Raw genomic sequence first — 57,671 nt, 5'->3', positions numbered from 1 at the left:
CACAGCGGGTGGGGACATACACCAGTTTGAAGAAGATAATATTCAGCGATATAGCCCACCATCCAGCTATTGTGGAGGGGAACAAGTATTAATTGAACACACCAGTAACTCTACATTGCCCAAGAATGCAAACCTGCATTTAGAGCTTATCAGAGAGCCAGAAAATATTCCTACTACTTTTGCAGGTCTTGAAACAGGCGCTATCACACTCCCTCCCGTCAGGACCAAAGCAGGGCAGAATACTTTCCTTCTCCCTAAAGACGTCGCAACCGGGTCATACCGCATCAGAACCGTGCTGGAGCATCCAGAAATCTGGAGTCCTAAAAGTACTTCTTTTACAATATCTAAGGAAGAAAAGCCAGTAGTGGCCCTGGGGCAGCGTAACCAACATTCTATACAGCTATTCGCCTCACCAGCAAGCTATGGGAATGCCTATCAGTGGATGCGGGATGGCCAGGAATTAGCAGGAGAAACGCATACGAAGCTTACCGCTTTTCAGGATGGCAATTATACATTGCGAAGCACCAATTCGGCTGGGTGTACGGGTGTATCCGAGCCGCAGGCTATTTCTATAGAATTTCCGGAAGAAATTACGCTCCTGCAAAACTTCCCTAACCCGGTACAGACCTCAACAAAAATCGGATTATATATTCCATCTCCGCAAAATATCAGACTAGAACTGATGAATAGGCAAGGAATGGTGATACATACCTTCATAGCGGGGCATATTGAAAAAGGATGGCACAACTTCCCTCTGGAAGCTACGAGCCTTCCAGCCGGAATTTTTCTATACCGCTTATCAGCAGAAAACTACGAGAAAAGCCTGAAACTAGTAAAGGAATAAATAGGCTCATCCGCTATCAAAGCCTCTATGGTCGGACGATTACGGACCTGATAGGCCTCCATGATCCGACTTACTCATTGAGACCTTTCGTTACTCTGCTTGAAAATTAACAGGAATAGACATAGGAGAGGCGATGGAACGTCCCTTATATAGAGCAGGGTCCCACTTCCCATCCATGAGACCTATGACACGTAAGGCCTCTTTGTCGGCCTCGGTGCCAATACCTTTCAACACCTTCAAATCTTTGATAGATCCATCCGGCTGGACTATAAAAGAAGTAACCACTCTGCCTTTGGGACGAGTACCAGGAAAGTAAAAACTATTCGCCATAAATTGATACATAGCCATCAGACCACCTTTAAATTGTGGTGGGCGGCTACCTTCCGTCTGGAGGTAGGTGGTATAATTCTGAAGATGGTCTGTTCCACTTTGCAGACTCCCTGCAATATATTCTTCCTCATATATCGTAGTACTATCAGCCAAACGCCCCGACCAGAGCCCTTCCTGCTTTCCATCCTTTACCATTCCTGAGTCGAATACCCAGGCCCCCTCACGAGGGAGGCCAGCCAAGATAGCCGAACCTTCCCCATTGACAACCAAGGGTCGACCGTCCTCTGCCCAGTTTGAAAGGATGGTAGGACCCTTACCACTCTCGGGCTCGAACTGAATAATACTACGAATTTGTCCGTTCGGATACCAATCAGTTTTTTGCCCTATGGACTCCCCAAGCTGCAATGACTGCCTGATACCCCCATGAGCATAATAATACCGTGCTACTTGAGGTATCGATTTATTCCCCTCATATAGCTCAAATGCTATAATTCGTCCCTCCGGCGTACGGATGACTTTTTCATAAACTGAGTTGGCGTTGCTTCCTTTAGTACTCGTAACGATAGCCTGCAACGAGTCGGCACCTTTAGGTCCCGCCAACTTTATCCATGTCTCAGTACCAGAAAAAGGTACCGTTACTATAGTTTTCCATTGGTCGCCTTTCTTTTTTTGGAAAAGCAACTCCCCTCTTGCATGACCTAGCGCATCTACCGGGATATAATTGCGATATTCTATCTCCGATGCTATTTGGGTCGCTACCTGTTTTTTATTAAAATATTCCAGCAGCACTTCTTCTTGGGCATCATATCCCGGGTTCGCTTCGGTACGTATCTGAGCGGGATAAACGAGTTTCTGCCGGACAGGACTTCCTCCTTTCATAGCGGGTTTCCAGGCCCTGAACAAGCTTAGGATTCGCATAACCTCCTTATCCACCTCAGGGGCAATAGACCGCAGCACCTGAAGATCAGACATGCTCCCGTCGGGCTCAATAATACCTTGAACAAATACCCTACCATTTAGTCCCTTCGCCGCTAAGGCTATTGGTAACTGGAGATTGGCCTGAAGGTATTCCTCAAGTTGCCCCATACCTGCTGGGGGAGCTGCCTGCTGTTCTACCTCATGAAGGTTATAAACCTGCTGCCCAAAACTCTGATGACCGAAAATTAAAACTAGAAATGTCCAAAAATACTTCATAGGTAGTATACTCATGTGTGCTTCAAATATATAAAAATAATCAAGATATCAGGGAGCTATTTGTATGACAAATTAATAAAAGTCAGAGTTGATTTAAAATGTTTTCTACAATTTATTAACCATCTGATAATCTGCCAGTAACACCTAGGTAATATAAAAAGTGAACATTTGTATCATGGCAGAGAAAACAGACTTTAGGACAATCATTATTTCAGATATCCACCTGGGAACGAGTGGGTCGAAGGCCGAAGAGGTCACCGCTTTTCTTAAAAGGTACAGCTGTAAAAAACTCATACTGAATGGCGACATTATTGATGCCTGGCAGCTAAAGAAATATGGCGTTTGGAAGCGCAAGCACACCTTATTTTTCAAAAGGGTGCTGCGGATGATTGAACAGAACAATACCAAGGTAATATACCTTCGAGGCAACCATGACGATTTTCTTGACCAGATACTCCCTTTACGATTGGGAAAACTATTTCAGATACGCAAAGACTATATTCTTAACTCAGGTGATCAACGGTTCTATGTAACCCATGGAGATGTTTTCGACTCCATCACCACACACCTAAAATGGCTGGCATACCTTGGCGACATAGGTTATACCTTCCTATTATGGGTAAACAAGCAATATAATAAATACCGATCGTGGAGGGGCTTACCTTATTTCTCACTATCACAAAAGATAAAGTCATCGGTCAAGTTTGCTGTAAACTATATGTCGGATTTTGAAGAAAAACTCACCGAACTAGCTCGCTCTAGGGGTTGCGATGGCATAATCTGCGGGCATATTCACCAGCCAGCCATTCGTGAGATAGATGGGATTATGTATATGAACTCGGGCGACTGGGTAGAGACCCTTAGTGCTTTGGTAGAGGACCATGATGGAAACTGGAATCTGCTTTATTATAACGAAGTGCTGGAAGATGAGCGCAAGAGTGAAGTAGATGCCCCATTTAGAGAAACGGGTTTCCGGGTAGTAGACAAGCAGGTAGCCTTCACAGGTTTAATGCCTAAACAAAATAAACGACTAGGATAGAAAATGCGCATCGTTTTTTTAGTACAGGGAGAAGGAAAAGGACATCTGACCCAAGCCATTTCACTGGGACAAATCTTAACAGAAGCGGGACATGAGGTGGTAGGTGCCCTGGTTGGGCAGTCGGAAGGTCGGACAGTGCCTGCCTTTTTCAAAAAAGAAATAGGCGCACCAGTTTTTTTACATGATGCCCCAAATATTATCTATAATAGTGACGGGGGCGGGCTAAATCTCTCCAGGACACTACGCACACACCTAGCGGCCTTACCTCGCTACCTCAGCAGCCTCAGAAAAATACATCAGACCATCCAGTCCCTGGAACCTGATCTGCTGATCAACTTCTATGAAATATATGGGGGCTTGTATAACCTACGTTACGGTACCAAGATCCCCATGGTCTGCATTGCCCATCAATATTTATTACAGCATCCGCTTTTTACCTTCCCACCAAACAGCAAAGTGGACAGATGGCTAATCAATTTCAATACGGAAGCGACATCATGGCTCTGTAAAAAGAAACTTTCACTCTCTTTCCGATCCTTTCCCCAAGCTAATGTCGGAAAGAATATGGTGGTGCCCCCTCTACTTCGTAAGGCTGTACGAGAACTAAAACCCAAAGACGAGGACTTTTTTCTGGTATATATGACCCATCATAGTCTTAGCAAACAGATCATCAGCTGGCATGCCCGGCATACTGAAGTAAAACTTCAGTGCTTCTGGGATAATGCCGCGGCTCCAGAACTCGTGCAGCATAACCCTAACCTTATTTTTCGCCAAATCGATGCGACCAAATACCTGCAGCTTCTGGCAACCTGCAAAGGACTGGTGACTACAGCTGGTTTTGAGTCAGTATGTGAAGCCATGTATTTGGGTAAACCTGTTATGATGGTTCCCGTACCACAGCATTTTGAACAAGAATGTAATGCGCTCGATGGTGTAAATTCTGGAGCTGGTGTGGCAGCCACTACCTTTGACTTATCCCTATTCATGGCGTATTTACCGAAACATAAGGATCAATCCGCTCAATTTAGGAACTGGTATATGAAGGGTGATAATATTTTTATCAATGCCATCGAGGCCTACGGAAACGGAACCGTTTCAAAAATAATGCCCTCTCAAACCATACAGGCCATCGGAACGCTTTCTCCTGCCTAGAGCCCCTAAAAAAGAGCTCCTACTGTTCCGCCCCCTCCTGCTGATGTCATCAAAAAAATACATCGGAGCTTATGCCGATCATTCAGAAAGGCATTTGTCGTCGGTTTTATTGAGCCATACAGGGCAAATAGCTCAGGGGTAGTTCATCACAGGATAGCCTAGCCCGTCATAAAAATTGATCACCGCTCCAGCCCCCCTTAGGATAAATCTTTTATCGGCTTATTGCGAAACAGGCTCTTAAAAACAAAATCGTTCGGAAGTAAAACCTCCGAACGATAACGCACCCCAAACGCCAGCCGAAACCGGCGTTCTAATCTTTAATTTCTTACTTCCTGCATATAAACTACTTATTGCGTAGCAGCAGGATTCATGATCCGGCCCATAAACAAAATGGTATTGGAGGTCTTTTCACTAATCACCAAGCCAAAGGGTTGATTACAGATAAACTGCATCGTATTTGGATCGACGCTAGTCAAAACCACCCCGATGGTGGTGACGGCAGCGGCCTCCGTTCCTTCTTCATCCAAACCCAGGTAGGCATCTTGCTTAACAAAACTTACCTTAAGGGGATCTGTATCGTTAATTTTGGAGAGATCGGCTAGCTCCTGAAACACTTTTTGGATCCCCATTTGCTTGAGCGTAGAATTAAGGTTCACACTTCGTTTCAGCGTGAACTTAGGCAGGCCCACCTTGACCTTGGTGGCCTTTAGCCCACTGTTCTGAAGGGCTTCCCACTTGGCAAAGGTCATCTCATTCATCACCTCACCGATCTTACGCCCCCCATTGGGCAGAATAATGGTCATATTGAACTGACCCTTCCCATAGGGTAGCTGAAGGGCCTTATAGCTATCGTTCGATGTAGCCTTATACGTTCCTTCCTGGAACATCATTTTCAACGGACTGCTCGTCCCATCTTCCTTATTGAAGGGTGTATCTGCCGTATTTTTTGTTTCAAATCTACTTTGCCAGCTACCCTTAAAATAAAGGGCATTAAGCAAGAACATCACCTGATCGGGCTCAATGGTATCCAAGACTTTTTCAATTTTTTTATTGGTTTTGTCAGAGGCCCATTGATTGATTTTACCCACCGCAGTGGCATCAAAGGGTAGGCCAGTAACATCGGCCTTAAATACCTGTTTTAGTGTGCTACTATAATCTGCTTTGACCTGAAATGCTTGCTTATGCCACATCGAATTGGCTAGTCCTAATTTAACGCTTCCGTCGGCATTAGGTAGATCCCGCAACAAGGTATAATAGGTCTGATTGAGGTCTTTGAGGGTTACTTCCTCCATTTTCAGACTGTTCTTTATTTCTGTAGCCGTCTGACCATCGGCACCATTGAGCAACATACCCATCGCCATATGAAGGCTTAGGGGCGATACAAAAAGATTGTCCGTAGCGGGTTGGGAGGCTTGCAGATTTTTAAAAAAATCAAAGGCAAACTCACCGCTCCCTTTAGCAATTTTCTCGGGAATGACAATCGGCTTTACATCACCGCCCGGTGGCAGGTCATCGTTGATACAACTCACCATAAGTCCCATGGCTAGAACAGGGATAGAGATACGTTTTAAGATTTCAGTTTTCATGGCTAATAAATGGTTAAAAGAAATAATATCATGGCTAGGCATGGGCAGTCTTCTCCCAGGCATCCTCCAAAGACTAAATTCATTTTAGAAACTATATCGCACGCCCCAGCCTATGCCATACAAATTGGGTTTCGACTGCAGGCTTACGTGGCTATGCAACCCAGGCGTCAGGCTCTGCTGGTAAGAACCGGTCAGATTAGCCCGCCATTTCTCCGAAAGCTGGTATTGTATTCGCAGCCCCGTGGTGGCCGCTAAGTTAACTGAGCGGTAAACCTGATCACTTGCCTTGGTCGTGATAACCGATCCCGTTGACGATTCGAGCTCATTGCTAAGGAAAAAGTTCGTCATTACCCCACCTAGTATGGCATAGTTCCATTTCCCTTCTGGATTAAGGGTATAGCCCGCCTGCAAGGGTAGCTGCATATAGCGGTAATTATTGGATATATCCTTGCTGATGTTGATATACATTTTATTTGTATTCTCCATGGTCAAGGTATGATTAGGCGAATTATAAACTTTATCACCCGACGACTTGCTCACATCAGCAATGGCCGACTCCACTACATTAGCCGACAGATTGGTAGAGGCTGCATTCAACAGATAGCCGCCGCCTTCATATACCGAATTGCCTTGTAGGTAGCTGATTCCCATTTCTACGGACCAGTGTTTGGACAGCTTTACCCCTCCTTGCGTTTGAAAGGCGTAGGAAGCCCCTGACTTACTACCTCCCGTCACTGCACTCTGACTAGCATAGGACATGCTTCTATAGGATTCTGGAGCCGACACTACCTTAAGGTTAGGATTGAAAGAAGCCGGCATAAAGCTGATACCCGCATAATATTCCCTTCCAGAGCTCGCCAGAAGTATGGGTTCATCGGGCATATCGGGCTTAAAAAATACATAACGCTTCTGCATCAGCACCTCGGCTTCCTTAGCAGGCCTAATTTCTAACATGCTAGCCTCCAGTACTCTTTGGTTCTGTGCCAACAGGGCATCCCCTCTCTGCTGGTTTGCCATGGGCGATTCGCCAGCCAGCCTTTGCATCGCATTTCCCGAACTACCCTTCTCACCCAAAGCCAGTGAACTCCTTCCAGCCTGTAAGTCGTCCGGGACCGTCCTTCCTGGATTCTTAGTATTGAGCCTACGATCTGCGAGGTTCTTATCTAATAAGGCTTGCGGAACCTGCTCAGCAGTAGGTGTGTGCCGGGCTAAGGCTTGCTCTGGCTGGGGAACATTGGTTATAGCACTGGTTGGAAAGGAATCCTTATTTGAAGTTTCCGCCTGGGTATCCGTCCGATCTGCAGGGGCCTGAGGAACCGCCTCTGACGAAATGCTCGTTGAAGGTTGTTCAATTCTCTTGGCATCGTTGTTCTGCAAGGCTATGTCATGACCTACCACATCGGGTTCCAGACTGTTGTACCATACCCCGCCCCCCACGACCAGCAGGGCAGCTATAGACGCAGCAACTAGCAAGAGTCGGGGTGTTTGCCACCAAGCAAGAGGAATAATTTTTCGGTCTTCCTCATCAAGCCTCGTCTCTATACCGTCCCAAACCGATTTTGGAGGCGGTACCGAAGCGTCCTCGAGGGCACGCTTCCACTGCGCTTCAAAGTTATTTTTTTCGGATGGTTTCATTGTCCAATCGATTTTCTTTATTTAATTTTTGTTGAAGAAGTCCTCTCGCCCTGGCATACTGGGACTTGGAGGTACCCTCCGATATTCCTAATTTTTCGGCGATCTCGTTATGTTGATAACCTTCAATGGCATAGAGGTTAAAGATTGTCTGGCAACCGGTCGGCAACTCTCTAACCATCTCCAGCAGCTGCTCGTGCTGAAAATTACCCAGCGTCACATTTCCGTCTGCCAATCCATTCTCATGCCCATCCAAATCTGTAAACTCCTTCCAAGGTTTCTGCTTCCTCAGATGATTGAGAGCCGTATTAACCAATACCGACCGCAGCCAGTATTCCAGGGGTGCATCATTTCTGAATGATCCTATATGTTCATATATTTTTATAAAAGCCTCTTGTAATACATCTTCAGCATCTGTTCTATTTTTAGTATATCGTAAACTGATGGCAAACAACTTCCCTCCAAAAACCTCATAAAGTTGTTTTTGGGCCAGTCGGTCGCGTTGTTTACAACCTCTTACCAATTCTTTTTCATCAAAGGTCATCCGAAGTATTAAGGGGTGCTTCGTTCGGTTAATCAATAAGTTACCATCTATGGCTTCCGATATTTCTGTCAACGCTACTTCCGACATATCTTTTACTTATCGTACTATAGCATGACAATTCGAACAAGAAATTAGTTGGAATTGTTTGAAAATAAAATCTTATTCGTATCTATGTACACCTTTGAAGGGCTTCGGAACTATTATTAAGCCGGAATCCTTTTACTTAGAAGGCGAGCAGATAAAGCCAGGGTAATATTTTTTTCACCTAACCTCTATCGTATCATGAGCCAATACATGGTTGAAATAATGCTTCCGGCCGTGATGTCGGAGGAATTTACAGGAAAGATACCAGCCCAGAAGAAGAAGATCAATGAGATGATGGAACAGGGGCAACTAATGTCCTATGCCCTATCCGATGATTATTCCAAACTCTGGTGTGTGGTTCGGGGGGAGAGTGAATTTGAAGTGATGTCTGTTATTTCGGAGTTTCCACTTATTGACTTTATGGACCCAAAAATCAGCAAACTTATGTTCAATAACGTGGTGGCGCTGCGGCTTCCTATGTTTTCTCTGAATTAGGGACGAAGTGCTCTGGTTCATTTAACCCCTATTTTTCAAGTGATTTTTAGAAGACCCCGGAGCGTATTATGAATATGTTTCGGGGTTTTTATATATTATGATCTTTGCTTTTTATTCGTGAGATGAATGGCCTCCTTTTAATTTTGAACTTCATTTTGACTAGTATGAAAAAGAAAAGAATCGCGATTCCCAATTTTTTCTGGCTCCTGTTATTTTTAGGACTCGGGGTCTCCGCCTGCTTCTCCGACAAAAGTGCAGACCATACACAGATCAATGGCATTTCCAAAACCCAACAAGATATAGTAGCCAACAAGCGCAGCCCTGCCATCCCCTCCAAGGTGCTTAAGGTGCTGGCGTATGTACGCACCCACGATCGGGCCCCGGACGGCTATATAGGTGGGCGGCGATTTGGAAATTTTGAAAAGCGCCTTCCACTTACGGATCAACAGGGTAGGCCCATGCAGTACAAAGAATGGGATGTAAATCCCAAGGTGCCTGGAAAAAACCGAGGGGCCCAGCGCCTCGTAACGAGCAAGAATCTCCGGGCATGGTACACCCAGGACCATTATGAAACTTTCGTGGAAATTCCATGATCAGGAGCTTAGAAAGCAGAGTATTCTCGATTTCTTTGACTGTATCCCTTCGACTTTCTGATTAACATTTTATATTTGCGCAGCATACAACTCAAAACCAGCAACCATTCTAGGGAATGAAAAAGACCCATTTTTTATTGACAAAAAATCCAGATACAGCTAATACCTTTTTCCCCAATGCTTTCATTGGCCGGCTGGATGGAAAGAAGGCAACCCATTCCAAGGCTTTTTTCGAGACAATCGCTGTTGCACTTCAATTTCCTGAAGAAAGTGGAGCTAACCTTGATGCCTTGGATGAGATGCTAAATGATTTGGACTGGATAGACCAGGAACAAGTGATCCTGGTCATTTCGAATGCCAACGACTGGCTTTCCCAAGAAAAATCTACAGATAAGGTACTCACCATTATCGATATAATGGATGCCACAGCCGAAGATTGGAAGTGGATGGACGAAGAAGAGGGTGTTGCAAAAAAAGAACTCAAAATTATTCTGGAGGATACACCAAGAATACGCACACTTTTGGAAGAGCAGGAAATTCCTTTTGGAGAGTTATAAGCTTGCGAAAGACTAATCTTTAAATGTCATGGTAACCTCAGATCTTTTCTCCAGTTCAGGTATCCCATTACTGCTAAGACTAGGAATACCAAATATAGCAATGCGGTAAGTTGTAATCCTTTGTACCAGTACATCGCCATATAGCAGGCATCAGCCGCAATCCAAAGGAGCCAGTTTTCCAAATACTTACGGGCCATCATCCATTGAGCAATCAGGCTGGATATGGTCAGTCCTGAGTCGACATACGACAGACTGGCGTCGGTAAAGGTCTCCAGCAGGTACCCCCACAGTAGGGTAAAGGCCAGGAATAACATACCAAAAAGGCCATATAGCCGGATTGGAGTCCTGCTGACCCTGACGCCTTCGTGACTTTTGCCTCCATAAGTCCACATATACCAACCATAGATACTCGTAAGAAAGTAGTACCCCTGCAACCCCATATCGGCGTAAAGCTGTACTTGCCAAAATACCAAAGCATAAAGCAGGGCATTAACAATGCCAAAGAACCACCCCAGAACATTCTGCCTCGTATTCAGATAAACACAGATAGCCCCGGTAACAAAGCCAAGGATTTCGAGCGGACTCGTGGTAAACTGTAGAAAAGTAATCGATTGATTTAACCAATCGATCAAAAAATCAAAAATTGCGAGTCCGTACATTCTAAATAAGGGCCTTCATTCATTTCTGCGCTAAGATAACCATTACCGAGTGATTAGCCATGCTTTCATTTTTCAACAGTTTTTTTCATCTTTATTGGAAATCCCCCTCGGCATGAAAATATTTTTCGCCCATATTATGATGGTACTAACCCTGGCTCTCGCCATGGGCTGTGGAAGCAGTAGACCACTCGACCATTTCGTAATCAGCCCTAATGCCAAACCTTTTCCTACGAAAAAAGAAAGTCCTATTTATGTAGTTTTAGGATCTGAAATCAGCGATGAGCTATGGATAGCAGCAGACGGACCCTCTAAGCTAAAAGTTCGCTCATTTCGCATGACCTTACAAGACGCCCTTTCAGCAACCCTCTCCCAGAACTTCCGAACCATATACTTTGTAGACTTGCCCCCTACCCAGGGGCTGGTTATGCAAGTACTCCAGGTAGAAGCCCGCTGGAAGGCAGTCGAGGGTCCTACGCCAACCTCCCAAATGCCCAAAACACAAGCCTTTCAATCCCTTTTCCATATGCAAGCCAGCTTGGCACTGAATGATCAGGTTTTGCAAAAGGTTTCATTTCAGGCGGAGGGAAGCGTCCATGGAGAGCCCCATGCTAAGACAGAGGCCTTCAAAAGTGGTCTTCAAGGCGGCTGCGAAGAGCTCAGCGATAAACTTTTCCCCCAGGATGTAGTGAGTCTGTTAAAATAAAATTGAGTGACAGCGCCGAAGCTTTGTACGCATTTTTTTTACCCCTATTTTTGCGGAGGAACAAGGAAAGCGATTTCGTTGTTACAAATAATGCCGGTCTGGAAACGAACCAGATACGGCTTTTTCTGTTTGGATAGAAACAAACTTATCCCAAGAAAATTACCATTCCATTTCATTAAGCCATCGAATAGTAGTCCTTCCAAAAGGGCTACCCAGACTAAATAACTATTTCATTGGAAGTTCAAGACTTATTAAAACTGTATGCGGGCGACAGCTACCTGGATAGCTTGGTATCCCAGATGTCTATCAAAAAAGACGAAGCGACCCACCTACAGATTAAAGGACTAGTGGGCAGTGTGGATGCGGTGATATGCGCAGCCATTCAAAAAAAGAAGCCCGCTCCAGCTCTTTATATTCTTAGCGACCGTGAGGAAGCTGCCTATTTCCAAAACGACCTGCAAAACCTGATGGGGGAAAATGAGGTATTATTTTACCCCACCTCCTACAAGCGCCCCTATCATTATGAAGAGGTAGACAATGCTAACGTACTGATGCGAGGAGAAATCCTCAATAAACTCAATGTACCCAAGCCTGATGCCTTCCAGATCGTCACCTATCCAGAAGCGCTCTCTGAAAAAGTAATCAATAAAAAAAGCCTCTTAGCGAATACTTTTCAGGTGAAAGTTGGGGAGCGGCTGGACCCTAGTTTTCTTACTGAATTCTTAAATAGTTATGACTTCGAAATCACCGACTTCGTATTTGAAGCAGGCCAATTCTCAGTCCGTGGAGGAATCATCGATGTTTTTTCCTATGCCAATGAGCAACCTTTCCGCATCGAACTCTTTGGAGATGAGGTAGAGAGCATCCGTCCCTTCGACCCTGACACCCAGCTTTCCAGTAAATCGGTACCCCTGGTCAATATTGTGCCGGATATTCAGCAAAAGCTGGTCAATGAAACTCGGGAATCTTTCTTGAACTTTGTAGGCAACAAAGCTACGCTGTGGATCAAGGACATGGAGCTGACGCTTGAGGTGATCGAAAGTAATCTTGAAAAGGCAGAGAAAGCCCTGCTAGAGGTTACGGGTGGAGGCGTACAAATTGTTTCGGACCCCCAGGATTTGTTTGAAACTCGTCGTGGATTTCTCAATCAGGTAAAAACCTTTAATACGGTCGAATTTGGGAAGCGTTTTTATTTCAAAACGGAATATAAACTTCCTTATAGCACCAAACCCCAGCCCTCCTTCAACAAGGATTTCAAGCGGCTGATGGACGACCTTAACGAGAACCAATCCAAAGGATATATTAGTATTATAGCCTCCGAGCAACCCAAACAGCTCGATCGGCTGGAGCGGATTTTCGAAGATCTGGATCCCTTCGTTAAGTTCCGACCCATGCACGTCTCTCTTCGGGAGGGCTTTTTAGACGAAAACCTTAAGATTGCCTGTTATACCGACCATCAGATATTCGCACGCTTTTTTAAATACAAGCTAAAAGATAAGTTTAGCAAAACAAAGGCCATAACCCTAAAGGAGCTCAAAACCCTCCAACCTGGAGACTTTGTCACCCATGTAGACTATGGTATAGGGCGCTTCGCTGGTCTGGAGCGGAAAGATGTTAATGGAAAGGAACAGGAGGCCATTCGACTCATATATCGCGATAATGACCTTTTGTATGTGAGTGTTCACAACTTACACAAAATAGCAAAATATACCGGTAAGGAAGGCACACCCCCTGCTATGAGCAAGTTAGGCTCTGGAGACTGGGAAGCCAAAAAAAGCAGGGTAAAAAAACAGTTAAAGGACATTGCTCATGAGCTGATTTCTCTGTATGCCAAGCGAAGACAGGCCCCAGGCTTTCAATATTCTCTTGACAATTACCTTCAGGCGGAGCTGGAATCATCGTTCCTCTACGAGGATACCCCGGATCAGGCTACAGCAACGGCAGATGTAAAAGGGGATATGGAAAAGGCCCATCCGATGGATAGACTGGTATGTGGCGATGTGGGCTTTGGTAAAACTGAAATCGCCATCCGGGCTGCCTTTAAGGCCGTTTGCGACAGTAAACAAGTGGCCGTGCTGGTACCTACTACTATCTTGGCCATGCAGCATTTTAAAACCTTCAGCGAACGACTTTCAGACTTCCCCGCTACCGTTGGTTACATCAACCGTTTTAAGACTACTAAGGAGATCAAAGCGACCTTGAAAGAGGCTGCCGAAGGGAAAATAGACATTCTGATAGGGACACACCGGATATTAAATAAGGATGTTCATTTTAAAGATCTGGGTCTGCTGATTGTCGATGAGGAGCAAAAGTTTGGGGTAAAGGCGAAGGATAGGTTAAAGGAAATGCGTGTAAACGTAGATGTGCTCACCCTGACAGCCACTCCGATCCCACGAACACTACATTTTTCATTGATGGGAGCTAGAGACTTGTCGGTCATTGCCACCCCTCCCCCCAACCGCCAACCGGTCACTACAGAAGTTCATAGCTTCAGTGAAGAATTTATCCGCGATGCCATCAGTTATGAGATTCAGCGGGGAGGTCAGGTATTTTTTGTACACAACCGGGTGGGCGATATCGAGTCTATTGCCAACATTATCATGCGCCTGGTCCCTGATGTCCGCATTGGCGTGGCTCATGGGCAGATGGATGGGGATAAACTTGAAAAGGTGATGGTCAATTTCATTGAAGGGGAATATGACATATTGGTATCGACCAATATCATTGAGTCGGGCATCGATATTCCGAATGCCAACACCATCATTATCAATTCGGCTCATATGTTTGGCATGTCCGACCTGCACCAGATGCGCGGTAGAGTAGGCCGATCCAATCGCAAGGCCTTTTGCTATCTGCTGACTCCATCCATGTCGACACTGGCCAGCGAATCGCGCAAGAGGCTACAGACTCTGGAAGAATTCTCCGACCTGGGCGACGGATTTAAAGTAGCTATGCGCGACTTGGATATTCGGGGAGCAGGAAATTTATTGGGTGCCGAGCAAAGTGGATTTGTGAATGATCTGGGCTACGAACTTTACCATAAAATGCTAGATGAAGCCGTTCAGGAGCTAAAAAACAATGAATTCAAGGATTTGTTCGCTTCTACTATGGCCCTTCCCCAGAAGTTAATCCCGGACTGCCAGATTGAAACGGACGCCGCTACTTTGATTCCAGATGGCTACGTAAAGAATATTTCGGAAAGACTTTCGTTGTATACACGACTGGACAACATTAAAACCGAGGACGAACTCTCTAAATTTGAAGAAGAAATTCTCGATCGTTTCGGCCCCATCCCCCTTGAGGTTCAGGATCTTTTGAAAATGGTGCGGCTGCGCTGGGAGGCCGAAAGCCTGTACATGGAAAAACTAACCCTGAAAAACAATACTTTAAAAGGATACTTCGTTACTTCGCAGAACGATGCATTTTTTCAGTCGGCCAAGTTTGGTAAGGTAATCGATTATATAAAGACCTACCCCAAGGTGAGTTCGCTGAAAGATTCAAAGGGCAAGCTGATACTAACCTGTGAAAACGTAAAAAATATTGAACAAGCGCGGACAATTCTAATAGAAATGACGAGTTAATCAATTTTGAAAAGAAATTAATTGCGATTGATTTCATACATTTGCCATTTGACATACTATATAATTAAGAAACACTTAAGTCACTTTAAAGCAATGATTTGCATGCATAAGATGGGTATCCGGTCAATCACGCTGATTCTGATTGTCTTATTAGCGGCTACTTCCTGTAGTAAAAATAAGAAGCCAACCAGTTTGAAGCCAGGTAAAACGAGCTCCAAAACGGGTTTGGCATATAACGGCAAAGATGGATTTCAGGTTAAGCAATATAAAGCACTGCCTGCTGGTCCAGATTTGGTATATATAGAAGGAGGGCGCTTTACCATGGGGTCCTTGGAGGAAGAAGTGATGATGCGTCGCGACAACCCCAAGCGTACGGTAAGTATTCAGTCTTTTTATATGGATCAAACTGAGGTTGCCAACGTCCATTATTTGGAATATCTGAACGCCGTGCAGCGAGACTCTTCAGAGGAGTTTTATAGTAAGGCTTTGCCCGACACCACCGTCTGGTTCAACGAGCTCTCTTTCAACGATTCCTATGTAACTATGTATTTGCGTCATCCTGGTTTCCGACTCTATCCTGTAGTAGGGGTATCGTGGGTACAAGCCAACGATTATTGTAACTGGCGTACTCAGGCAGTACAAATGGCCAACAATTCTAAGGGACAGAGTGCAGGGAACAAAAAGGGAATCTCCTTTGGCAAGAAAAAGAAGGAAGCTACTGCTGAAGCCGAAGTGGCCAGTGCGGGAATGGCTCCAGCTCAAACTATTGAGAGTGGATACGTCATGCCTCCTTACCGCCTTCCAACTGAAGCGGAATTTGAATATGCAGCCATGGCTATGATTGGCACCCAATACTCAGACGAAAATCAATCTAATTCAAGAATTTACCCATGGGATGGCTCTACCATGCGCCAGCCACGTGGCCGGAAGCAAGGAACCATGCTTGCTAACTTCAAGCGGGGGCCTGGTGATTATGCCGGTATTGCCGGGAAGTCTAATGACGGAGCAATCATCACCCAGGAAATACGTTCCTATCCTCCCAACGACGTTGGTTTATATGACATGGCAGGAAATGTGAGTGAGTGGGTATATGATGTTTACCGCCCCTTATCGAATAGTGACGTAAATGATCTGAATTCTTTCCGTAGAGATGGATACCAGGATCAGGCTAAAAATTACGACACAAAAAATAATAACTCTCTGGTAAACGATGAACTCCGCGTTTACAAAGGAGGATCATGGGCCGACGTGGCCTACTGGTTATCTCCTGGTACGCGCCGTTATATGGCACAGGATTCTTCTACTGCCATGGTAGGTTTCCGCTGCGCCATGATCGCTACAGGAAGTCATAAATAATGGTTTAAAAAACCGAAGAAAAAAGGCGATTACCTGAGGTAATTGCCTTTTTTCTTTATAACAACCCTTCATTATTAATGCTGGGCCATAGCAAGTGTCCGAATATGGACTTTTTTTACCCCCGCTGCAACAAGCACGAGTACACAGGCCTCTAGGGTAGCTCCTGTCGTCAGCACATCGTCAACGAGCATTACCTCTTTACAGTCCTGAAAATTCCCTATTTCAAATACCCCTTCTACGTTTTCTCTTCGTTCCAGCCTGTCTTTTCCCGTCTGCGTTTCCGTAAATTTTCGGCGTACCAGCAGCTCTGCCGACCAAGGAACCCCTATGGCCTGGGAAATGCCTTCAGCAATCAATTCGCTCTGATTATATCCTCTTTGTCTACGTTTTCGAGCATGCAAGGGTACGCTTACGATAAGGGTCACGGGAGGCATCTCCCCATTCAGGAGCATCTCCTCCCCGAACATTCGCCCAATGGCGATCCCCAAATCCTTAGCCCCACGATATTTGAGCGCATGCAGCAATCTTTGCGTCTTTCCTCGTTTGGCGAATAGAAGAAAAGCACCGGCACTTTTCACCTCCGGGATATGGAGAAAGCGGTTGCTCGCTTGCTCGGCATACAGACTGCCAGGACCTACCCTAGGCAAACTAATCCGGCAGGCGGTACAGATCAGTGCTTCATTTCCTACCAAAGGAATATCACAAGCTTCACAGCAGCGAGGAAACAGCAAATCCACAAAATCGGACCAAATATCTTGCCATTTCATAATTTAAGGGTTTATATTGGTGCTTATAAATTTTCGCTGAATACCTTTGTAGCCGTAAAAAACCAACTGGCCCCTATGAAAACGCTTATTCTGAACGCCTTAGTCGTTAATGAAAATACAACAAAAGAGTCGGACGTACTAATCAGTGATGGACGAATACTCAGAATAGGAAAAGATTTGCAACATATGGAGGCCGACCGGATCATCGACGCCAAAGGCTTACATCTGCTACCGGGCGTAATCGACGATCAGGTACATTTCCGCGAGCCTGGACTCACCCATAAAGCCTGCATAGAATCGGAAGCGAGGGCTGCTGTAGCGGGGGGGGTAACTTCATTTATGGAAATGCCCAATACCGTACCCAACACGCTTACCCAAGGCCTGCTGGAAGATAAGTATGAAATAGCTGCCAGAACTTCGGTAGCCAATTACTCTTTCTTTATGGGGGCGTCCAATGATAATTATGATCAGGTCATGAAAACGGATATTTCCAAAATTTGTGGCATTAAGGTGTTCATGGGATCTTCTACGGGCAATATGCTAGTAGATGCCCCTGAAGTGTTGGAAAAACTCTTTGCTAACGCTCCCACCCTGATTGCAACCCACTGCGAAGACGAGCCTACTGTGCGCAAGCGTATGGAGCACTTCAAGGAAATGTATGGGGATAACGTTCCCTATGACATCCATGCGCTAATCCGCAACGAAGAAGCCTGCCTCACTTCGTCACGCTTTGCCAGCGACTTGGCACGTAAGCATGGAACCCGCCTTCATATCCTGCATATTTCCACCGGCGACGAAGTTTCCCTATTCGAGATTGGGACCCGGAAAGACGGTAAGATACTTAGGGCCGATGGTTCTGAAAAGCGCATTACCTCTGAAGCATGTGTGCACCATCTATGGTTTGATTCGGAAGACTATAAAACCTTAGGAACGAAAATTAAGTGCAACCCGGCCATTAAAGCTCCGCATCACAAGGCCCTTATCTTACAAGCGCTATTGGATGGCCGTATCGATGTGATTGCCACCGACCATGCCCCCCATACCGCTACAGAGAAAAACCAGTCTTACTGGCAGGCACCGGCAGGACTTCCTTTGGTACAACATTCTCTGAATGTTATGTTAGAAATGAGCCGTCAGGGAAAAATAACCTTAGAAACGGCCGTAGAGAAGATGACACATGCCGTGGCCGATTGCTTTCAGATTGCCGAAAGAGGATATATCAGGGAAGGCTACTGGGCTGACTTGGTACTGGTAGACTTGCAGGCACAAACTACCGTTACGGCAGAGAGCCTGCATGCCCAATGTGGCTGGTCGCCATTTGAGGAGACCACCTTTCAAGCTGCGGTGACCCATACCTTTGTGTCGGGGCATCTCGCCTATGAAAATGGCCGCTTCGATATGTCTCAGAAGGGCAAAAGACTATTGTTTAATCGATAAGTATTCCCGGTAACTCTGTATAATATCCCAGTCGCCCTCGGTCCAATCCAATTCGCCGAGGTTGTCGGGATGCAGCCAAAGAATTTTCTCGTGCTCCGAAAGTGTCATTTCAAAGGTTTTGAGCCGGCATACAAAGGGAACGAGTACGATCTCGCGCCAACCCTGGTCCTTCACGGTATCTGGTAATTTGTGGATGATGGAGACTTCCACATCCAATTCCTCCCGTATTTCCCGATCCAGTGTCTGCTCGTCGTTTTCGTACTTCTCCTGCTTCCCACCTGGAAACTCCCATTTTAAGGGAAAAGAAAGATGGGCGCTACGCTGAGCAGCCAGCACCAGACCATCGTGTTCAATAATGGCGCAGGGCACTCTAACAACTAATTTTATAGGACAAATTGTATCCATGTGGAGACGTTCAGGCAAAATTCTCCGCAAAAGTACGATAACTATTTGAATAAAATGTTAAGTAGATGTTAGGTAAGACGTTCCTGTATTACCCGCTAACAGGAATTACAGAACCGGGGTAGAAAAAATTATTAACGGGGCATAGCCTCCTGGCAGATAGCCTGCTAAAACAACTCTCCCGCCCTGTGTCGGGGCAAAACACCCAGGTGACGGAAAGCTTTTTCAGTAACCTCCCTGCCTCGGGAGGTACGCTTCATATACCCCTCCTTAATCAGAAAAGGCTCGTAGACCTCTTCAATGGTTTCTGCTTCTTCACCACAGGCGGTAGCTATGGTAGAAAGGCCAACAGGCCCTCCCTTAAATTTCTCCACGATGGTCGTTAGTATCCTGTTGTCCATCTCATCCAGGCCATTCTGATCTACATCCAGGGCCTTCAGGGCTATTTCAGCGATCTCTACCGTGATGCTTCCGTCGCCTTTCACCTGGGCAAAATCCCGGGTTCTACGCAAGAGGTTATTGGCGATGCGGGGGGTACCCCTACTCCTACGGGCAATTTCATAGGCCGCTTCATCATTCATAGGTGTATCCAAAATAGCCGCCGAGCGCTTGAGTATTTTCGCTAGCAACACGGCATCATAATATTCCAACCGCGCATTGATACCGAAACGAGCTCTCAAGGGAGAGGTAAGCATTCCGGCTCTGGTGGTGGCGCCTATCAGGGTAAACGGATTCAGGCCTATCTGTATACTCCGCGCATTGGGGCCACTATCGAGCATGATATCGATCTTATAGTCCTCCATAGCCGAATACAGATATTCTTCAACGATGGGATTGAGCCGGTGGATCTCATCGATAAACAGTACATCATGTTCCTGAAGGTTGGTGAGCAAACCTGCCAGATCACTGGGCTTGTCCAAGACGGGCCCGGATGTGATCTTGATACCTGCCCCCAATTCGTTGGCGACAATATTGGAAAGGGTTGTTTTGCCCAGACCGGGAGGGCCGTGCAGCAACACGTGATCCAGGGCATCGCCCCTTTGGCGGGCAGCCTGAACGAATATCTTTAAGTTCTCTAATATCTTATCCTGTCCGGCAAAATCATCGAAGGTCAGAGGCCGTAAAGCCTTTTCTATTTCCTTCTCCGTATTGGATAAATTTTCTTTATCTCCCGACAGATAGTCTTGGCGCATACACTTCACTGTTAATAGCAGGGCAAACAGTGCCCTTTAAGGCTCAAAAATAACCTAATTTTCCGGTATTACCCAGCTTCTAGCGAATGAGCATCACCGACCCACGTTTCACCACCGGAGCTCTGTCGGGGAAATACAGGGCCTCATAGGTAATCACATAGGGATATGCCCCGGGTTGCACCATTAACCCCTTATAAGTGCCATCCCATTTGTTCTCATAATCATCAGAAGCAAAGATTACTTCTCCCCAGCGATTGTAAATCCGTATGGTAAAATTTTTGAAGTATGCCCCGAATACCTCCAGCGTTTCATTTTGCCCCTGCCCGTCAGGAGTAAAGGCATCAGGAATAAAGAATCGGGGCTCGCACTGCTCTACTGCCTCAATTTTCTCTGTAGCCAAACATCCAGATGTATTTTTCAATGTAACTTCATAAATACCTGCCTCATCCACAGTAATGATTGGAGACTTAGAACCAGTTGGAGTCCAACTATATTCAACAATATTAGTACCCGTAGCATCTAAGGATAATGTCTGCTTGTCAGGAAAACAAATAAAATATTGGGGTAGCAAATTTGTCTTAGGAAATGGTAATTCCGTTACTAGAATATTGTCTTTTGCCTTACAACCATTTCTATCTGTAACCTCAACCTCGTAATTACCCGCTTGGCTAACAATAATAGAGGAGGATGTTGCTCCAGTGTTCCATAAATAGCTTGCCCATGAATTTCCTGGAGCTAAGATGGTTTCAGTTGTATTCCGGCAGATTGCCAAGTCAGGCCCCAGATCGAATGGTGCAACAGTACGAAAAAATACGTCAATTACTTTTTCGGAATAGCAATTTGCATCAGGATCGTTATAAGCAATAGCCACATATTTCCCTTGTTGATTTTTTTTAACATTTAACGTTTTCCCTCTCCCAACAACTTTTCCGTTAAAGATCCAGACATAGCCATTTGCCACTACTCCCATATCTAATAAAGTTTCATCATCGCAGAGTACTTCGATTATATCAGGTAAGGAGATTGGTAACGGAGTCTCATAAATAGTAATGACCTGACTTGTCGTTACCACAGTACATTGATTTGTTTGGGTCAGTGTAACGGTATAATTTCCTGGAGCGGTATAAGTATGATCGATTTGGGCATCTTTACTGGGCATAACGGTCCCATCACCAAAATCCCAAACATAGGATATATCCTCAAGTGGGTCGCAAATAGGACCTGCTTCGAAGGAAGTAGGGACTCCTGTACAAAATCCCTCAGCCTGAAAACCTGATCCCGAACTTTGTTGACTGAAGTTTGCAACCATATTGGGCAGGCCTAGTTGAGATTTTTTTCCTCCAAGTTGCACGCCAACTCTTTCATAATCTACCCCTGCTATTTGGCCCCCATTAGGATCACCAATAACAGCAAGACTTGTACTACCTTCTATGGCCATATATATTTTACCATCACCGGCCAATTGTAGCGCTCCATATTTCTCCGTAGGAGAAGTATCCAGAACCTCCGCTAAATCTACAACCGATTGGTCATCCGCAATAGTAATATCATATTGTCGTAAGGAAGAAGGCTCGGTACCATCTCCTTGAAAGGAAACAAAGAGCTTCTCACCATCCGGAGAAAATTCCACGCCATATGCCTTTGGTGGCGCAGGACCTAAGTCTAGCGTCCTGTTGAAAGTCAAAACCCCAGTCTCATCATTAAAAGTAAATATTTCTACATAATTATTTGGTGGGCCCGGAATAACTATCGCTAACAGCCTTTCGCCATTGCTATTTGGGCTGCTAGAAAACTTCATATAACCTTCCCCTTTTTCCGGTGTATCATGAGCCATACCTAGAGCTTGAGTTCCTGTTTCAATCAACCCTGCGGTTGTTGAATGAAAAATTCGAAAAAGATTGGTACCCGAATCATGAGAAATTATCCAATAACTACTATCAGCATCATTTCTTACAGATGCCAAACGCTCAGTCGTAGGCTGCTGCAATGTCGTATTTTGAGAGATAATTGCACCATTGCCAGAGTTTTGACGCATATCAACGGTACTAACGGTAAGCAACTTAGTGCCATTTATTTCTGAGGTGGTAAATACATTGTACAAATATTCGCATCCTTTACACGTTGGCTGAGGTACGATAAGAACTGACTGGGTCGAAGTGGGACTTCCCGGCAAGGGCTGGCATGGGCCGGAACTACAAGGCATAACATTACCATCTTTGTCGAAAACACTGATTCCGTCAGAGTAAAACATTAAATCGCCTTTGGTATTGGAAATAGAAGAGGTGCCCTCTGGCGTATTAAGTTTCCCATCTGTAATAGGAGTTGGAGGGGAATTACTGAAATCTAAACCGGCATTTTCACCAAAGAACCATTTTGCACCTTGTTGATTAGCTGGTTCTTGACAAACGTTTACATTGATTAAATTCTCCAATGTACATGCACTATTCGGGTCATTAGGATCATTCAATATTGTAACTTGAACTGAGTAGCAATCCGACTTATCCACTTGTATAGTTTGAGTAGTTTCTCCATTTGGGGCCCATAGATAAGTGGCGCCCGGCGGAGGTGTAGAGCCCTTGTATGGGTCCAATTCAAGAATTTCTCCTGGGCAAATGGTCTTCTCTATTTCCCAGTTCGTAAAATCGGGAGGAAGCGTGCCAATTGTAAAACTTTGGGTTTCTGTGGTCGAAGAGCCATCTGCGAATGTTCTGGTAAGAGTCGCTGAATATTTCCCTGGAGTTATAAAAGGTTGAATGGTACTACGAGTAGTTGCGCTTTGTCCATTACTAAATGTCCAAAGCCAACCAGTAGCGGTACTTCCAGCCATATCACTAAACACAGTCCCATTTTCGGCACAGTATGGACTAGGCACACAAGTTTCACTAATTACAAACTGAGCCTGAGCACTACCTATCGACAAAATCATCAGAATGAGGAGTTTGAAAAAATCTTGTCGATATGTGATATAAATTTCACCCATGTTTCGTTACTATTTCAAGCGCCCCTGATATACCAAATCCCTTATGCAGCCTTTTTCTAAGCTTCTAACGAAATTTAGAGGTTTTAATTTTGCAGCTCGTAAGTGTAAATAATAAGTCATATTTAATTAATTGTACGCAAATTGCTGATAATTTGTGATATTCATATTCAAATTGTCTTAGTTTGTTCTTTCTAAAGATACCTCACTATACAGTTCGCAATACGTTACCCTATGTTCAAGAAAGTACTCTTACTGATTTTATTGACACTTATCACGGTGAAAGGTTGGAGCCAGGACCCCCAATTTTCTCAGTTTTATGCCAATCCCCTATACCTTAACCCCGCTTTAGCCGGTGGGGCGTTAGCACCTCGCGCTACCATTAATTATCGCAATCAATGGCCTTCTCTTTCGGCAAACTTCGTGACAACCACTGTTGGAGCAGATGTTTTTTTACCCAATTATAACAGTGGACTGGGTGTATTGGTAACAATGGACAGCCAGGGACTTGGTAATCTTAAGTCTACTGAAGCCGCATTGCAATACTCCTACCAGATAGGCATTGATGAATTCACTTCCCTGCGGATGGGCGTACAGGGGGGCGTTGCCTCCCGAACCCTTGACTACTATGGACTTACCTTTGGCGATCAGTTCGACAATGGAGGCCTTACGGGGAATCCCTCCGGCGACCCCTTTGCCCAGGGTGGCCCCAATGTAATCTATGCCGACTTTTCAGCGGGAATGATGATTTATTCGGACTGGTACTGGGCGGGTATCTCGGCTCACCATCTCAACCGTCCCAATCAGGCCTTCTCCAATGTGGAGGCCCGCCTACCCGTCAAGGCTAGTTTGCAGGCTGGTCTTCGCATACCTTTTGCCGGGTACACTTTCCTAGGGAATGAGATAGACAAAGAAAAAACCATCTCTCCCGCCATTCTTTACAAAAAACAGGGAAAATACGATCAGCTAGATCTGGGGATGTATGTCACTCTGGAACCCTTGGTTCTGGGCGCCTGGTACAGAGGGCTTCCCTTCAAAAAGTACGAGGCAGGCATCAACAATCATGAGGCTTTAATTCTGCTAGCAGGCTTCAGGCAAGATAAGTTTTCGATTGGATATAGCTACGACCTCACCATATCGTCGCTGGGTGCCAGCAGTGGAGGAGCGCACGAAATCTCTCTTTCCTACGTATTCGAACCCCTTTCTCCCAAACAACGACGCTCCAAAGCCAGGAAACGTGAGTTGTCCTGCCCAAAATTTTAATAGGAATTTAATGAGAATCTTTGTGTCGCAATAAGGGTAGAGCATGGCCTATCAGGTCTTATAACTAGGTTATCAATACTCATCACAATTATTTCGATCTGATATGTCTATTTCCATTTTCAAGCCGTTTGTGGCGCTCATCCTATTTCTAGCGGTTACTGTATCCTGGGCGCATGCTCAGAAGAAAGAATTTTACGAAATAAAAATTTACCAGATCAAGAACAGCGAGCAGGGCCAGCGTGTGGAAAAGTATTTGAAAGATGCCTATATCCCAGCCATGCACCGTGCAGGAATTAAAAATGTGGGTGTCTTCAAACCTGTTTCCGCCGATTCCCTGTCAGATAAGCAGATCTATGTGCTTACTCCTTTTAAGTCCCTGGATCAGCTAGTTAACTTGAACCAAAGCCTGGAAAAAGATCAAATGTATCTTTCCTCAGGCAAGGATTATATCGATGCCGTCTACACCAACCCACCTTACGAGCGCATTGAAACGACTCTTTTAAAGGCCTTTGTAAAACATCCTATGATGCGGCTACCCGCCCTCAAAGGCGCTAAAGCCGACCGTATCTATGAGCTCCGCAGCTATGAAAGCCAGACCGAAAAAATACACCGTAATAAGGTGCAGATGTTTAATGATGGAAACGAAGTAGGTATTTTCGATAGGCTGGGTTTCAATGCGGTGTTCTACGGGGAAGTGGTGGCCGGTAAAACCATGCCCAACCTGATGTACATGACCACTTTTGAAGATAAGGCCTCAAGGGATGCGCATTGGAAATCTTTTAGCGCCGATGATGAATGGTCGAAGCTTAAAGTCCAGCCTCAGTACCAGAATAATGTTTCAAAAAATATCCAAAAATTTCTTTACCCCACCGAATACTCTGACATCTAATCAGATTTAGTTCTATTTTGGCCCTTAGCATCACCCGTTTCTCAAAACACTTAACGGTTACTGCTAAGGGTTTTTTGTGGTTGGTCATAGCAATAAGCCTGACAGATATTTCAATGAACCATATTTAAAGAATAGCAACTTACTGCTTAAAATTAAATCTGACTATTAGGATTTTAGTTTGGAGACCTTTTCCATCCTTCCACATCTAAATAAATATCATCGGAGGAGAGCCTACCAGGACTTCCACCAGAGAATTCTGTTTACTCGTATTTTAAAAAATACTACTTATATTAAGGCTATACGCTCAAGGAATCAGGAACGATTACATTCGGATAGGAATTTAATAATTTTCGTATTTGCATATCCCTTTGTTCAATATTCCAAACTGAATCCTGTCATGAAGGAAATTCTATGTTCAAGGCCAAGTCACAAATAAAAATAAAGAAGTCCCTGTACAGCCTATGCCTGAGTAGTATCATGGCTTTGGTAGCACAGGCCTTATGCATCGCTCAAATCCCACAGGATTATTATTCAGCCCTGCCCGATAGCCTTCGTCCTCAGGATAAAATGAACCTGAGTGCTGAAGAAACGAACAAGATATTGAGATACGCTTTCGATTACCACGACTGGTCTCCGGAAATGCGCGCTACTACAGATGAGATTTGCTATTCCTTCGCAAAAAAACTAGACTCATTCCCCTCCTCCAGCCAATATAAATATCTTCATACCATTTGTAGATATTTATATTTCGCAAGGGAGTACAATCGAAATACCGTAGAAGGCGATGCTGCTTCTAAAAGTGTTTCGCAATTCCAATCAAGATTAGGAATTCAATATGTTGATTTGTTTATCTCGAGATTCTCGAATAGTTCGTACCAACCCATATTCTATCTTCCTAATGTATACCTCTATAAGGCTCATTTTTTTAAGACCCTGGATAAACATATTGATGCCTATCATACCTTGGAACAATCAATGGAAATTGCCAAAACCAGAAATTTACCTAAAAATAAGTCTTCTATTCATACATCATTGGCGGGATTGGCAGGAAACCTGAGGCTTTCCGATCTGGCTTTGGCGCATTACGATAGCGCTTGGACGGCCATAAAAAATGAACCTTATGATGCCTGGACCTCACGACAGCGGGCCTATATCTTACAATGCCGGCAGTTATCTTACCTGGACAAATATAGAGACACGGCTCAAAAGGCTTGGTCAGACAGTATTCTTTCCATGCATGCTAATATTAAAGCTGAAAATGCCAATTCAAACCTTCCTCAGAATGTAGATTCCTATATCACCTTGGCAGGACTATATTTCGCCCAGGGTCAGTGGAGCCGGGTCATAGCCTGTATCGACTCGGCTCAGCATTTATTCCCACTGTTGAATACACGCGATAACTATGGAGACGCTATGGCTTATAAAATATTAAGTCTTAAACAACTAGGGGAAGAAAAATTAGCAGACATCGTCTTGGAAAATTTAGACTTTTCAAAACTTACAGACGACGTCCTCGTACAGGTGTTAGAGGAGTTGATTATGGAGGAACGTCAAAACAATAACCTGGACAAAGCGATAGAATATCAACAACAACTACTGGATCATGTCAGGCAACGAGCCTTGCTGGACTTGCAAGGAAGGGGCCTGGAGATAGACAGAATCTACCAGATAAATCAGCGGAAAAAGCAGATCATGGATCTGGAAACCCGTCAGCGTAGAATAACCATGATTTCTTTATTGGTGTTGATACTAGTGACGATTATCATCTCAGTTCTACTTTTTCGCTATAGAAACTCTCGAAAAAACACCGAGAAAATAGTAAAACAGTTCGATACCATGATGGCACTAAAGCTCACCGAAGTCAGCGATGCCCGGGCTCAGGAAAGGAAGATGATAGCAAAAGACCTGCACGACGATTTTTCAGCTTCTATTGCGGCAAGTTTGAATTATCTCCAAATGCTGGCCTTTCAACCCGGCATGGCCGATAGCCGCCAACAAACCCTGAAGGTGCTCGATATGCTGAAAGAAAGCTACAACCGTGTCAGAGAAAAATCACAGAATCTGTATTGGGAAGAAAACAGTGATGACTTTTGGAAAAAAATTGTTGATCAAGCCCATATTTTATTCTCCGGAACTCGAATCAAATTAAATACCGATAGCTCGATTGTGGGAATTCGGCTAACAGCCGAAGTACGAAAGACTATACTGTTGATTTTGAAAGAATCCATTACCAATATTATTAAACATGCGGCTGCAACAGAAGTTGAAATTCTCTTATACGATGAGTTCGATCAGCTTATCCTTGAAGTCAGTGATAATGGTAAAGGTTTCAAACAAAAAAACAATCCGAAATCCTTGGGACTTCACTCCATTCAGGACCGTATGCACTCCCTAGGGGGGCAATTTCAACTGACAGGCAACAAAAGGAAAGGAACTAGCATTATTTGCTCATTCCCCATAACCCCAGTACCGGGTTCTGCAGATTCAAATACTATATAATGGCTCGCTTTCGAGCATAAGCTAATAATTCTCCTATGGACTTACATCCCGATTTTTCCATCATACGTCTGCGATGCGCCACAATGGTATGCTTGCTAAGATGGGCCTTCTCGGCAGTTTCGGCGATTGAATAACCTTGATTAAAATAAATTAACATTTCGATCTCCCGGACGGTAAAGGTGGAAGATACCTGCGCATCCGTGTCCTGAATATACTCCTTAATAAGGGGGCTGATATACTGCTCCTTCCCCTCTAATATCCTGATACATTCTAAAATTTCACTCACCCCACTGCTTTTACTGAGAAAACCATCGGGCTTAAGAGAAAGTATATTTTGTATTGACAAAGGATCCGTGACACTGCTGACCACGATAATAAAAATATTCTTATTCAATCTACGCGCATCGTTGATTATCGGAAGGGTATGCTTATCCTGCAAATAATAGTCAACGAAAAAAAATAGTTGATGTGTTTCTCCTTCCTTAAGAAAGAAGCTAAGCAGAGCTTTTTCTTCAGTAAAATATTTACAGATCGAAAAAATTCCCAAACGCTCCAATAATGCCGATAAAGTCTCCGCAAACATTTGATGATCATCAAAGATTACAGCAATAGAATTATTATTAGAAGTCATAGAGGTGTTAAATACACTGATTACCCCTAATATACCAATTCTTAATTAATTGGTGACAATAAGCATCACGAATTTTATGGACTTCGCCCTAGTATAAAGTTTAATTTGTATCTTTAATCAGGACCTTAAAATAAACTAGCTATGAAAGCCGCAGTACTTGATAAGGTAGGAGAGCCTCTGCAGCTACAAACGATAGGCAGGCCAGAACCTTTGCCAGGGGAAGTACTTATCCGTCTCAATGCCGCCGCCCTTAATCACCGGGACCTATGGATTCAGAAGGGTTTATACCCCCGGATTACCACCCCTTTGGTAATGGGCTCCGATGGGGCTGGGGTGGTCTGTGAGCTAGGCAAAGGTGTGGCTAACAGCTGGCTAAATCAAGAAGTAATGATCAACCCCTCACACCAATGGGGAGATAACCCGGCCTATTATTCGGCAAACCATAAGATTCTGGGTATGCCCGACGCCGGGACTTTTGCCGAATATCTGAAGGTAGAGGCACGCTATCTGGTCAGGAAACCGGTTCATCTTAGCTTTGAGCAAGCCGCGGCCCTGCCTTTGGCAGGCCTTACTGGATACCGGGCACTTTTCTCCCGGGCCGGTTTCTCACCTGCGGATAAGGTTTTGGTAACTGGTGCAGGGGGTGGGGTGGCCCTTTTGGTCGTACAGATGGCTATCGCTTCGGGTGCGGAGGTATGGGTAACCTCCGGCTCGGAGGAAAAAATAGCCAGGGTTATGGAAATGGGTGCCAAAGGAGGCATCAATTACAAAAATCCAACCTGGTACCGAGACCTTCTTGTAAAAACGAAAGGACCCAAGACCGGGTATTTTAATGTGATCATCGATAGCGCCGGTGGTGCGGGATTTGCACACCTGATAGGGCTAGCCGCTCCTGGAGGACGGATCTGCTTTTATGGGGGAGGCAGTGGAAATATTACCAATATTGTCCCCGCCAAGGTATTCTTTAAACAACTTAATATTTTAGGCACGACCATGGGCACCGAAGCAGAATTTGCCGATATGATTGCCTTAATTACTCAGCATCGTATCACGCCCATCATCGACCGGATGTTTCCTTTGGAAGAGGCTGAAGCTGCACTTCAATATATGCAGTCGGGTCAACAATTCGGCAAAATCGTACTAACCATATAATACAGAAGGCCGACACCTATTTCAGGTAGCGGCCTTCTGGCTTTATTCAGAAATGCATCTTTATTTGCGGACGGCCTCTATAGCGGCTCTGACACTCCCATGCTCATCTAAGAGTGACGCCGCCTCGTCGGGAGAGACATCGAGCTCGTCAATAATCATCCCGATAGCCCTTCCTACCAACTTTTCATTGGTCAGCTGCATGTCCACCATCTTATTTCCTTTCACCTTCCCCAGGCGAATCATGGCCGCTGTAGTAATCATATTAAGGACCAGTTTCTGTGCCGTTCCCGATTTCATACGGGTACTTCCCGTTAAAAACTCTGGACCTACCACCACTTCAACGGGATATTGGGCCGCCATGGCCACAGCCGAGCCCTGATTACAGACTACACAGCCGGTAAGCATACCTGCCTTCTGAGCCTCATTGAGCCCCCCGATCACATAAGGAGTACGCCCCGAAGCTGCAATACCTATAAGGGTATCTTGAGCAGTAGGCTTATAGGCCTGAAGATCGATCCAGGCTTGGTTCCAATCGTCCTCTGCATTTTCTACTGCGTTGCGGATGGCATGGTCGCCCCCGGCGATAAGGCCTACAACCAGGCCTGGTGACACCCCGAATGTGGGAGGACACTCGGATGCATCCAATATTCCCAGCCGGCCACTGGTGCCGGCCCCTATATAGAATATCCGGCCCCCGGCTTTCATCCGGGGCTCTATCTGGCTAATTAGTGCCTCGATCTGCGGCAAGGCCCTGCGCACCGCCCCGGGAACGGTTTCATCTTCCTGGTTGATGGAATGTATAATGTCGCTGACCGACATTTTCTCAAGATCATTATATTTTGAGCTCGATTCTGTTGTTAGCATAGTCTCTGATGATTTAAGAAAACAAAATTAATTCTTTTCCTTAAACCATCCTCCTATTCATAATCATTTGGTATTTATCGAAGTTTTCAATCAAAAAATTCCTTTATTATTTGGAAAATAAAAAGTTACCTCCCTACTTTGTAACAGCAAACACAGAATAGCGAAATTTCGCTACCAATTAAAATTACGCTTAGAAATGCAGATCATTATCCCACACCTACTACTCGTAGTCACGCCACAAGCGTGAGTGGGAAGGCTTATATCATATACCTGCACCTCACTCACCACGGCGACTGAGGTGTTTTTATTTTTATCCTATTCATAAACCATGGCGAACGAATTAAATAAGTTTTCAAAGACCCTTACACAGGAAGTCACCAATCCAGCAGCACAGGCCATGCTATACGGCATTGGTCTAAAGGAAGAAGATTTTGCCAAGCCCCAGATCGGCATCGCCAGCACAGGCTATGAGGGCAACCCCTGTAACATGCATCTAAATGGACTTTCCGTGTATGTCAAGCAGGGGGTTCAGGCCGATAATGATATGATAGGGCTAATATTTAACACCATAGGCGTATCCGATGGGATGACCAATGGTAACGATGGGATGCGTTTCTCCCTACCCAGCCGCGACATCATTGCCGACTCGATCGAAACCGTAGTTTCTGCTCAGTGGTACGATGGCGTAATCGCCGTGGTAGGCTGCGACAAAAACATGCCTGGCGCCATTATGGCCATGGCGCGTATCGGCCGTCCCGCCATTATGGTATATGGTGGAACCATTCGTTCCGGACATTATAAAGGGAAAAAACTAGATATCGTATCGGCATTTGAAGCTTTAGGCCAAAAATTTGCCAATAATATCTCCGACGAAGACTTTAAAGGAGTAATTCAGAACTCTATCCCCGGGCAGGGGGCCTGCGGCGGGATGTATACTGCCAACACCATGGCCTCTTCTATTGAAGCCATGGGCCTAAGCCTTCCTTTTGGAAGCAGCTACCCTGCCACCCACGAGGGCAAGAAAGAGGAGTGCCGCAAGATTGGCCATGCCATGAAAAAACTTCTGGAACTTAATATTACCCCTAAGGAGATCATTACCCGTAAATCCTTAGAAAATGCCTTGACAGTGGTCATGGCCCTGGGCGGCTCTACAAACGCTACCCTGCACTACCTGGCTATCGCCCGTGCTGCGGGAATTCCGCTTACCTTAGACGACATCCAGACCATTTCAGATCGCGTCCCATTTATTGCCGACTTGAAACCTAGCGGCAAATATTACATGGAAGATATGCTGGAAATAGGAGGCGTACCAGCCGTGATGAAGTATCTATTCGGAAAGGGGTTAATTCATGGCGACTGTATTACCGTAACAGGAAAGACTGTGGCAGAAAACCTGGCTGATGTTCCTTCCCTGGATTTCGAAGCTCAAAAAATTGTATTCCCTATAGAGAAGGCGATCAAGCCTTCGGGACATATTCAGGTCCTTTACGGCAATCTGGCTCCAGAAGGCTCGGTGGCCAAAATCACTGGTAAAGAGGGCATGCGCTTCGAAGGAATAGCGAAGATTTGCGAGCACGAATCGGAGATTATCGACGCCCTGGCCAAAGGAGAGATTAAAGAAGGGCAGGTAGTCGTAATTCGGAATGCCGGGCCAAAAGGGGGCCCAGGCATGTCGGAAATGCTTAAGCCTACTTCCGCCGTTATGGGCGCAGGCCTGGGCGATAAGATCGCTTTAATTACCGACGGCCGATTCTCGGGAGGTACCCATGGCTTTGTGGTAGGACATATCTGCCCCGAAGCATTCGATGGTGGCCCCATTGCCCTGGTAAAAGACGGAGACCTTATCACCATCGACGCAGACACCCGGGAATTAAAGCTCCATGTGTCCGACGAAGAATTAGCCCAAAGAAAGGCCGCTTGGGTTCAGCCCGAGCCCAAATTCACCAAAGGGATGCTAGGGCGTTATATACGCACCGTCAAGTCGGCCAGCGAAGGCTGTGTAACTGACGAGGCATAGCCCCTTTGATATAATATCTTGAAAATTCATCAGACTAATCAATATACGAGTCATGGAATTTAATGAAAAACAAACAGCCGTAGCCGAAATGGACCCACAAGCCGTAGCGTCCACCACCCCCGAATTAATCAATGGCTCACATGCCGTGATCCAGGCGCTGATTCACGAGGGAGTAGAAACCATATTTGGATATCCTGGTGGTGCCATTATGCCCGTCTATGACGCCATATATGACTACCAAGACCGAGTGAACCATATATTGGTACGCCACGAACAGGGCGCTTCCCATGCGGCTGAAGGCTTCGCCCGAACTACCGGAAAAGTTGGGGTTTGTTTGGCAACATCGGGTCCAGGCGCGACCAACTTAGTAACTGGAATTGCCGATGCCATCATCGATTCCACGCCTATGGTTTGTATTGTAGGTCAGGTAGCCGCCAGCTTGCTGGGTACCGATGCTTTTCAGGAAACCGATATCATTGGTATCACTATCCCGATCACCAAATGGAACTACCAGATAACCCGCGCCGACGAGATACCTGAAATCATGGCCAAGGCATTTTATATTGCCAAGTCCGGACGTCCAGGACCTGTGTTGATCGACATTACCAAAAATGCACAGAACGAGCTCCTGAGCAAGCCATTCAATTATAAGAAATGTGAAAAACTGTTGAGCTACCACCCTCGGCTAGCCCCAAAAGCGGATCAGATTCAGGTCGCGGCAAAGCTCATTAACGAGGCCAAAAAGCCATTCCTATTCTTTGGTCACGGTGTGAATATCGCCAAAGCAGAAGAAGAGTTACTGCAATTTATCGAGAAAACAGATGTACCAGCGGCATCGACCCTATTAGGTTTGTCTTCGGTATCAGTAGATCATCCTAATTATGTAGGCTGGCTAGGAATGCATGGCAACTATGGCACCAATGTGCTTACCAATCAGTGTGACGTCATCATTGCCGTAGGCATGCGTTTCGACGACCGGGTAACCGGCGACCTGAGCCGGTATGCCCGACAGGCTAAAGTGGTCCATATTGAGATTGATCCCGCCGAAATCAACAAAATCATGAAGACGGAGGCACCAGTAGTTGGGGATGCAAAAATTGTTTTGCAACAGCTCCTTCCCTTGGTGAATAAAAATGATCATTCGGAATGGCGCTCGGAGTTTAAGAAATATGAACAAGAGGAGTTTGAGAAGATTACCACGCCAGAACTTTCGGGTGACACTGAAAAAATAAAAATGGCTGAGGTAATTCGCAAACTCTCCGATAAAACCAATGGCGAGGCGATTATGGTGGCCGATGTAGGCCAGCACCAGATGATGACGGCCAGGTACTACCAATTCAAAAAAGCCAACTCATTTATTACTTCCGGAGGGCTAGGCACCATGGGCTACGCACTTCCAGCCGCCTTTGGCGCTAAAGTGGGTGCGCCCGACCGTGAGGTTGTGGCCATTATTGGCGACGGATGTTTTCAGATGACGCTCCAAGAGCTTGGCACCATTGCGCAAAGTGGGCTTCCGGTGAAAATTATTATCCTCAACAACAATTATCTGGGGATGGTAAGGCAGTGGCAGCAGCTGTTCTTTGAAAAGCGTTATTCCTTTGTAGAGCTGCAGAACCCCGATTTTATCACCATCGCTAAAGGTTTTGGTATCGACGGACATACTTGTGCAAACCGCGAAGACCTGCAGGCCTCAATCGATACCATGATTGCGTCAGATAAGCCTTATCTGCTGGAAGTATTGGTGGAAAAAGAAGAAAATGTATTTCCTATGGTGCCTACCGGTGCCAGCGTTTCGGAAATCAGACTGGAATAGACAGAAGTGAATGCCATAACGGCTTACTCTTCAGTATTTTCAATAATTATTCAAGAACAACATGACTACCTACACCATATGTGTATTTACTGAGAATACCTTTGGGATTTTGAATAAAATCACCACCATTCTCACCCGTAGACGCATCAATATAGAAAGCCTAACCGTATCGGAAACCGAGCGTAAAGGAATATCACGTTTTACCATAGTGATTCACCACGATTCCCGGGAAGCGGTGGAGAAGCTGGTTCGCCAGATACGCAAAGTCATCGAGGTTCTGGCCGTGTTTGGGTACCTGAACGAGGACATCGCTTTCAATGAAATTGCCCTGTTTAAAATCCCAACCCCTATCGATGCCAAACCCATCGATATCGAAACCATCAACAAAGTCCATAAAGCGTGGGTGGTATACTGGCATTTGAACTATGTCATTATTCAAAAAACAGGCTCCGAAGAGGAAATTTTCGAATTTTTCGATTATATCAAGCCCCATGGCATCCTGGAGTTTGTACGCTCGGGAAGGGTGGCAGTCAGCAAATCGCCCCAAACACTGGTAGACTACCTGCCAGAGGCCAACTGGGAATATATTCAGTAGTAAGCATTTTTTAGTAGTATTGTTTTTTAATTCATTAGTAATCAATAATTCAATCAATAACCAATGGCAAAATTAAATTTCGGCGGGGTCGAAGAAGAAGTAGTAACCCGTGAAGAGTTCCCATTAGAGAAAGCGCGTGAAATTCTTTCTACTGAAACCATCGCCGTAATCGGATATGGTGTACAGGGCCCAGGCCAAAGCCTAAACATGCGTGATAACGGTTTTAACGTAATTGTTGGCCAGCGTAAAGGCGGTAAGTCATGGGACAAAGCAGTAGCAGACGGTTTCGTTCCTGGTGAAACTCTTTTCGAAATCGAAGAAGCTCTTTCTAAAGGAAGCATCATTTGCTACCTTCTTTCTGACGCAGCACAAATTGAATTGTGGCCTACCGTTAAGAAACACCTTACTCCAGGAAAAGCCCTTTACTTCTCGCATGGATTCGGCGCTACCTACAAAGATCAAACAGGTATCGTTCCTCCAGCAGACGTAGATGTATTCTTGGTAGCTCCCAAAGGATCAGGAACATCTCTTCGTCGTCTGTTCGTAGAGGGCAAAGGATTGAACTCTTCTTTCGCTATCTTCCAGGATGCTACTGGCAAAGCCCGCGAAAAATGTATCGCCATGGGTATCGGCGTAGGTTCTGGTTACCTTTTCGAAACCGATTTCTACCGCGAAGTAACTTCTGACCTTACAGGTGAGCGTGGTACTTTGATGGGTGCCATCCAGGGAATCTTCGCAGCTCAATATGAAGTATTGCGCACGAATGGTCACTCGCCATCGGAAGCATTTAACGAGACAGTTGAAGAATTGACTCAATCGTTGATGCCTCTAGTAGCCGAAAACGGAATGGACTGGATGTATGCCAACTGTTCTACTACCGCTCAGCGTGGTGCCCTGGACTGGTGGAAGCCTTTCCGTGACGCTACCAAGCCTGTTTTCGAACAACTTTACAATTCTGTGAAGACTGGTAACGAAGCCAAAATTTCGATTACCCGCAACTCTCAGCCTGACTACCGAGTGAAGCTGGAAGAGGAGCTGGCCGAACTTCGCGAGTCTGAAATGTGGAGAGCTGGTAAAACAGTACGTAGCCTACGTCCTGAGAATAACTAAGCATATCATCGTTCCTGTAGCAGCTCAATCTGCTGCAGGATTATTTAAATAAATTGGCTTTACGGTTTCCCGTAAGGCCTTTTTGCTTCATACCATGAAAACCAATAACAGCCCATCCCTGGACCATATCTTTAAGGCCGCCGAGCGACTTCGGGGAGTGATCAACCATACCCCACTGCTGCACAACCAGCATCTTTCCGAGCAATATCAAGCCAATGTCTACCTGAAAAGGGAGGATTTGCAAACCGTTCGCTCCTACAAAATACGCGGAGCCTATAACAAAATGGCTAGTTTGAGCATGCAGCAGCTGGCAGAAGGAGTGGTATGCGCCAGCGCCGGCAACCACGCCCAGGGCGTCGCCTATGCCTGCCAGAAAATGCAGGTAAAAGGAGCCATTTTCATGCCTACCACCACCCCGGCCCAAAAGGTGAAACAGGTACGCTTGTTTGGAAAAGAATGGATAGAAATCCACCTGGTGGGTGATACCTACGACGATGCTTACCATGCCTCAATGGACTACCGCGAAGCCACGAACGCCGTCTTCGTTCACCCCTTCGACGACCTGCAGGTCATAGAGGGCCAGGGGACCGTCGGACTGGAAATTTTTAAAGATGCCGATTTTAACATCGACTATCTGCTGATGGCCATAGGCGGTGGCGGGCTGGCCTCAGGCATTTCTACTGTATTTAAGCAGCTCTCCCCTCAGACCAAACTCATAGGCGTGGAACCACTAGGCTCCCCCACCATGCACGACTCCCTAGCCGCCGGACAAGTGGTAACCCTGGAGCATATCGATAAGTTTGTAGACGGAGCCGCCGTGCGCCGTGCTGGCGACATCACTTTCCAGGTATGCAGCAAAAGCCTTGAAAAGATCATACTGATTCCTGAAGGCCGGGTATGCTCTTCGATCCTGCAGCTCTATAACGAAGAGGCCATTGTGGCCGAACCAGCAGGAGCCCTCACCGTGGCGGCCCTGGACCAGATCAGAGAAGAAATAAAAGGCAAGAATGTGGTATTGCTCATCAGCGGAGGGAATAACGACATCACCCGTACCGAGGAGATCAAAGAGCGCTCCATGCTTTTCGAGGGACTGAAGCACTATTTCATCATCCGGTTCCCCCAGCGCTCTGGCGCCTTCCGGGAATTTCTCAACGTGCTGGGTCCCAACGACGACGTGGCCCGCTTCGAATATGTCAAGAAAACCAGCAGAGAACAAGGCCCCGCCCTGGTAGGAATAGAACTAAAAAACCGGGAAGATTTCCAACCCCTGCTCGCACGTATGGACGAAGCCAAAATCGTATATGAATACCTAAATGACCAACCCGATTTGTTTCAGTTTTTAGTGTAAATTGCCTGCATGCTCCGCGTCCCCTCCGATATCAGCGCCCAGGAATTTGAATCTCTCAAGATTCAGGACATGACCTTTGTGGCCTATCGCAACGAAATTTACCCCTCCAAATACGATGTGTTTTTCGAGGAACATGCGGTTATAGTGGTGTTGGAAGGGGAGAAAAAATTTACCAGCCCAACCCAGGAAGTACATGTACAAAAGGGGGATATCCTCTTCGTCCAGCGGGGCTTCTACCTCATGTCGGAGTCGATCAACGAGGCCTATAAAAGTCTAGTATTTTTTTTTGACGAAAAATTATTGAAAGAGTTTGTCAGCCTGCATCCCGAGCTCTTCAGCGCCGAAAACGAACAGGCACACAGTCAGTATCCTATTCTGCTACTGCAGTCGGACGACAATTTTGAGAAATTCATCCAGTCTATCTTCCCCTACTTCCACTCCAGAGAGGAGCTTAAGAATCATTTTTTGAGGCTCAAATTTCAGGAACTACTCCTGCACCTGCTGGAGCTGGAGCCCTCCCGACAGTTGCGCTCCATCCTATACGGACTACATAAGGGGGAAAAGGTAGACTTGTCGTTTCTGATGAACAGCTATTACCTCAAGCCCCTTACCCTGGCGGAGCTCGCCAAGCTTTCGGGCCGTAGCCTGTCGGTATTCAAGCGCGACTTTCAGGAAGAGTTCAGCACCTCCCCGGCCCTATGGCTCAAAAACAAACGCCTCGACTACGCCGATTTCCTGCTCCGTAACAGCCCAAAAAATGTATCGGAAATAGGAGCCGAAATAGGCTACGAAAGCGTCTCCCATTTTATAAAGACCTATAAAGAAAAATTTGGCAGAACGCCGAAGAGGAGGTGAAGATACAGTAAAAACAATCTCAATATATATATTTCCAGATGATCTTTCAACAGTTTATTATCAGGCTAAGAAGTCGCAAAACTACCTTGTACATATTACTACCATGGTAAAACATGTATGTGCAAACAAGAATAGATATTCAATATATAATTGATTAGCTTCTTTCAGATCTAATAAGTCTGAGAACATTCCCTCTTATCTCCTTTACGTCTCAACTTTTCATTTTTTAGTTGATAGGAATAACCGTGATAGAAATGGGAAGGCTTTAATTAATTGAAAATACAGGGCATTAATATAAGAGTTTTATCTATTTAAAATCTAAAGGAAGACCCATGCTATGAAATTTCCATTTTAGCTCTGGACGGAGCCATATTAGATAATAACCAGTGACTAAGGCTAATCAATATATATCAAAATAAAAATCCAAGTGTATATTTGTTGGGAATTCGGTTAGAATAAAGGAAATGGAAACTTTTAGAAAAGGATTCTAAAAGTAGCGATCGTGGGAGTTGAAATGACCAATTTCTACGAGTTTAAAGTGCTCAAAACATGCGAAGCATAGTTCGTTACCAAATAAAGTGGGGGTACCTAGACACCTAGAGACTCGAGAAATAAAGTAGTTACCAGATACCGGATTAAATAGAAATAATGAAGAAAATTGAAGTTGTTGCAGGAATAGTATACTATAAAGATCTGATTCTATGTGTTCAAAGGCCGAAAAACAAATTTCTTTATATTTCTGAGAAGTTTGAATTTCCCGGAGGGAAAATTGAAGATGGAGAATCAAAAGAGGCAGCTTTACATCGAGAGTTGTCAGAAGAGTTGAACATCTCAATAAATATTAAGTCCCTATTCCTTACGGTGGAACATGAATACCCAGATTTCGAACTGACAATGCACGGTTTTATTTGTGAAGCTGAAACACGGGAACTCACACTTATAGAGCATATAGATTGCAAATGGCTAGGTATCTCTGATCTCAAAAAGTTGGATTGGGCAGCTGCGGACCTACCGATAGTGAATAAGTTGGTAATAAATGGATAAGTTAACACAAATATTCACGAATAGCCTACATACGGGTTTCGTGGATAAATCCATTTTATCTAATTATGATTACCAACCGGAGCTTCTTGTAAACCAGAAGAATCCCCCAAAAAAAGTTCTTTCAACCATAATTCACGAACTAGAAAACTGTAATCAGTTTTTAATATCTGTAGCCTTTGTAACTACAAGTGGCATTGCCACCATAATTAACCAGCTGAAGCAGCTCGAAGATCGAGGTATAAGTGGTAAAATTTTAGTTTCTCAATATTTAAATTTCACTCAGCCTGAAGCCTTAAAAAGGTTAATTCAATTCAAAAATATAGATTTAAGAATTGCAACATCTGGGAATGTTCATGCAAAAGGATACATCTTCCGGAGCGAAGAGTATTATAATCTAATCGTTGGGAGTAGCAATTTAACAGCCCAGGCATTATCAACTAATAAAGAATGGAATATTAAAGTTTCTGCATTAGATGAAAGTGGACTTGTTGAAAAGGTTCTTCACGAGTTTCAGTTAGATTTCGAAAATGGTATTCCGGTAAATTCCGAGTTTATAGCGTCATATGAAGACATATTCCAAAAGCAATCGATTTTAAATAATCGCCCTGAGCAGGAGAGATTGGTTGATCCTTCAACTTTAATAATACCAAACTCAATGCAGTCGGAAGCATTAAAAAATCTTCTAAATCTGCGTGCGAAGAAAAAGAATAAAGCGTTAATAATTTCTGCAACAGGAACAGGCAAAACCTATTTATCAGCATTCGATGCCAAGGCCTTAAATCCGAAAAGACTTTTGTTTGTAGTTCATAGATTAACAATTGCTCAAGATTCATTAAAAACATTCCGAAATGTTTTTGGGGAAAATAAAACGATGGGTTTGTTTTCTGGCGATAAAAGGGATTTAGAGTCTGATTTTATATTTACAACCATCCAAACTATTTCAAAGCCTTCCAACCTCCAATACTTCTCAAAAACGCATTTTGATTACCTCATCATTGATGAAACCCATCGGTCCGGTGCTGATTCTTACATACGATTGATAAAACACTTTGAACCAAAGTTTCTTCTGGGGATGACAGCCACGCCTGAGCGGACGGATGGAAATGACATATTCCATTTATTTGACCATACTATTGCTTACGAAATCAGGCTAAATAGAGCAATGGAAGAGGACATGTTGAGTTCCTTTCACTATTATGGAGTCACCGACTTGGTTGTTAACAACAAGGTGATTGAAAATTTTTCAGACTTTAATCTATTAGTTTCAACTGAAAGAGTTGACAGAATCATTGAGCAGGCGAAGTTCTATGGAAGTGACAATGGTATTACCAGAGGACTGGTTTTTTGCTCAAGAAAACAGGAAGCCATAGCACTATCCGCTTTGTTCAACTTAAAAGGCTATAAAACTGTTGCTTTGACAGGCGATAGCTCTGCCGAAGAAAGAGCTATCGCTATTGAAAAATTAGAATCGGAGGATTTAAGAGAAAAGCTAGATTATATTTTTACGGTCGATATTTTCAATGAAGGAATTGATATTCCTAAAATCAACCAGATTATCATGCTTCGACCTACAGCATCTGCAATCGTTTTTATCCAACAACTAGGCAGAGGATTAAGAAAAACTGAGGGAAAAGGGTATTTAACGGTCATTGATTTCATCGGAAATTATGATACGAATTACCTAATACCAATTGCACTGTATGGTGACACCTCCTATAACAAAGATACTCTCAGGAAATTAATTACTGAAGGTAGTAGGATGCTTCCTGGAGCATCTACCATTAATTTTGATAAGATTACGAAAGAAAAAATCTTTCAATCCATTGATACTGCTAACATGCAGCTGTGGTCTGATTTGAGAAAGGATTATCAGCTTTTGAAATTTAAGTTAGGCAGGATTCCAATGATGATGGACTTTATAGAGCACGGTTCACGAGACCCTTATCTCTACGTTAATTATTCCGGTTCGTATTACCAGTTTGTTATCAAAGTGGAGAGCGATCTCATCTCCAATTTATCTCAGCAGCAGGTTAAATTGTTATCGTTATTCTCTAAAGAAATCAATAATTCTAAAAGAGTTGAGGAAAGCTTGATCATCAAATTATTAATAGAATCACACAGTCTATCTGTAAAAGAATTACAAGAAGAAGTTTTTACAAAGTATAAGTACTACACATCTGAAGAAACCATCAACTCATGCGTTCTTAATTTGAATTTTGAGTTTACTAGGGAGAAGAAAGGAGGTAAAATGCTTTCTATAAAAGATGTTTATGATTTAGATATTTTGAAGGTTGAAGACGGCAAGTTTATATTGTCTAGTCAGTTTTTATCACACTTAGGGGAGGACACTTTTAAAAATTTCCTTCTAGACTCCACCAAATACTCCATACATCAATTCGATAAATCTTTTGTACTCGAGAGTTGGCAGAATGGATTTGTACTTTATAGGAAGTACTCTCGTAAAGATGTGTTTAGAATATTGAATGCACGCGAAAATCCTATAGCGCAAAACGTTGGAGGTTACTTAGTTAGTCAAGACAACTCACATTGTCCAATTTTCGTAAATTATCATAAGGAAGAGCATATTTCTGAGTCAACAAAATATGAGGATAAATTTGTAAACAACCGTGAGTTCGATTGGATGTCAAAATCTAATCGAAAAATTGAAAGCAAAGACGTTCAATCTATATTGGGTCATAATGGACCAATTAGACTGCCTCTATTCATCAAGAAAAATAATGATGAAGGTGTCGACTTTTATTATATGGGTGAGGTAAGTCCAGCATTAGATCAGGTCGAACAAACCTCAATGAAAGATAATAACGGTAAACAAATTCCTGTTGTAAAAATTCGATTCAATTTGGCCAATCCAGTTGCCATTAATATGTTCAACTATTTGGAGCAGAAAGGAGATGCATCATATTCTTCACAAAATATTCGAGTTAATAATACACAGCGGAATATTGCTCAGAATTTAGAACATAAATTAAACAATCCCGTTCCCCTATATGACTTTTATGCAGCTGCTGGGTCATTCAGCGAAATGCAATCGGCAAAAGAGTTTACATTCATTGAAGGTCCAGAAAGCATTCGTCATGATAATGACTATTTCGCGTGCAAAATAGTCGGAGAGTCCATGAACCGTGTAATCCCCAATAATTCAATTTGCTTATTTAAACCTTACAGGGGAGGAAGTAGAAATGGAAAAATTGTTTTAGTCGAAAATATAGATTTTCGTGACCAAGATTTTAACTCTGCATTTACTATCAAAACTTATTCAAGTGAGAAAGTAATTTTAGAAGACAGCTGGGAACACACGTCTGTTATATTACGACCCAATTCATATGATAACTCATATAAAGACATTATTATTAATGAAGAAAATGGTGCCGAAATGAGAGTTGTTGGTGAGTTTATAAAAATTCTTGAACCCTCTCGTGATGAACATAAAAACGGTGTCTAGTGGTAGTTTGATTTCTATCGCTTGTAAAGACTAGGATTGAATATATAGTTTGAGACCGATGCTCTAAGTTACCAATAGTTTAAACCTCCAAGTAACTCTCCACCAACGGCATATATACTGCTGGGGCTGCTTCACTGCTGCTTGCTTTTCAGTCTTTTATTCGGGAGGGGTTCGACGCTGTCTCCATCCTGAAAATACCAATCCCCGCCCAGTCCCCATAAAAAAACCAAAATCGCTATTTTTTGAACTTTTAACGTTATCCTAAAACCAGGGAATATCCATTACTTTGTAGTGTTAATTCCTTTTCTATGAACAGATTCCTCCCTCGGGGGGAATGGGCATGGTCTGGGAGCTATTAATGGCGAAAAATTTATCTATAAAAAATATGAGTAAGCAAGCAAGTACCCTGTTCGACAAAGTGTGGGATGCCCACGTGGTTCGTCAGATCCAGGATGGTCCCGATGTATTTTTCATCGACCGTCACTTTATCCATGAAGTAACGAGTCCGGTAGCATTTCTTGGCCTAAAAAATAGAAATGTCGGCGTGATGTATCCAGAGCGCACCTTCGCAACGGCCGATCATAATACCCCCACCATCAACCAACACCTTCCTGTTCAGGATCCTCTTTCGGCCAATCAGCTGAAGGCTTTGGAAGAGAACTCTGCCAAGCATGGTATTTCTCACTGGGGACTGGGCCATGCACAGAATGGTATCGTTCACGTGGTAGGGCCTGAAAACGGCATCACCCTCCCCGGTATGACCATCGTTTGTGGAGACTCCCATACTTCTACCCACGGAGCTTTCGGCGCAATTGCCTTTGGTATTGGTACTTCCGAAGTAGAGATGGTGCTTTCATCTCAGTGTATCATGCAGCCCAAGCCCAAAAAGATGCGGGTGAATGTAAATGGTATTCTAGGAAAAGGCGTTACCGCCAAAGATGTTACCCTGTATATTATTTCCCAATTGACCACGGCGGGAGCTACGGGTTATTTTGTGGAATATGCTGGCGATGTGTTTGAGAACATGAGCATGGAAGGGCGTATGACGGTTTGTAACATGAGCATCGAAATGGGTGCACGGGGTGGTATGATCGCCCCCGACCAAACCACTTTTGACTATATAGAAGGGCGTGAATATGCTCCTAAAGGTGAGAAATGGGATGAAGCCCTTGCTTACTGGAAAACATTGAAAACCGATGCTGACGCCACCTTCGACAAGGAATACACTTTTAACGCAGCTGACATAGAGCCGATGATTACCTTCGGAACAAATCCGGGTATGGGTCAGGGCATCACCAATCAGATTCCTTCAGGAGAAAACTTGGGAAGTGGAAAAGCTACCTATGAAAAATCGCTGAATTACATGGGCTTCCATGAGAACGAATCGATGTTGGGCAAGAGAATCGATTATGTATTCATTGGTAGCTGCACCAATGGTCGTATCGAAGATTTCCGTGCCTTCGCTTCCATTGTGAAAGGTCGCAAAAAAGCCGAGCATGTAACGGCCTGGATCGTACCTGGCTCGCATGTGGTAGAGGCGCAGATCAAAGAAGAAGGAATTTTAGACATCCTTACCGAGGCAGGGTTCTCCCTACGTCAGCCAGGTTGTTCGGCATGTTTAGCCATGAACGACGACAAGATTCCGGCTGGAAAATATGCGGTAAGTACCTCTAACCGTAACTTCGAAGGCCGCCAAGGTCCGGGAGCACGCACCCTTTTGGCCAGCCCCCTAGTAGCCGCCGCAGCAGCCGTAACCGGCGTAGTGACGGATCCTAGGGAGTTGATGTAGCGGCCGTCGGCTAAAGGCTATCGGCCGTCAACTTTTGGTAGTCAATAGTCAGATCGGCAGGTTGATTAGTAATCTGGGAGCAGCAATCTTTTAACCCCCTCTCCGATGAGAAATTTTAGGAACTATCATGTATGGGAACAGAGTCATCAGCTCGTTCTGAGTCTCTATAACATCACTAAAGAGTTTCCTAGTGAGGAAAGATTTGGATTAATATCTCAATTAAGAAGAGCTGTTATTTCGATTCCGACTAACATTAGCGAAGGCTGCGCAAAAATAAGCGAAAAGGATTTTGCTCGATATTTAGGAATATCTTACGGGTCATGCCAGGAGGTAGAATATCTCACGTATCTAGCGAAAGACTTGGGTTACATGTCAACAGAAATTTACGACAGCATTCAAGCAGAAATTGTATCCATTAAAAAACAGTTATATCAATTAATTAAAAAATTAAACGCTGTAGACTAACAGCCAGGCCGTTGAATGCCGAAAGCCGTTAGCCGAAAGCCCACATATATGGCTTACGATAAATTCACAACACTTAAAAGTACGGCGGTGCCGCTTCCTATAGAGAACGTAGACACCGACCAGATTATCCCGGCTCGATTCCTGAAAGCTACCACCCGGGAAGGCTTTGGCGACAATCTGTTTAGAGACTGGCGCTATAATGGCGACGATACGCCCAAGGCGGACTTCGTGCTCAATAACCCGATTTATTCGGGGAAAATTCTTGTAGGGGGTCATAACTTCGGCAGCGGGTCGAGTCGTGAGCATGCCGCATGGGCCATCTATGACTATGGCTTCCGTTGTGTGGTATCGAGCTTCTTTGCCGATATCTTCAAAGGAAACTCCCTGAACATCGGTATTCTTCCGGTACAGGTGAGCCCAGAATTTTTGAACAAAATTTTCCTTGCCATCGAAGCCGATCCTAAAGCGGAGCTGGAGGTAAATCTGGAGCAGCAAACCATCAGCATTGTGGCTACCGGCGAGTCGGAATCCTTCGATATCAATGGATATAAGAAGCACAATATGATGAATGGCTTCGACGACATCGACTACCTACAGGCGATGAAGGAAGATATCCAACAGTTCGAAACCCAAAGAATATACTAAAAGGCTATCGGCATTCGGCTGTCGGCTGTCGGTACCTTACCGCTGGCCGATAGCCTTCGGCCGATGGCCGGCATCCTCATGAATAGACGCTATATAGAAATTATGGATACGACCCTGCGCGATGGGGAACAAACCAGCGCAGTATCGTTTTCCGCATCCGAAAAACTGACGATCGCCCAGCTTCTACTACAGGAAGTGAAAGTCGATCGCATAGAAGTGGCTTCGGCCCGGGTTTCTGAAGGAGAGTTTCAGGCGGTAAAAAAAATCACAGACTGGGCCAAGGACCACGGTTTCCTGGACAAAATAGAAGTGCTTACCTTTGTAGATGGCCGGCAGTCTATCGAGTGGATGCTGGGCACTGGCGCCAAGGTAATGAACCTGTTGACCAAAGGCTCGCTAAATCACCTGAAGTATCAACTCAAAAAGTCTCCTGAGGAGCATTTCGCCGATATCACAGGCGTGATCGCCTTGGCACAGTCCAACGATATCACCTGCAACGTGTATCTGGAAGACTGGAGCAACGGCATGCGCAGCTCCCCTGAGTATGTATTCGCCGCTTTGGACTTCCTGACCACCCAGCCGGTAAAGCGGATATTGCTTCCGGACACCCTGGGAATACTCACCCCAAAAGAGGCTTACGAATATACGAAAGCCGTCGTCGATCGTTATCCAGGTACTCATTTTGAGTTTCATGCGCATAACGATTACGATCTGGGCACGGCCAATACTATGGAGGCCATCAGAGCAGGGGTGCAAGGCCTGCACCTCACGGTGAACGGCATGGGCGAAAGAGCGGGCAACGCCCCCCTAGCGAGTGCGATTGCTGTGATCAAGGACTTTATGCCCGAAATAGAAACCTCGGTAGTAGAAAAATCCCTGTATTCCATCAGCAAGCTGATCGAGAACTTTTCGGGGATTCGTATACCTTCTAACAAGCCCATTACAGGCGAGAGTGTATTTACTCAGACAGCGGGCATACATGCCGATGGAGATAAGAAAAACAATCTCTATTTCAGCAAGCTTATGCCCGAGCGCTTTGGACGTACGCGCTTATATGCCCTAGGGAAAACTTCTGGAAAGGCCAATATCGAAAACAACCTGAAAGACCTGGGTATCACACTCACCGACAGCGACCTAAAGAAAGTCACCCAGCGCATCATCGAGCTCGGAGACAAGAAAGAGGTGGTGACTCCAGAAGACCTACCCTATATCATTTCCGATGTCCTGGACAGCAGTGCCATAGAAGAAAAAGTGGTGGTTCAGAATTATGTGCTCACCCACTCTAAAAACCTAAAACCCTCGGCTACGGTACAAATCAGCTTTGGAGATGAACTCTTTCAGGAGATCGCTCAGGGCGACGGACAGTATGATGCCTTTATGAATGCCCTTAAAAAGGTTTATTGTAAGAAAGGAATTGAACTACCCATGCTCGTGGACTATGCCGTACGCATCCCACCAGGAGGAAAGACTGATGCCCTCTGCGAAACTATTATTACTTGGAGCATCAAAGGCAAAGAGACCAAAACCCGCGGACTGGATTCAGATCAGACCGTATCGGCCATTAAGGCCACTCAGAAAATGTTAAATATCATTTAATTCATAACAGCAATCGCTCCCTGAGCGACATTCATTTTTAATCAAACCAATGAAAAAGCACATATTAATCGTACCTGGCGACGGGATTGGACAAGAAGTAACAGAAGTAGGAAAGCTTGTATTAGAGCGTATCGCCGAAAAATTCGGTCACGAATTCACCTATGACGAAGCGCTTATCGGCCATGTAGCCATAGAAGCAACGGGGAACCCGCTACCAGACGAAACACTTGAAAAAATGCGTGCTTCTGACGCCGTCCTGTTTGGCGCAGTGGGACATCCTAAGTACGATAACGACCCCTCTGCTAAGGTTCGTCCTGAGCAGGGACTTCTGAAAATGCGTAAGGAGCTGGGCCTTTATGCTAATCTTCGTCCTATCAAACTTTTTGATGAGCTTTTGGCAGCCTCTTCTATCAAGCCCGAAATCTTAAGAGGTTCGGATATTTTATTCTTCCGCGAGCTAACCGGAGATATCTATTTTGGAGAAAAAGGGCGCAAAAATGATGGGGATACGGCCTACGACCTGGCCGAATACAGCAAATTTGAGGTGGAGCGCATTGCACGCAAGGCATTTGAAGCCGCACAGACTCGCGGCAAGAAGCTCTGCTCGGTCGACAAAGCCAACGTTCTAGAAACGAGCCGCCTTTGGAGAGAAGTAGTCCAGGCAGTTGCAACAGAATACCCAGATGTTACGGTAGAACATATGTTTGTAGACGCTGCGGCCATGATGTTGATCAAGGATCCAAAACGTTTTGACGTTGTGGTAACAGCCAACCTTTTTGGCGATATTCTCACAGACGAAGCCAGCCAGATCGCCGGGTCAATGGGCATGCTGGCATCGGCCTCAATCGGCGATGGGACTGGCGTATACGAACCTATCCACGGATCGGCCCACGATATTACGGGTAAAGGGGTGGCCAACCCGCTAGCCTCTGTGCTTTCAGCAGCTCTGTTGCTGGATATATCCTTCGGCCTGAAAGAAGAATCCAACGCCATTATTGATGCGGTAGATCGTTTGCTTAAAGATGGTTACAGAACTCGCGACATCGCAGATGCTACTACAGCTGAGGAAAAAATACTAAACACCCAAGCTGCTGGAGAAGAATTGTTAAAACGACTGTAAATTTATCGAAGTTTTGCCAAAGAATATTTGTTTGAAATAAAACTTATGCTTTCTTTGCAGAAGAAAATCGCATACAGCGAAATTTCGCAAACGACTTTAGTAATGAAATACGCCGATTCACAACCATATTACCTTCTGCTCAATCTGGGTTAATCCAGAGGAAGGTGCCGTTATGATTCGTCCTAAAACCCTTTCTCTTATTACAGAAAGGGTTTTATATTGCCCTAGAAATTTAGTAAATTAGTTATACCATTACATATTCACCATACCCAGCAATGAGTCAGAGAGTTCAAATCTTCGATACCACCTTAAGAGATGGCGAGCAGGTGCCCGGCAGCCAGTTAACCACCGATGAAAAAGTCATTGTAGCCAGGCAACTCGAAAAGCTGGGTGTTGACGTGATCGAAGCCGGCTTTCCGGTTTCAAGCCCTGGTGATTTTCGTTCAGTGGTAGAAATTTCCAAAGCGGTAAGAGAACCTATAATATGCGCACTGTCCAGGGCCGTTACTGGGGATATCGACGCTGCAGCCGATGCCCTACAATATGCAAAAAGAGGCCGTATCCATACCGGAATTGGTTCTTCCGACATTCATATACAGCACAAATTCAACACCACCCGTGAAAAGATAATCGAACGGGCTATTGCCGCAACCAAGTATGCAAAAAGCAAGGTTGAAGATGTAGAGTTTTACTGTGAAGATGCGGGCCGTGCCGACCTTGCATTCCTTGCCCAGCTGGTGGAGGCTGTCATTGGAGCCGGTGCGACTGTGGTGAACATCCCGGACACTACAGGCTATTGTCTTCCAGAGGAATACGGTGGAAAAATCAAGTATATCTTCGAAAATGTAAGCAATATTCACAAGGCCATTATATCCATACATTGCCATAACGACCTTGGACTGGCTACAGCCAACTCTTTAGCGGGGATTAGCCAGGGTGCACGACAGGTAGAGGTGACTTTGAATGGGATTGGAGAGCGGGCAGGAAATACTTCTTTAGAAGAAGTGGTGATGGCATTGAAGGTGCACCCCGAAATGGGCCTGGAAACGGCTATCAATACCAAAGAAATATATCCCACTAGCCAGCTGGTCTCCAAAATGATGCGTATGCCTATCCAGGCTAATAAGGCCATTGTGGGGCGGAACGCCTTTGCGCATTCATCAGGAATACACCAGGATGGATTCTTGAAGCACAACCTGAATTACGAGATTATGAACCCTCAGGATGTTGGTGTTGATAAGTCGGACATAGTACTTACGGCCCGGAGCGGACGACACGCCCTGAAGCACCGCCTCGAACTATTGGGCTTCTCCTATGAAAAGGCGGCCGTAGATGAACTATATTCGCGATTCCTTGAAGTAGCAGATATCAAGAAGGAAGTCAACGACGCCGACTTGGTAGCGCTGAGCAAAGCCTTCGCTTCCGTTTAGAACGGGTGCGTTAACCTCCTGAAAATGAATTTGATGTTTTGAATATATTTTTGTAACATTACGTATTCAATAACATCCATCAGATTACAAAAAGCCCTCGGTGATTCTGACTAAGGGCTTTTTTTTGTGCCTATAGAATTATGGTTCGGTTTTGGTGGATGAAAACCCGGTCGTTAAAAACAAGCTTCAACGCCTTAGAAAGCACACTTTTCTCAGTTTCCTTGCCAAGTGTAGCCATATCGGAGGCCGTTTGCCTATGGTCCACTGCTTTCACATCCTGCGCAATAATTGGTCCTTCGTCAAGATCATTATTTACGAAATGTGCTGTGGCTCCAATAATTTTGACCCCCCGCTCGTATGCCTGGCGATAAGGATTGGCACCAATAAAAGCAGGAAGAAAGGAATGGTGTATATTGATGATTCTATTGGGGTACTTCGCTACAAAAGAAGGAGTAATAATTCGCATATATTTCGCTAATACGAGAAATTCGGGGCGATAGACATCCATTGTCCTTAAGATCGCCTCTTCATGTTCTTCTCTGCTCCGATTCTCATGAGATACAAAATGGAAGGGAATACCGAATTTGCTCACCAGTGGTTGCAGGATATTATAATTACTCACCACGGCCAATATATTGGCATCCAGCTCATCAAAAGCGTAACGCAGGAGCAGATCCCCTAAACAATGGTGCTCCTTTGTGACCAACAAGACAATATCTTTCTTCTTGCGGGGATTAATGCGCAGGTTGAGGCCTTCAGGCAGTTGCCGTTGCAGTTCCTGCAGGAGTAGCTGCGGATTTATCTCACCGCTAAAAGCGGTACGCATAAAGAAATAACCGGAAGGACTTACGTATTCATCGTTGCGAAGGATATTCTGATTATGCTCGAAAAGGATGCGGGTAACCTGGTAGATCAGACCCTTATGATCGGGGCCATCCATGAGTAATATATGCTGCTCTGCCATTTCAAAATTGATAGTAAACGGGTTATACCTACGAATTAACGGCTTTTCTTGGGCAAAGTGAACAACAAAAAAAAATATTCCTTACCTGGCACCGAACGATTATTTTCTGGAGGGCCCAGCCCCCTATGGAACAGAATGGAAATTATGTAACTTTTTCATTAGAATACTTGTTGGCATTTCATCCATTAACCAACGAACCAAATAGAATGGCAGAAGTCTTGATCATCCCTAAAGGGGAAGCACGCAAATATGTATATGAGGCCATCACCCCGCAGATAGAGGCGCTTATTTCCGATGAAAGCGACCTGATCGCTAACCTGGCCAATATTACTGCTGTTCTCAAAGAGGCCTTTCAGTTTTTTTGGGTTGGTTTTTATATTGCCAAAGAAGGCGAACTGGTACTGGGGCCATTTCAAGGACCCATCGCCTGCACCCGCATCAAGCCCGGCAAAGGGGTATGTGGTACGGCTTATAGCCAAAAACAGACAATCATCGTTCCAGATGTAGATCAGTTCCCCGGCCATATTGCCTGTAGCTCTGACTCCAAATCCGAAATTGTAATCCCTGTTTTCAATGCAAAAGGAGAAGTAGCCATGATCCTGGATGTTGACAGCGATAAACTCTCCGATTTTACCCAGGAAGATGCTTTAGGGCTTCAAAAGATTTTGGCAGTTCTGGAGAAAAAACTCTGAGTACGCCCTACTTATTGCCAGAGCCGGCTTAACTCTAGCTATAACGCCGCCTTAGCAAATGCATCATATGCAGATTGATACCCCACTGATCGGCGACAGGTAGATTGGTATAGGGCATAGTGGGCAGATAGGTCGGTGGACCAAACTCAGTTAGTATGGTAAGGGGTAGCCCCTTCTCTATTCTATGGGCGGCCACGGCATCCCACCAGTCAAGATGCGCCTTTAGAGCCGTAGCCCACTCGGGGGCCCGGGGATCGCTTACCTGAGGCCCTTCCTGATGCCCTACCCTTGCATGTATATGCACAGTACGTTCCAGGGCCAGCTTTACGGCCTCCGGCTGATCGGCGAGCAGGCTTTCATGAACATTACACCAATGAGAGATATCCAAAGTAATTTTCATCTGCGGGTTTTTCTCCAGAAACTGGCGAGCGATATGTGCGGCAAATAGCATGCGGCTACGATGTGTTTCGTGGGCGATAGGTATGCCCGTTTTGGCAGCTACCTCCAGGGTGTGATCAATCACTGCCTGATTTTGTTCGAAGGTAAAGTAATCTCTTCCACTATGGCAATTGATATACAAGGGTCTTCGCTCGGATTGGCTACTGGCCTCATCCACACCCTTTATAAACCCTGCCAGGTGCTTTTCAAAGTCAGACTCATGGCTTCCACAGAGGTAGCCGATCTCTAAGTCATACTTTTTGATAGCATTAAATAGCTCCCTCTTTCTCTCAACACCCGACTGCCACCACATCTCTATACCATCGTATCCTTCCTGCTTAGCCGCCGCACAAAATGCATCTACCGATCCTTTGTAACCCCAATTGGTCCCCATAATCTTTAGGCTACCCTTGTCTTTTACTTTCGGGATGAATGGATTTTCTGCACTAAGGGCCTGCATGGTGGTGAGCACACCGCCTCCTGCCATAGCAGAACTCAAGAATTTTCGACGATCCATTTTATCTGATTAAGATTATAAAATAAGGCACTACTATTTAAGAGGATCCTTGGCTAGTTAGTCTTCGTAGAAAGCTCAGAATATAAAGAGTCCCCGGCTTTGGCAAAGGCGGCAATGGATGCCTCGGTCATACCATTATTGATATTAATTTTGGGAAAGGCTTTGCGCTGCGCCTTCACCCCTTCCTCGCTTACCTTGGTTTGCCATACATATACGGATCTGAGATTCTTGACCGTCAGGGCAACTTTAAGACCTTCGTCCGTAATATTGGTCCCTACCAAATTCATATATTCCAACCTTGGGAGTCCTTTTAATCCCGACAAGCCTGCATCTGTAATTGCAGTGTATTCCAAATGCAATTTGTTTAAATTTTTAAATTTTGAAAGCTGCTGCAGTCCCGCATCCGTTAGAGCCGTACGGCCTAGCTTCAACCAGGTAATCTGCTCGGACAGAGGCAGCAGAAGGGCCATTTGCTTGTCATCAAAGCCTGAGGCATTCACTGCACTCACCTCCAGTAAATGATTATTGGCAGAAAGGCTTCTTACAATTAGCCCCGCCTCGGTAAGCTTCCGAATCGCTTCTTCATTTCCAGCCTTTACCTCCAAACCATCTATTGCCGAAAGGCTTGATTCCGCTTCCTTAAGGCTGGCGCTCCCATCCTGGAGGGCAGCCAGAAGGGGCTTTACGGGTTCCGATACCGTCAGCTCCGCTACTTTTTTATCTGCAGGGGCGCCTTGATCAATCCACCAGGAGAGTAATGTAATCTGATCGGGCGTCAACTGTGGTTTCCCTTTGGGAGGCATATGGTTGTCGTCATTTTCGGGCAGTAGACAGCGTTTAATCATATCGCTCTCGGCACTTTTTCCGACGACCATGATTTGTCCATTTTCACCCCCTTTCATCAGCAAAGCATATTCGTCCATGCGCAGATCCCCTTTCTGTTTCGATGAATTATGGCATTGGGTACAGCGTGCTTCGAGTATGGGCTGCACGATGTCTGCATATACCACTGCTTGTTGAACATTGGCAATAGGCTTGGCTACTCCGGTTTTTTGCTGCAGGGGAGGCATGCCAGCAAGTGCCCTGAAGGGCTCCGGAGTATACTGCGTGAGATAGTCGCCCCCATGTGTAAGAGAGCCTCCATGATGCCCGGCTGTGAGGGTCAGTAGGGTAGCCAGGCCAAATGCCGGAAGATAAAATAGTGGCCCAAAGGGTATTTTTTCCCCTATCCAGTCGGACTTTACCAGCCATGCGATCCATGCAAAAGCGGCTACACCTATTCCCTGCCATTGATGATCGGACAACAGATCAGCATCATAGCCCCCACTTAATGACAACAAGAAGCCGGCCATACAGGACAAAGTAGCGCCAACGGCGCCCCAAAATAGAACAAATGAAATAGTTGCTTCACTTACTTCGATGCGTCCTAGTCGGCGGCTAATTTCCAATAAGGCTGCTATCATCAGAAAACCTATAGGTAAATGCACCAATATGGGATGAAACCGTCCAAGGAAAGTGGCCCAGCCAGAATCCACAAAAAAAGAAAAATCCATGGTCAAATTTTTAAAATAAAAAAGAGGTCAGGCGATTACCGGCTTGATAACTTTTCCCTCGGTATCTGTAAGTCTGAAATTGCGGCCCTGGAAGGGGTAGGTAAATTTTTCGTGATCGAAACCCATCAGGTGCAATATGGTCGCTTGCAGATCATGAACGTGTACCCGATCTTTTACCCCATAATATCCCAGCTCATCGGTCTCTCCATGACTATATCCAGGCTTTACTCCTCCCCCTGCCATCCACACGGTAAAGGCATCAAGATGGTGATCTCTACCCATATAAGGCATCACGAGTCCATTGCGATTTTCTTGCATAGGGGTTCGGCCAAACTCACCACCCCATACCACGAGGGTATCCTCCAGCAAGCCTCTCATTTTCAAATCCTGAAGCAGGGCAGCTACCGGCTGATCCGTTTGCCTACATTTCTCATGGAGTCCCCCTCCTACATTATCGGCCGCACTCGTTCCATGCCCGTCCCAGCCCCAGTCGAATAGCTGCACGAAACGGACATCATTTTCAATGAGCTTCCTGGCCAGCAAGCAGTTCATAGCAAAGGAACCTTCTCCTGCTTTTACTCCGTACATGTCACGGATGTATTGAGGCTCTTTAGAAACATCCATCACCTCCGGTACGGACATTTGCATGCGAAAAGCCATCTCGTACTGACTGATACGTGTCAGAATTTCCGGGTCCTGCACCTGCTCATAGGTCTGGCGGTTGATATCATTAATGGCTTCGATGGTATTTTTCCGTAAATCTCTGCTGATTCCGTTGGGATCGGAGACATACAGAACCGGATCGCCACCCGTTCTGCACTGTACCCCCTGGTACACCGAAGGAAGAAAACCACTACCCCAGATACTCTTTCCTGCATCGGGCTGTTTACCCCCGGAAGTCAGCACTATAAATCCGGGTAAATTATTATTTTCCGAACCCAGGCCATAGGCTGCCCACGAACCTAAGCTTGGACGACCCAGCCTGGCACCTCCTGTATGCATCAACAGCTGAGCCGGGGCATGGTTAAACTGGTCTGTATGCATGGACTTAATAAAACAGAGCTCATCGGCAACTTCCTGAAGGTAGGGCACATAGTCCGACATCCATGCTCCGGACTGTCCATATTGCTGGAATCTGCCCTGAGGGCCTAGCATCTTGGGAACTCCCTGAATAAAGGCAAATTTCTTTCCTTCTAAAAACTCTGCCGGACAGTCCACACCGTCGTACTTAACCAGCTCAGGCTTATAGTCGAAAAGTTCCAGTTGCGAAGGAGCACCAGCCATATGAATATAGATGACACGCTTGGCTGTAGGCCTAAAATGGGGCACCTTCTGGGCTCCTTCCTGTGCTGAGTGGTTCGTGGCGTTAGGTTCATTGCAGCCACCTAATAGTGAGCCCAGGCCTAGGGCCCCCAAGCCAAAACCCATATTTTTTAAGAAATGACGCCGCGTCTGTTCTTCAACACGCCTGTATTCCAATTCCCTGAGTAATTTTTCCATGAGCATTTGTCATTCAGTAAGGGCAGACGACAGGTCTACTCTTTGGTTACCACATTATCCAGATTCAACATCACATTGGCCGATACAGAAAGGGCAGCAAGCTCCACACTCCGTTCTTTCCCATACACCAGCACGCTATCAATTTCACTTGGCCTGCTTTGATAGGCCTTAAGCGATTGTTTATAAATCCTTTCCAGTACGTCCAAACTCGGTTCTTCTATTGTCTGAAAGGTCAATAATCGGTAACCTTCGCGGAGCTGGTCTCTGGGCGTGGCACCTTTTTTCTTCATCATGATAGCCAGACGTTCTGCTGCCTCCATATAAACGGGATCGTTCAGGGTGACCAGGGCTTGCAAAGGTGTATTGGTGCGAATTCTCCGAGATTGGCAGAACTCTCGACTAGGAGCGTCAAAAGTGGTCATGGAGGGATATGGAGAAGTTCGCTTCCAATAGGTATAGACGGCCCTCCGGTACCGATCTTCCCCTTCGCTAAGCACCCAACGCTCGCCACTATAGGGCGACTGCCAGATACCTTCGGGCTGAGGAGGCATCACACTAGGCCCATACATTTTTGAGGATAGCAATCCACTCACCGCCAGGGCCTGATCGCGCACTTGTTCCGCACTGAGCCGCACCCTGGGCCCACGCGAGAGCCAATAGTTATAGGGGTCCTTTTCCAGCTGCTCCTGAGAAGTTTTAGAACTTTGTTGGTATGTGGCCGACATCACAATTCTCTTTAATAATGCTTTTACACGCCATTGATCATCCTCCATAAAGCTTACTGCCAGCCAATCTAATAAGGCCTGATGAGTTGGAGGGCTTCCCTGGGAACCAAAGTCCTCTACAGTTTCAACCAGACCATAGCCAAAAAGCTGTTCCCAGAATCGATTGACGATTACCCGGGCAGTAAGGGGATGGTCGCGGCTTACTAACCATTGCGCCATCCCCAAACGGTTCTTCGGGTCTTCGGCTTTTAAAGAAGGGAATAGCCCGGGCACCCCAGGCTCTACCTCAGGACCATTTACGAGCCAATTTCCCCTTACAAATACATGGGTTTGGCGGGCCAAGTCTCCTGTTCCTTCCCAAAGAATGGGCATTTCTTCTACCCGCTTGGTTAGTAGGCTGCTATATTGCTTCAGCATTTCTTGATAACCCGGCGCATCTGCTCCAGGCAGTGCCTCCTGGAAGGCCACCCATTTTATCTGCACCCATTTGTCAGGTGTCTTAGGACTTGAAAGTGTAAAATACAGATTATGTCGCCCCGACTGAGGCGCAACGTCCAAAATCAGCACGGTGTCCCTTACTGGGGATGTAATGGCAACATGAGCGATTACAGGCCCCAGCAGCCCACCTTTATGCACCTGAAGCAATGGCTTCTCAGCGCCCGTACTCATAGAAAGCAGGATTTTCGAGCGTCCGGTAAGGGTGATATCGGCCAGCCTAGCGGAACTGGTATGCTTTAGGCCTAGATACTTCCCATCGAGCATAGTAGCATTGACCAATTCGTCAAAATCGTGGGAGTTTACCTTAGGTTCCATCACATGAATAAATTCAGTAAAGTCCTTTTTGGAGCTGGCATCATGTTGACCTATCCAGGATAGTACCCGCTGAACCTTGGTAGAGTCGTCGCCCTTATAGAGTCGGAGTGCCGGGGACTCCGTGGGTACATCCTCATCTCGAGTATTATTGAAAAATGCCATATACTTATAATACTCATCATGGGAGATAGGATCGTAGGGGTGGCTGTGGCATTGCACACATGCAAAGGTGGTGCCTCCCCAAACCTCCCAGGTTGTATTGACCCGGTCCATTTGAGCGGCAACCCGGAACTCTTCATCGGAAGTGCCCCCTTCATCATTATTCATCGTGTTTCGATGAAAACCTGTAGCGATCATATGATCCCGTTTCGGTAGGCCGGAGGAATCGGGAGGTAGCAGGTCACCGGCCAACTGCTCAATCGTGAAGGCATCAAAAGGCTTATCGGCATTGAAGGAACGAACCACATAATCACGAAATCGCCAGATATTGCGCGGGCCATCCTTTTCATATCCCTTGGTATCGGCATAGCGGGCCAAATCCATCCACATAGAAGTCCAGCGCTCGCCATAGCTGGGAGAAGACAGCATACGGTCCACAAGCTTTTCATAAGCCATTTCCGATTCGTCGGCGACAAAAGCCTCCACCTCTGCAGGGCTTGGGGGTAAGCCCGTCAGGTCCAGGCTGACGCGCCGGATTAAGGTGGCCTTTTCGGCACGCTCAGACGGCCTCAAACCCTCCTCCTTTAGTTTTTTGAG

General features: G+C 45.4%; 45 protein-coding genes (2 of these 45 cut by a window edge). 29 read left to right on the top strand and 16 right to left on the bottom strand.

Annotation, left to right across the window (positions count from 1 at the left end; translation table 11 throughout):
* On the top strand, nucleotides 1–844 hold the final stretch of the coding sequence (locus X939_RS0114915) for a zinc-dependent metalloprotease (protein ID WP_025764093.1). 2,576 nt of this gene lie to the left of the window's left edge; the window shows 844 of its 3,420 coding nt (coding positions 2,577–3,420); its start codon lies off the left edge, out of view; its stop codon occupies nucleotides 842–844.
* A 90-nt stretch (nucleotides 845–934) separates the two neighbouring features.
* Here the strand turns inward: X939_RS0114915 and X939_RS0114910 are convergent, their stop codons facing one another.
* Nucleotides 935–2,383, bottom strand: coding sequence for an energy transducer TonB (locus X939_RS0114910; RefSeq protein WP_084299491.1), 1,449 nt, complete (start codon nucleotides 2,381–2,383; stop codon nucleotides 935–937).
* A 160-nt stretch (nucleotides 2,384–2,543) separates the two neighbouring features.
* Between X939_RS0114910 and X939_RS0114905 the strand changes: the two genes are divergently transcribed.
* Nucleotides 2,544–3,407 (top strand): UDP-2,3-diacylglucosamine diphosphatase, encoded by an 864-nt coding sequence (locus X939_RS0114905; protein WP_025764090.1) that lies wholly within the window; start codon nucleotides 2,544–2,546, stop codon nucleotides 3,405–3,407.
* Between the two features lie 3 nt (nucleotides 3,408–3,410).
* Nucleotides 3,411–4,559: a glycosyltransferase family protein gene (locus X939_RS0114900; RefSeq protein ID WP_025764089.1), complete on the top strand. Its 1,149-nt coding sequence runs from the start codon at nucleotides 3,411–3,413 to the stop codon at nucleotides 4,557–4,559.
* Nucleotides 4,560–4,906: 347 nt separating this feature from the next.
* Here the strand turns inward: X939_RS0114900 and X939_RS0114895 are convergent, their stop codons facing one another.
* The 3 genes from X939_RS0114895 to X939_RS0114885 form a co-directional block, all read right to left on the bottom strand.
* Nucleotides 4,907–6,145: a serpin family protein gene (locus X939_RS0114895; protein WP_044199665.1), complete on the bottom strand. Its 1,239-nt coding sequence runs from the start codon at nucleotides 6,143–6,145 to the stop codon at nucleotides 4,907–4,909.
* Nucleotides 6,146–6,229: 84 nt separating this feature from the next.
* Complete coding sequence (locus X939_RS0114890) at nucleotides 6,230–7,780, bottom strand: hypothetical protein (RefSeq protein WP_025764087.1); 1,551 nt, start codon at nucleotides 7,778–7,780, stop codon at nucleotides 6,230–6,232.
* Nucleotides 7,758–8,321 (bottom strand): RNA polymerase sigma factor, encoded by a 564-nt coding sequence (locus tag X939_RS0114885; RefSeq protein ID WP_025764086.1) that lies wholly within the window; start codon nucleotides 8,319–8,321, stop codon nucleotides 7,758–7,760. Before X939_RS0114885 ends, X939_RS0114890 begins: the two co-directional genes overlap by 23 nt.
* A 282-nt stretch (nucleotides 8,322–8,603) precedes the next feature.
* Here X939_RS0114885 and X939_RS0114880 point away from each other — a divergent pair, with 282 nt between their 5' ends.
* From X939_RS0114880 to X939_RS0114870, 3 genes are all read left to right on the top strand, one after another.
* The gene (locus X939_RS0114880; protein ID WP_025764085.1) at nucleotides 8,604–8,900 is read left to right on the top strand and encodes a muconolactone Delta-isomerase family protein; all 297 of its coding nucleotides are present in this window, start codon (nucleotides 8,604–8,606) and stop codon (nucleotides 8,898–8,900) included.
* Between the two features lie 164 nt (nucleotides 8,901–9,064).
* On the top strand, nucleotides 9,065–9,493 hold the full coding sequence (locus tag X939_RS0114875; RefSeq protein WP_131694765.1) for a ribonuclease domain-containing protein: 429 nt from the start codon (nucleotides 9,065–9,067) through the stop codon (nucleotides 9,491–9,493).
* A gap of 116 nt (nucleotides 9,494–9,609) precedes the next feature.
* Nucleotides 9,610–10,050, top strand: a complete 441-nt coding sequence (locus tag X939_RS0114870) for a barstar family protein (protein ID WP_025764083.1) — start codon at nucleotides 9,610–9,612, stop codon at nucleotides 10,048–10,050.
* A gap of 26 nt (nucleotides 10,051–10,076) precedes the next feature.
* Here the strand turns inward: X939_RS0114870 and pnuC are convergent, their stop codons facing one another.
* The gene (gene pnuC, locus X939_RS0114865; protein WP_044199622.1) at nucleotides 10,077–10,709 is read right to left on the bottom strand and encodes a nicotinamide riboside transporter PnuC; all 633 of its coding nucleotides are present in this window, start codon (nucleotides 10,707–10,709) and stop codon (nucleotides 10,077–10,079) included.
* A gap of 112 nt (nucleotides 10,710–10,821) precedes the next feature.
* On the opposite strand from pnuC, the gene X939_RS0114860 reads away from it, so the two are divergent.
* From X939_RS0114860 to gldJ, 3 genes are all read left to right on the top strand, one after another.
* Entirely contained in the window at nucleotides 10,822–11,412 is a 591-nt protein-coding gene (locus tag X939_RS0114860; RefSeq protein ID WP_131694766.1) for a hypothetical protein, read from the top strand.
* 233 nt (nucleotides 11,413–11,645) lie between these two features.
* Nucleotides 11,646–14,993, top strand: a complete 3,348-nt coding sequence (mfd, locus tag X939_RS0114850; protein ID WP_025764080.1) for a transcription-repair coupling factor — start codon at nucleotides 11,646–11,648, stop codon at nucleotides 14,991–14,993.
* Between the two features lie 102 nt (nucleotides 14,994–15,095).
* Entirely contained in the window at nucleotides 15,096–16,349 is a 1,254-nt protein-coding gene (gene gldJ / locus X939_RS0114845; RefSeq protein ID WP_025764079.1) for a gliding motility lipoprotein GldJ, read from the top strand.
* A gap of 74 nt (nucleotides 16,350–16,423) precedes the next feature.
* Here gldJ and X939_RS0114840 read toward each other — a convergent pair whose 3' ends face one another.
* Nucleotides 16,424–17,116, bottom strand: a complete 693-nt coding sequence (locus X939_RS0114840) for a ComF family protein (RefSeq protein ID WP_025764078.1) — start codon at nucleotides 17,114–17,116, stop codon at nucleotides 16,424–16,426.
* Nucleotides 17,117–17,191: 75 nt separating this feature from the next.
* On the opposite strand from X939_RS0114840, the gene X939_RS0114835 reads away from it, so the two are divergent.
* Complete coding sequence (locus X939_RS0114835; RefSeq protein ID WP_025764077.1) at nucleotides 17,192–18,553, top strand: dihydroorotase; 1,362 nt, start codon at nucleotides 17,192–17,194, stop codon at nucleotides 18,551–18,553.
* On the opposite strand, the gene X939_RS0114830 is transcribed toward X939_RS0114835, so the two are convergent.
* The 3 genes from X939_RS0114830 to X939_RS0114820 all read right to left on the bottom strand — a co-directional run bounded on the left by X939_RS0114830 (nucleotide 18,536) and on the right by X939_RS0114820 (nucleotide 23,074).
* Nucleotides 18,536–18,958: a (deoxy)nucleoside triphosphate pyrophosphohydrolase gene (locus tag X939_RS0114830; RefSeq protein ID WP_025764076.1), complete on the bottom strand. Its 423-nt coding sequence runs from the start codon at nucleotides 18,956–18,958 to the stop codon at nucleotides 18,536–18,538. The genes X939_RS0114835 and X939_RS0114830 overlap by 18 nt on opposite strands.
* A gap of 164 nt (nucleotides 18,959–19,122) precedes the next feature.
* Entirely contained in the window at nucleotides 19,123–20,148 is a 1,026-nt protein-coding gene (ruvB, locus tag X939_RS0114825; RefSeq protein WP_025764075.1) for a Holliday junction branch migration DNA helicase RuvB, read from the bottom strand.
* A gap of 79 nt (nucleotides 20,149–20,227) precedes the next feature.
* Nucleotides 20,228–23,074: a PKD domain-containing protein gene (locus X939_RS0114820; protein ID WP_044199661.1), complete on the bottom strand. Its 2,847-nt coding sequence runs from the start codon at nucleotides 23,072–23,074 to the stop codon at nucleotides 20,228–20,230.
* A gap of 285 nt (nucleotides 23,075–23,359) precedes the next feature.
* On the opposite strand from X939_RS0114820, the gene X939_RS0114815 reads away from it, so the two are divergent.
* From X939_RS0114815 to X939_RS0114805, 3 genes are all read left to right on the top strand, one after another.
* Complete coding sequence (locus X939_RS0114815; RefSeq protein ID WP_025764073.1) at nucleotides 23,360–24,388, top strand: PorP/SprF family type IX secretion system membrane protein; 1,029 nt, start codon at nucleotides 23,360–23,362, stop codon at nucleotides 24,386–24,388.
* 103 nt (nucleotides 24,389–24,491) lie between these two features.
* The gene (locus X939_RS0114810; protein WP_025764072.1) at nucleotides 24,492–25,277 is read left to right on the top strand and encodes an NIPSNAP family protein; all 786 of its coding nucleotides are present in this window, start codon (nucleotides 24,492–24,494) and stop codon (nucleotides 25,275–25,277) included.
* Between the two features lie 411 nt (nucleotides 25,278–25,688).
* Nucleotides 25,689–27,776, top strand: coding sequence for a tetratricopeptide repeat-containing sensor histidine kinase (locus tag X939_RS0114805; protein ID WP_025764071.1), 2,088 nt, complete (start codon nucleotides 25,689–25,691; stop codon nucleotides 27,774–27,776).
* Here X939_RS0114805 and X939_RS0114800 read toward each other — a convergent pair.
* On the bottom strand, nucleotides 27,769–28,407 hold the full coding sequence (locus X939_RS0114800) for a response regulator transcription factor (protein WP_025764070.1): 639 nt from the start codon (nucleotides 28,405–28,407) through the stop codon (nucleotides 27,769–27,771). The genes X939_RS0114805 and X939_RS0114800 overlap by 8 nt on opposite strands.
* 141 nt (nucleotides 28,408–28,548) lie before the next feature.
* Between X939_RS0114800 and X939_RS0114795 the strand changes: the two genes are divergently transcribed.
* Entirely contained in the window at nucleotides 28,549–29,559 is a 1,011-nt protein-coding gene (locus X939_RS0114795; protein ID WP_025764069.1) for a quinone oxidoreductase family protein, read from the top strand.
* Between the two features lie 60 nt (nucleotides 29,560–29,619).
* On the opposite strand, the gene murQ is transcribed toward X939_RS0114795, so the two are convergent.
* A complete protein-coding gene (gene murQ, locus X939_RS0114790) occupies nucleotides 29,620–30,423 on the bottom strand; it encodes an N-acetylmuramic acid 6-phosphate etherase (RefSeq protein WP_025764068.1) in 804 nt (267 codons plus the stop codon).
* Between the two features lie 328 nt (nucleotides 30,424–30,751).
* On the opposite strand from murQ, the gene ilvD reads away from it, so the two are divergent.
* The 14 genes from ilvD (at nucleotide 30,752) to X939_RS22465 (ending at nucleotide 49,713) form a co-directional block, all read left to right on the top strand.
* Nucleotides 30,752–32,440 (top strand): dihydroxy-acid dehydratase, encoded by a 1,689-nt coding sequence (gene ilvD / locus X939_RS0114785; RefSeq protein WP_025764067.1) that lies wholly within the window; start codon nucleotides 30,752–30,754, stop codon nucleotides 32,438–32,440.
* 52 nt (nucleotides 32,441–32,492) lie between these two features.
* Complete coding sequence (gene ilvB, locus X939_RS0114780; protein WP_025764066.1) at nucleotides 32,493–34,253, top strand: biosynthetic-type acetolactate synthase large subunit; 1,761 nt, start codon at nucleotides 32,493–32,495, stop codon at nucleotides 34,251–34,253.
* A 61-nt stretch (nucleotides 34,254–34,314) separates the two neighbouring features.
* On the top strand, nucleotides 34,315–34,848 hold the full coding sequence (gene ilvN, locus X939_RS0114775) for an acetolactate synthase small subunit (RefSeq protein ID WP_025764065.1): 534 nt from the start codon (nucleotides 34,315–34,317) through the stop codon (nucleotides 34,846–34,848).
* Nucleotides 34,849–34,911: 63 nt separating this feature from the next.
* Nucleotides 34,912–35,958 carry a ketol-acid reductoisomerase gene (ilvC, locus tag X939_RS0114770; RefSeq protein WP_025764064.1) on the top strand — a complete coding sequence of 349 codons (1,047 nt, stop codon included), beginning with the start codon at nucleotides 34,912–34,914 and terminating at the stop codon, nucleotides 35,956–35,958.
* 94 nt (nucleotides 35,959–36,052) lie between these two features.
* Entirely contained in the window at nucleotides 36,053–37,306 is a 1,254-nt protein-coding gene (gene ilvA, locus X939_RS0114765; RefSeq protein ID WP_025764063.1) for a threonine ammonia-lyase IlvA, read from the top strand.
* A 9-nt stretch (nucleotides 37,307–37,315) separates the two neighbouring features.
* A complete protein-coding gene (locus X939_RS0114760) occupies nucleotides 37,316–38,161 on the top strand; it encodes an AraC family transcriptional regulator (RefSeq protein ID WP_025764062.1) in 846 nt (281 codons plus the stop codon).
* Between the two features lie 648 nt (nucleotides 38,162–38,809).
* Nucleotides 38,810–39,205 (top strand): (deoxy)nucleoside triphosphate pyrophosphohydrolase, encoded by a 396-nt coding sequence (locus X939_RS0114755; protein ID WP_025764061.1) that lies wholly within the window; start codon nucleotides 38,810–38,812, stop codon nucleotides 39,203–39,205.
* Nucleotides 39,206–39,245: 40 nt separating this feature from the next.
* Entirely contained in the window at nucleotides 39,246–42,668 is a 3,423-nt protein-coding gene (locus X939_RS0114750) for a DUF3427 domain-containing protein (RefSeq protein ID WP_198034422.1), read from the top strand.
* A gap of 385 nt (nucleotides 42,669–43,053) precedes the next feature.
* The gene (leuC, locus tag X939_RS0114745; RefSeq protein WP_025764059.1) at nucleotides 43,054–44,457 is read left to right on the top strand and encodes a 3-isopropylmalate dehydratase large subunit; all 1,404 of its coding nucleotides are present in this window, start codon (nucleotides 43,054–43,056) and stop codon (nucleotides 44,455–44,457) included.
* A gap of 105 nt (nucleotides 44,458–44,562) precedes the next feature.
* Nucleotides 44,563–44,922 (top strand): four helix bundle protein, encoded by a 360-nt coding sequence (locus X939_RS0114740; protein ID WP_025764058.1) that lies wholly within the window; start codon nucleotides 44,563–44,565, stop codon nucleotides 44,920–44,922.
* A gap of 48 nt (nucleotides 44,923–44,970) precedes the next feature.
* Nucleotides 44,971–45,567 (top strand): 3-isopropylmalate dehydratase small subunit, encoded by a 597-nt coding sequence (gene leuD / locus X939_RS0114735; RefSeq protein WP_025764057.1) that lies wholly within the window; start codon nucleotides 44,971–44,973, stop codon nucleotides 45,565–45,567.
* A gap of 78 nt (nucleotides 45,568–45,645) precedes the next feature.
* Nucleotides 45,646–47,163, top strand: coding sequence for a hydroxymethylglutaryl-CoA lyase-like TIM-barrel protein (locus X939_RS0114730; RefSeq protein ID WP_025764056.1), 1,518 nt, complete (start codon nucleotides 45,646–45,648; stop codon nucleotides 47,161–47,163).
* A gap of 49 nt (nucleotides 47,164–47,212) precedes the next feature.
* On the top strand, nucleotides 47,213–48,283 hold the full coding sequence (gene leuB, locus X939_RS0114725; protein ID WP_025764055.1) for a 3-isopropylmalate dehydrogenase: 1,071 nt from the start codon (nucleotides 47,213–47,215) through the stop codon (nucleotides 48,281–48,283).
* Between the two features lie 275 nt (nucleotides 48,284–48,558).
* Nucleotides 48,559–49,713: a 2-isopropylmalate synthase gene (locus X939_RS22465; protein ID WP_084299489.1), complete on the top strand. Its 1,155-nt coding sequence runs from the start codon at nucleotides 48,559–48,561 to the stop codon at nucleotides 49,711–49,713.
* A gap of 130 nt (nucleotides 49,714–49,843) precedes the next feature.
* On the opposite strand, the gene purU is transcribed toward X939_RS22465, so the two are convergent.
* Nucleotides 49,844–50,677: a formyltetrahydrofolate deformylase gene (purU, locus tag X939_RS0114715; protein ID WP_084299488.1), complete on the bottom strand. Its 834-nt coding sequence runs from the start codon at nucleotides 50,675–50,677 to the stop codon at nucleotides 49,844–49,846.
* 206 nt (nucleotides 50,678–50,883) lie between these two features.
* Between purU and msrC the strand changes: the two genes are divergently transcribed.
* Nucleotides 50,884–51,369: a free L-methionine (R)-S-oxide reductase MsrC gene (gene msrC / locus X939_RS0114710; protein WP_025764053.1), complete on the top strand. Its 486-nt coding sequence runs from the start codon at nucleotides 50,884–50,886 to the stop codon at nucleotides 51,367–51,369.
* Nucleotides 51,370–51,403: 34 nt separating this feature from the next.
* Here msrC and X939_RS0114705 read toward each other — a convergent pair whose 3' ends face one another.
* The 4 genes in view from X939_RS0114705 to X939_RS0114690 are tightly spaced (at most 53 nt apart) and all read right to left on the bottom strand, a layout consistent with a single transcriptional unit that may run on beyond the window.
* A complete protein-coding gene (locus X939_RS0114705; RefSeq protein ID WP_025764052.1) occupies nucleotides 51,404–52,324 on the bottom strand; it encodes a sugar phosphate isomerase/epimerase family protein in 921 nt (306 codons plus the stop codon).
* A 53-nt stretch (nucleotides 52,325–52,377) separates the two neighbouring features.
* Nucleotides 52,378–53,877 carry a c-type cytochrome domain-containing protein gene (locus tag X939_RS0114700; RefSeq protein WP_025764050.1) on the bottom strand — a complete coding sequence of 500 codons (1,500 nt, stop codon included), beginning with the start codon at nucleotides 53,875–53,877 and terminating at the stop codon, nucleotides 52,378–52,380.
* Nucleotides 53,878–53,904: 27 nt separating this feature from the next.
* On the bottom strand, nucleotides 53,905–55,377 hold the full coding sequence (locus X939_RS0114695; protein WP_025764049.1) for a DUF1501 domain-containing protein: 1,473 nt from the start codon (nucleotides 55,375–55,377) through the stop codon (nucleotides 53,905–53,907).
* A gap of 35 nt (nucleotides 55,378–55,412) precedes the next feature.
* Nucleotides 55,413–57,671, bottom strand: the 3' portion of a protein-coding gene (locus tag X939_RS0114690) for a DUF1553 domain-containing protein (RefSeq protein ID WP_025764048.1). It continues 498 nt past the right edge of the window; 2,259 of the gene's 2,757 nt are visible here — the last part of the coding sequence; its start codon lies off the right edge, out of view; its stop codon occupies nucleotides 55,413–55,415.

Origin of the sequence: Dyadobacter tibetensis Y620-1 (assembly GCF_000566685.1) — a bacterium.
Classification (GTDB): Bacteria; Bacteroidota; Bacteroidia; order Cytophagales; family Spirosomataceae; genus Dyadobacter; species Dyadobacter tibetensis.
This window is presented reverse-complemented; position numbering and strand designations above follow the sequence as displayed.

Bases quoted from the DNA above. Each gene is read 5' to 3' on its own strand.
- X939_RS0114910 (WP_084299491.1), bottom strand. From the start codon at position 2,383: ATGAGTATACTACCTATGAAGTATTTTTGGACATTTCTAGTTTTAATT.
- X939_RS0114905 (WP_025764090.1), top strand. From the start codon at position 2,544: ATGGCAGAGAAAACAGACTTTAGGACAATCATTATTTCAGATATCCAC.
- X939_RS0114900 (WP_025764089.1), top strand. From the start codon at position 3,411: ATGCGCATCGTTTTTTTAGTACAGGGAGAAGGAAAAGGACATCTGACC.
- X939_RS0114895 (WP_044199665.1), bottom strand. From the start codon at position 6,145: ATGAAAACTGAAATCTTAAAACGTATCTCTATCCCTGTTCTAGCCATG.
- X939_RS0114890 (WP_025764087.1), bottom strand. From the start codon at position 7,780: ATGAAACCATCCGAAAAAAATAACTTTGAAGCGCAGTGGAAGCGTGCC.
- X939_RS0114885 (WP_025764086.1), bottom strand. From the start codon at position 8,321: ATGACCTTTGATGAAAAAGAATTGGTAAGAGGTTGTAAACAACGCGAC.
- X939_RS0114880 (WP_025764085.1), top strand. From the start codon at position 8,604: ATGAGCCAATACATGGTTGAAATAATGCTTCCGGCCGTGATGTCGGAG.
- X939_RS0114875 (WP_131694765.1), top strand. From the start codon at position 9,065: ATGAAAAAGAAAAGAATCGCGATTCCCAATTTTTTCTGGCTCCTGTTA.
- X939_RS0114870 (WP_025764083.1), top strand. From the start codon at position 9,610: ATGAAAAAGACCCATTTTTTATTGACAAAAAATCCAGATACAGCTAAT.
- pnuC (WP_044199622.1), bottom strand. From the start codon at position 10,709: ATGTACGGACTCGCAATTTTTGATTTTTTGATCGATTGGTTAAATCAA.
- X939_RS0114860 (WP_131694766.1), top strand. From the start codon at position 10,822: ATGAAAATATTTTTCGCCCATATTATGATGGTACTAACCCTGGCTCTC.
- gldJ (WP_025764079.1), top strand. From the start codon at position 15,096: ATGCATAAGATGGGTATCCGGTCAATCACGCTGATTCTGATTGTCTTA.
- X939_RS0114840 (WP_025764078.1), bottom strand. From the start codon at position 17,116: ATGAAATGGCAAGATATTTGGTCCGATTTTGTGGATTTGCTGTTTCCT.
- X939_RS0114835 (WP_025764077.1), top strand. From the start codon at position 17,192: ATGAAAACGCTTATTCTGAACGCCTTAGTCGTTAATGAAAATACAACA.
- X939_RS0114830 (WP_025764076.1), bottom strand. From the start codon at position 18,958: ATGGATACAATTTGTCCTATAAAATTAGTTGTTAGAGTGCCCTGCGCC.
- ruvB (WP_025764075.1), bottom strand. From the start codon at position 20,148: ATGCGCCAAGACTATCTGTCGGGAGATAAAGAAAATTTATCCAATACG.
- X939_RS0114820 (WP_044199661.1), bottom strand. From the start codon at position 23,074: ATGATTTTGTCGATAGGTAGTGCTCAGGCTCAGTTTGTAATTAGTGAA.
- X939_RS0114815 (WP_025764073.1), top strand. From the start codon at position 23,360: ATGTTCAAGAAAGTACTCTTACTGATTTTATTGACACTTATCACGGTG.
- X939_RS0114810 (WP_025764072.1), top strand. From the start codon at position 24,492: ATGTCTATTTCCATTTTCAAGCCGTTTGTGGCGCTCATCCTATTTCTA.
- X939_RS0114805 (WP_025764071.1), top strand. From the start codon at position 25,689: ATGTTCAAGGCCAAGTCACAAATAAAAATAAAGAAGTCCCTGTACAGC.
- X939_RS0114800 (WP_025764070.1), bottom strand. From the start codon at position 28,407: ATGACTTCTAATAATAATTCTATTGCTGTAATCTTTGATGATCATCAA.
- X939_RS0114795 (WP_025764069.1), top strand. From the start codon at position 28,549: ATGAAAGCCGCAGTACTTGATAAGGTAGGAGAGCCTCTGCAGCTACAA.
- murQ (WP_025764068.1), bottom strand. From the start codon at position 30,423: ATGCTAACAACAGAATCGAGCTCAAAATATAATGATCTTGAGAAAATG.
- ilvD (WP_025764067.1), top strand. From the start codon at position 30,752: ATGGCGAACGAATTAAATAAGTTTTCAAAGACCCTTACACAGGAAGTC.
- ilvB (WP_025764066.1), top strand. From the start codon at position 32,493: ATGGAATTTAATGAAAAACAAACAGCCGTAGCCGAAATGGACCCACAA.
- ilvN (WP_025764065.1), top strand. From the start codon at position 34,315: ATGACTACCTACACCATATGTGTATTTACTGAGAATACCTTTGGGATT.
- ilvC (WP_025764064.1), top strand. From the start codon at position 34,912: ATGGCAAAATTAAATTTCGGCGGGGTCGAAGAAGAAGTAGTAACCCGT.
- ilvA (WP_025764063.1), top strand. From the start codon at position 36,053: ATGAAAACCAATAACAGCCCATCCCTGGACCATATCTTTAAGGCCGCC.
- X939_RS0114760 (WP_025764062.1), top strand. From the start codon at position 37,316: ATGCTCCGCGTCCCCTCCGATATCAGCGCCCAGGAATTTGAATCTCTC.
- X939_RS0114755 (WP_025764061.1), top strand. From the start codon at position 38,810: ATGAAGAAAATTGAAGTTGTTGCAGGAATAGTATACTATAAAGATCTG.
- leuC (WP_025764059.1), top strand. From the start codon at position 43,054: ATGAGTAAGCAAGCAAGTACCCTGTTCGACAAAGTGTGGGATGCCCAC.
- X939_RS0114740 (WP_025764058.1), top strand. From the start codon at position 44,563: ATGAGAAATTTTAGGAACTATCATGTATGGGAACAGAGTCATCAGCTC.
- leuD (WP_025764057.1), top strand. From the start codon at position 44,971: ATGGCTTACGATAAATTCACAACACTTAAAAGTACGGCGGTGCCGCTT.
- X939_RS0114730 (WP_025764056.1), top strand. From the start codon at position 45,646: ATGAATAGACGCTATATAGAAATTATGGATACGACCCTGCGCGATGGG.
- leuB (WP_025764055.1), top strand. From the start codon at position 47,213: ATGAAAAAGCACATATTAATCGTACCTGGCGACGGGATTGGACAAGAA.
- X939_RS22465 (WP_084299489.1), top strand. From the start codon at position 48,559: ATGAGTCAGAGAGTTCAAATCTTCGATACCACCTTAAGAGATGGCGAG.
- purU (WP_084299488.1), bottom strand. From the start codon at position 50,677: ATGGCAGAGCAGCATATATTACTCATGGATGGCCCCGATCATAAGGGT.
- msrC (WP_025764053.1), top strand. From the start codon at position 50,884: ATGGCAGAAGTCTTGATCATCCCTAAAGGGGAAGCACGCAAATATGTA.
- X939_RS0114705 (WP_025764052.1), bottom strand. From the start codon at position 52,324: ATGGATCGTCGAAAATTCTTGAGTTCTGCTATGGCAGGAGGCGGTGTG.
- X939_RS0114700 (WP_025764050.1), bottom strand. From the start codon at position 53,877: ATGGATTTTTCTTTTTTTGTGGATTCTGGCTGGGCCACTTTCCTTGGA.
- X939_RS0114695 (WP_025764049.1), bottom strand. From the start codon at position 55,377: ATGGAAAAATTACTCAGGGAATTGGAATACAGGCGTGTTGAAGAACAG.